The following is a 57550-nucleotide window of genomic DNA, read 5'->3' as shown; positions in this document are numbered from 1 at the left end:
CCAGGGCTTGATGATAGGAATCACCCATGGCGCGCTGAAATAAATCGCGCTTGACCTGATCTGTATCCAGATTTTGCTCTACCAGATTCAGGGGGACTTTCCCCTTGCGGAAACCTTTCAATTTCAGGCTCCGGCCATAATAATTGAGGGCTTGATGGTAGGCTTCTTCAAGAGGTTTGCCCTCTAATGCAACTTCCAGATGGATTTTATTTCCTTCTTGCTTTTCGACAGTAACTTTCACAGTTTCCTCCGATTTGTCGACATTGATTTGCTGTACAGCAGCTTACGCGGTCAGGGACCGACCGGTATTCTCAGGGTTTTTCCAGATTTTCCGCGTCAGGGTTGTGCACAATCGAAAAAAGCTGTCGCAAAATTCATATGACAGCTCTTATACAGTTTAACTCCAATTGCCCCTGAGTGCTATGGTTTGGAATCAGGATAGCGCAGGAACCTGTTTTTAGCCTCTCCAAACGGTAAAAAACAAAACTAACAGAACAGGCATGAGAAAGAGCATGACCATTGCGCTTCGGCGATCGATCCGGCGGGATTGACGGACATCGCGTTTAAAGCTGAAGTAAACCCATACGGTTTCAATCAGGGCACACATCACCGAAAAATAGGCAAGGTAATAGACCCTGTCGGTTAAGGTGAGGTAGCCCACAGGGGGAAGGGTCTCATTCAGCACCATTTGTAAGGCAATCAAGCTTAAGAGTCCTGTTACTGCAATTTCTACCCGCGATTCGAAAAAAGAAATCGGGATAAAAAAGATGACGCCAACCATCACCAGGATGATTAAAACGGGGAGAAAGAGCTTAAAGAGATGCAGATGGCGGGGGTGTCTTGAGATAAACAAACGGAAACTGACGCGGCTATAGGTATTTTTTTTCATCGCAGGTTGACCAAAACGCGTGTCATAGAGATGTGATGAGCCAATCACATCAAAACGAATCGGTTTCCAGCCTTGAATAAAAAGTTCAGGGCTGACTTTAGAGTCGATGGTGTCTGGAATGTATTGAATCACCTTTTCAGGGTGGGATTTGTCTTCCAGCTGAATGGTCAGAGTTTGTTCATCCAGGGGATAGGAGCTGAAATTTAAAGGGCAGTGCAGCTCATATTCCATGTGCAATTCTTTGTATTTATAACCATCGGGTAAAATACGCACTTCTTCATTTTCAGCAACAATCGTAGAACCCCATTTTTCATAGGCATTCATGATTTCATAGGTCTCAGTGGGGTCGATGGGCCCCTTCCAACGAAACCAGATATAAAAATCCATCCAATAGGTATTTTGTTTGAGATCCAGATTGACGACCCGATTTAAATAAAAACCGACATGAACTTTCTGGGGGGAGCTTTGTAAATCTGCAGGCAAATTGGGAACCGCGCGTGCAACAGCTGCATGACTCAGGAAAACACTAAAAACGAGTAAGAGGAAAGACAGAAAAATGGACTGTTTTTTCAAGGCTTAAATCGGGTACACCTCTTGATTTTGATTGCGTAGCTTCATTCATGAAGTCACAGTATAGCACACAAAAAAAAACTGCCTATGGGCAGTTTTTTGAATAAGCTGAAAGTGGGCTGAAATCTAGTTTACTGCGCCACCTGTTTGGGTCATTAAACGACCGGGTGCAAATTTTTGTACGCGTTGATTTTTGGTATCGGTCACATAGACAAAACCTTCGTTATCAATCGCAATTCCCCAGGGGGCGTTGAACTGACCATTGCCAGTGCCAAAGCTGCCGAACTCAGACAGGTAGTTGCCCATGCTGTCGAAGCGTTGGATACGGTTATTGCCACTGTCTACGACATAGATATCGCCGTTGCGGTTATCAATTGCAATATCGGTGGGATTGCTGAAAGAAGCAGGTTGTACGCCGCCGATTCTGCCAAAAGAGAGGGGAAGACGGTTGCCGTAGCGATCAAATTTTGAAATGACCTGACCTGCAGGAGCTGCTGCATTGACAACGAAGATATCATCGTTATTGCTGGTTGCGATACCGCGCAGGCCGGTTGCAGGCATCCGCATCAGGTTGGCAACACGGATATTCAGGCTGGAGTCAAACAACATCAGGGTGCCGTTGCCAGGATCAGAGACCACGACATCGCCGGTGCTCAGAACTGCAACGTCATAGACTTCATTCATATTGTTTTCAATATTGGTCAGCCATTGTCCTGCAGGACCATAGCGACGAATCAGGCTGTGACCGGTATCTGCAACGAAAACATTGCCACCGGCATCAACGGCTACGCCATTGGGGCGACGCAGTAAGCGCAGGAAATCCAGGCTGGTGATACGTGCGCCGAAAGAATTGATAATGCCGCCTTCACCATTCAACTGTTTGACTTCACCATGATCATAGGTGATCACTCCACCTGCGCCGACAACATCGACAACATAGAGGTTGCCACTGCCAGGTGCCATTGAAATGCCACGGGGTTGGGTGAAATTATTGAAAGCACGGATAAAACCGTTCACAGAAGAAGCGCGGAAAGGGACCATTTCGATGGTTTGTTGCAGGGTAATGGTGGTGCCAGCTTTCACTTCGGCAATAATTTGATTGTTGCCATTGACGTTGGTATAGTCATTGCGACGTACGCTCAATACCTGACGGCCTTGGGGAATGCTGGAGAGTGTAAAGTTGCCAGTGGCATCTGTTACCGCAGTACGTGCGGGACGAACACCCACGATTTCAACCTGAACGCCGCCGATACCGGCTTTGGTCAGAGAATCAACGACTTTGCCCATGACAGTGCCGGTGGGCAGATTGCTGTTGACGGCTGAGTCAATATAAGGGTTGGGGTTAATGGAACCAAGCGTGTTGTTATAGCCAGAGACACCTGGCTGACCATAGGAGTCCATGTATTGGGTATTGCCATAGCTGACTTGTTGGGGGACATAGGGGGCATAGGCTGTCTGGGAGGTGCCGCAGGCTGTGAGCATCAGAGTCATTGCTCCTGCTGCGAGGGAAGCCAGTTTATTGAGCTTGCTTTTCATAACCTTTACCTTTTAACTCTCTATCGTTTCGCTTTGATAGTTAGGTTATAGAATTTATCCGGGAAAAACTTACCTAAGTCCAATTTAATATTATGTTAAAAACAGGGAAAGACTTTTTATTTATTCTTTAACGCTTTTTCTAAGAAAATAAACGAGATTTCAGTTTTGCCCAAAATCCTTCTGGAGTCTTGTTCTCAGCTTGTTGTTGCTGTTGTTTGAAAACCGTGACTGCCAAAAGTTTGATTTGTTTTTCAACCTGATCAATTTCATTCTTAGTCACCAAAGACGCCGATTGCTGATCGAGACGTGTGGTTTGTGTGTTGAGTAGATCTTTTAAACTGTTGAGATGGGCTTCAAGATCTTTTACTTTTTCTTGGTGATTGCTGCGTTCTTGTATGAGTTTTTCTTCGAGAGCCAGTTGTTTTTCTTCCATTTGGCCAATTAGATAGGTACTCTCGCTGTAACGTGAGGCCAGGGCTTGATAATTTTCTACCAATTGGACATAGGTATGGGTCATTTTTTGTAAATCTTTTTGCAGAATGGCTTCATGCATATTGTTTTGAATGGTTTGCAATGCGCCCATGCCTTGTTTTGAGTCTGAAACAAGAGCAGGCAGCACAATCTGTGTAGCGGCATTGTTGCTGGTTTGGGCAACGGCTTCTTTGGGCTGAAAAGTTTCTGTTGGGCTTGAAGAAGCTGGGTTTTGTGTCATTATCTCAGTGGCCGGGCCGTAAATTCCCAACCGTTCCTGGCTGCTCAGATCTGAACGGATCACAGGGGGCGTGATATTGGCAGATTTCAGATCTTCAGGGTGAAAAGTTTTTTCGTGCGCTGTTTTGGGGTGGGCGGGCGTGGCTTGGCTGCCTGGTTCAGGCAGGCTGGCCTCAGAAGGAAGCAGAGCGGCCAAAGCCAGGCGAATTTTTGAAAAACTCTGACCTTCTTTGCGAAGTTGTGCAACCTTATGAAAAACAACTTGCCAATCTTGATTGAAGACAAGCTCATCATTTCCATATTTTGGAATTTTAAGGTTGAGGTTGATTTGCCAACTGCGGATAATGGCGGGGGTGACTCCCAAATCTTCAGCCAAAGAAGCAATGCTTTGCATGTCAATTAAGACCCTTTGTTTACTTTTCCTATTGTAGCAAATCATGTTTCAATATGTACGTTCGACACAAAATTCGCGTGAAATCCATTTGCCCTAAACATATTTTTATTTTATGTTAATCAAAAGATAAATAATTTTGCTTCAGTTTCCACTTGGAAGGGCGCATATAATAATTATCCAGATCGCGTAGAGATTGAAGAGGAAGGTTTTTTTATGAAACGCAGTTCCCCCCTGCTTCTGACAGGAATTTTAAGCCTTGTCACGGCATGCTCCAGCCAATTGCCCTTGCCTGTCGGCCAGGTTTCTAAACTTCAGACTTTTTCCCAGCAGAAATCGGTTTTGGTAAAAACTGAAACAGGTCAATTGCGTAAATACCGCCTCAATCAACAGAAAGATCAAGCTCAGAAACAGACGCGTGCCGCCAATCTTTCAAAAAATTCAAGCCTGCGCTCATTCAGTACCTCTCCAGCAGTCCCTGATCCCGAGCAACGAACCGCTCCGGTTAATCCTCCTGCGATTCTGCCGGTTCCTGTACTTGCCGATATTCAAAGCCCTTTTCCTTCTTTGCCTGACGCCCCTCCTCTGTTTGATTCTCCCGCTCAGACGGCTCCTTCTGCACCCGGTCAGGAACCCAGTGCAGGGTCTCCCCAAACCCCAGGCTCAGGCGTGGGAAATGGCAATTTTCGCTATGATGATTTGATGTGGCATTTGCGTAAAACCCAAGCCCCCAAGGCCTGGCAGATTACGCGTGGAAATCCTGAGCAAATTGTTGCGGTCATTGACACTGGGCTTGATTATTTTCACCCGGCATTTCGTGGCCGTGCCTTGATGGGGTTTGATTTTGCCAGCAATGACCCCGATCCCATGGACGAAGCTGCGCATGGCACGCATGTTGCGGGAATTGTGGCCGGAAACGATGCCAATATTCAGGGCATTGCCCCGGGTGTCAAACTCTTGGCGATTAAAGTTTTTTCTGCACAAGGCTTTGCGCAGGGAGATTTTACCTTGGCCCGTGCGATTCGCTATGCCGTTGAAAACGGCGCTTCTGTGATCAATTTAAGCTTGGGTTCGCCAACACTTTATGATTGTGGTGCCTATTCTGATTATATCCGTTCGATTAACAGTGCCATTGATGAAGCCTATTCTCAGGGGGTCAGCATTGTCACCGCAGCAGGCAACGAGGGTCTGGATTTTATCAATGGCCGCTGCAGCGTTCAGCAGAATGTCAATCAAATTCCTGTGATTGCAACCAATGAGTTGGATCAACTGGCTCCTTTTTCAAACTCAGCCAATAACAGCCATCCCAAAGCCGTGTCTGCACCTGGGGTAAATATTTTCTCGTCGATTCCCATGCGCTTGGTTTGCAATGAGCAACGTTGTGAGATGCCCTATGACTATATGGACGGTACCTCCATGGCCAGTCCAGTCGTGGCGGGTGCTTTGGCCCTGATTCGTTCGGCCATGTATGAAGATTATGTTCGTACGATTCTGCGTCGCAACAGCCGTGTGGCTCAAGGCGCACCGGCTCAAAAAGTTTTGAGTTTCAGAGAATTTTTTCATGAGCAGTCTGCAATTGCCCAGGCCCAGCTTTCATTGGCGATCAAACCAGCTCAATTGGCTGAACGTCTTCTTTTCAGTCATACCAATCAGCCTTCGCGTAAAATTCCACAGGGTTTGATTTATGAAGGGTCGCGTGACCCGGTTTTTGGCTTCGGACGGGTAGACATTGGATCTTCTGTTGAAGCGGCTTCACGTGTCTTTACCCTTGCAGGGCTCTGATCCCGTTTTAGACCGTCTCGAAAAACATTCAAGACGCTTGCGCAGGCAAGTCAGTGACTTAAAACGTCTGGGTGTTTTCTGGAGCTGGCTCAGGTTGGGCGTTTTTTTGCTCGTCATGGGCCTCAGTCTTTTGCTCTTTCTCAGCAAATTGAATTTTTTTGCCGGGTCGTTTCTCTCTTTGGGGTTGGTTGGTTTTGGTGGGATTGTGCGTATTCATCAGAAATATCAAAAAGGTCTGTATCGCCGTTCTGCGCTCTTGCGCTTCTTGTCTGAACAACGAATGCGTAGAAAGCGTGCTTGGGAGACGCTTCCCCTCCGACCGCTGCCCACGTGTCGGCCTGAGCATCCCTATGTCACTGACCTGGATATTTTAGGCAAAGCTTCGCTGCATCATTTGGCGGATACGAGCATCTCGCAGGAAGGCTGTCAAAAACTTGCCGATTGGTTTTTGGTTGAACCTCCAGGTTCTGAGGTCATCCACCAACGCCAAAATCTTGTGAAAGCCTTAAAAGAGCGAACACTGTTCAGGCATGGCCTTTTTGTCAAAGCCCAGGAAACAGCCTGGGAATTTAGACACCAACCCAGAGAACAGGCCCATTGGAAAGCCTCTGAACTCTTGGAACTTCTGAAAAAATTTCCTCCCAAAAAATCTCCCCAAACCGTCTTTTTTCTGCTGATTGTTTTGGCGGCTGTGCATGGGTTGGTTCACGGCTTGGCTTGGGCCTTCGGGCTTGCGGATATTTATTGGCAAATTCCTTTGGGCATCTATGCGCTGGTATTTTGGCTGCAAAGGGGCTTGACCACACATTTATTTCAAGATGCTTTTCTTTTGGATTTTGAGGTGCGTAAACTCTCTGGTATTTTGAGCTGGCTTGAGAACTGGGCTGAAAGTGAGTCTTCTGAAATGCGCAGATTATTGGCTGTTTTCAGGCAATATTCTCCCCAGCATATTTTTAAGGCTTTACGACGGGTCGTGCCTTTTGCCAGTTTACAGACCAATCCCATAGCCTGGATTCTGATGAATCTTTTCTTCCCCTTTGATTATTTTGCGGCCTGGCAGTTAGAAAAAATCAAGCCTGAACTTCAAGCGGCCTTGCCGCTTTGGCTTGAAGCTTTGTCAGAGCTTGAAGCCTTGAGTTCCTTGGCAAATTTGGCTTGGCTGCATCCTGAGTATCATTTTCCTGTTCTCCAGCAGGAGGGGGCTTGCTTAAACGCGCAAGCTGCGGGGCATCCTTTGCTCTCCCCTGCCGAGCGGATCAAAAATTCCTTTGTACTCGATCATTTGGGCACAGTCTGCATGGTCACGGGATCCAATATGGCTGGAAAAAGTACCTTTATCAAGAGCATGGGCTTGAATCTGGTCTTGGCCCAGGCAGGGGGACCTGTGGATGCTGATGCTTTTGCCTGGCGACTGATGCGTGTTTTTGCGTGTATTCGTGTCAGTGATTCTGTAACAGATGGGTTTTCTTATTTCTATGCTGAGGTACGCCGTTTGCGTCAATTATTGGATCAACTGAGCCAGACGGAGGGGGCTCCCCTCTTTTGGCTGATTGATGAAATCTTTCGTGGAACCAATAATCGAGAGCGTTATTTGGGGAGCAAGGCTTATCTTGAAAACCTTTTGGGAAAACGGGGAGCAGGCTTGATTACGACCCATGATCTAGAGTTGACGCATATTGCCGCTGAAGAGCTGATCAACTATCATTTTCGTGAGCATATTGAAGCAGGAAAGATGGTCTTTGACTACCGCCTGCAAAGCGGCCCCTGTCCAACCACCAATGCCTTAAAAATTATGGCGCTTGAAGGTTTACCGGTTCCTGAATCGATTCTTGACACCCATTAACTCAATTTGAGGCCATTCAACTGGTAAAATAGTGTTTAGACTGAAAAAGTCATTATCCTTGAAATGAGAAATTATCCATGACCACAGCAATTGAAACCCTGCAGGTGCAGGACTATAAAGTAAAAGACATGTCTCTTGCGGAATGGGGACGTAAAGAAATTCGCCTGGCTGAAGCCGAAATGCCTGGTTTGATGGCCTTGCGTAAAGAGTATGGGCAAATCAAACCTTTGAAAGGTGCACGCATCGCTGGTTGTTTGCATATGACCATTCAAACAGCTGTTTTAATTGAAACCCTGGTGGAACTGGGAGCGGATGTTCGCTGGTCTTCCTGTAATATTTTTTCAACCCAGGATCATGCTGCCGCAGCGATTGCAGCGGCTGGAGTTCCGGTTTTTGCCTGGAAGGGCATGAACGAAGAAGAATTTGATTGGTGTATTGAACAAACGCTGTTCTTTGACAATCAGAAGAAAGAAAATCCCCTGAATATGATTTTGGATGATGGAGGCGATTTAACCAATATGGTTTTGGATCGCTATCCAGAGCTGGTCGCAGGTATTCATGGTATCTCCGAAGAAACCACCACGGGTGTTCACCGTCTGTATGAGCGCGTTCAGAAAGGTACCTTGCCTGTTCCTGCCATCAATGTCAATGATTCAGTCACCAAGTCAAAATTTGATAATAAATATGGCTGTAAAGAATCTGCCGTCGACGCTATTCGCCGTGCGACAGATATTATGATTGCCGGTAAAGTGGCTGTGGTTGCGGGCTATGGCGATGTAGGCAAAGGCACAGCAGCTTCGCTTCGCGGCGCAGGTGCCCGCGTCATCGTCACTGAGATTGATCCCATCTGTGCTTTGCAGGCTTCAATGGATGGATATGCCGTTAAAAAAATGGATGATGCCGTCAAAGAAGCGGATATTATTGTTACGGCGACAGGAAACCGCGATATCATCACCGATCGTCATTTCCATGCCATGAAAGACAAGGCGATTGTCTGCAATATAGGCCATTTTGATATTGAGATTGATATGGCTTGGTTAAACAAAAACTATGGCCATAGCAAAGATCAGATCAAACCCCAAGTGGATATGTATACCCTGGATGGAAAAGACATTCTGATTCTCGCGGAAGGGCGTCTTGTCAATCTGGGCTGTGCGACAGGCCATCCTTCTTTTGTGATGTCGAATTCCTTTACCAATCAGGTTTTGGCTCAGATGGAGCTTTGGCAGCATCCTGAAAATTATGAAAAGCAAGTCTATATGTTGCCCAAGCATCTTGATGAAAAGGTTGCCCGTTTGCATTTGGCCAAACTGGGGGTTGAACTCGATGTTTTGTCTCAGGATCAGGCCAGTTATCTGGGTCTGGATGTAGCGGGTCCCTATAAACCCGAGTTTTACCGTTACTAAACTGAAACTTCAGTATCCCGGCTGAAAAGCCGGGATATTTTTTTGATTTCAATCAAATGGTGGCTGTAAAAATGCCCTGTCTTGAACTCTGAAGGATCGATTGTATTCTGACTCTCAGCAGCGATAATATATTTTGTCTCGGAGCGAGGAGTGGTTTGAAGATATTCTCTAAAGGCCTGAGTTTCTGATTCACTGGTGGCCGACCATAAAATAATCTGAGCGGAGAGTTCATGAGCTGTTTTGAGTTCATGCATTGAGTTGGCCTGAACGATGGGGTATAAGCCCCAAAGCATGATTTTCTGGTAATAAAGTAGCGTTCGGCGTTGACCCAAAAGGCTTGGGGAAAGTGTCAGTGCATGAAAACCCGCGGCTTTGGCTAAAAGAATCTGATACTCATCAATTAAAGGGCATTGAAGCCAGATAAAAGTCTGGGGATACTTTTTTTCGAGGGTCTGGAGCGTTGCCAAATCGAAAAGTTCGAAATGTGTATGTAAACACAGGCCGCCCCGAGTTTCTTGTGGCTGATCCTTGAAAAGATCTTGGCCTTGTAATGACTCTGCCAAATTGATTTCAATCAGCTCACTTGGAAGGGGAATCAGGGCTGGTAAACGCAGATTGCAGACTGCCAATTTTTCATGGGCAAGTTGCTCCAAGGCGTAGAAAGACAGTTTTTCACGAAAATGTTGCAACTGTTTTTTTAAGCATTCAATCTGCGTTTTTTCAGCAAGATACTCAAACTTTTCATGATTCATGAAAAGTGCTTTTGGCTCCCTACTTTTTGGCAACAGAAATATTGTATCAACTGTTTGAGCTGAATAACTCAAACAAAAATCTTAAATCCGTAACCCTGATAGATTTAATTAAATCAGATAAAAGCGAAAAAATATACTCTTTGCTGCTTTATTACAATTTAGACATTGAAGAGGAAATGCAGGACATCTCCATCCTGAACAATATATTCTTTTCCTTCTGTTCTGATCCAGCCACGGTTACGGGCTTCTGCGTAGCTGCCTGCTTCCACGAGTTGAGGGCAGGGAATGACTTCAGCACGAATAAAGCCGTGTTCAAAATCGGTATGAATTTTTCCGGCTGCCTGTGGGGCTTTGCTGCCAGCTTCGACTGTCCAAGCCCTTACTTCTTTTTCACCAGAGGTAATAAAAGTAATCAGTCCCAAGATTTGATAGCCCATGCGAATCAAACGGTTGAGGCCGGGCTCACTGACACCCAATTCATCCAGATAGGCTTTCGCTTCTTCAGCATCCAAATCGGCCAATTCACATTCAATTTGTGCGCTGATTTTGACGACTTCAGCCCCTTCAGAGGCAGCCAGTTCTTTGACCTGTTTGACATATTCGTTGTCTTCATTCAAGTATTCTTCAGATACATTGGCGACATAAATAATTGGCTTACTGGTTAGCAGACCAAAATCACTGGGGATTTCCATTTCGTATTCCCCAGAGCGGGCAGGTTTTCCCTGTTCCAATCGGTGATAGATTTCTTCGGCAAGGGCCAATTGTGCCAGTTGATCTTTGTCTTTGCTGCCTTTTGTATTTTTTTTAATTCTTTCAATTCTGCGTTCCAGGGTACTCATATCCGAAAGAATCAATTCGAGATTGATGGTTTCAATATCTTCCAGGGGATTAACCCTGCCCGAAACGTGAATGATATTGTCATCTTCAAAACAACGCACCACATGTGCGATCGCATCTACTTCACGGATATGGGAAAGAAATTGGTTGCCCAGACCTTCTCCTTTGCTTGCCCCTTTGACCAAGCCGGCAATATCGACAAATTCTACGGTGGTAGGAATAATCGGGGGGATTCGGTCGCCTTTGGTAAAGACGTCAGAAAGTTTTTTCAAGCGATCATCGGGAACCGCTACAACACCTATGTTTTTATCAATGGTTGCAAACGGGAAATTTGCGGCAACCGCGCCTGCACGGGTAATTGCATTAAAGAGGGTGGATTTACCGACATTGGGTAAACCCACAATTCCAATTCCTAAACTCATGAACTCGTCCTATCTGAGATTAAAATCTAAATCTTTTTATATTCAACTGTAGAGGATTTCTTCTGAGGGGTCTTTTGAGTGAGCCTGAAGAAAAAGCGGCAGTTTGGGTATGGCTTCAATTATACAGAAACTCTGATTCAGTCGACGAGGAGATCTTCTCTGTGAACGCAGGAAAACTGTTTTGTAATTATTAAAAAAAGATTAAATATTTTGAGCTTCAGACAAGAACTCTTCAGGCTTGAGCGACAAGCTTTACAACTGGAAATCTATTTTAAGGTGGTCACCAATGCTGATACCCTCGAATAACTTTGTCAAACTGGCGATTGGTGCTGGACATGCTGTTCGTGTTGACCTCGCGAACCAATTATTTTATCCGATTGCAGTCGACATTAATAACCCCTCTCAACCTTTGGCTGGAGGCTCAGTCGGCAATCGCAGTGGCCGTGCCGTGACGCTGGGGTCAGCAGGTGTGGGGGGCAATACTGCCGCCTATGGTGCAGACTTTTCTTCTTTGACCGGCGATCCCTTGAGCGTCGTCAAAATCAATACCGCCAATGGCCCCTTGTTTACCTTGGCAAAATACGATGGTACCGGCATTATCACGATTGAAGATCCTACCTTGGGAGCCAATCCCTATGCTTCGATTCCCCGCTATGTGGTCAAGGCGGATGGCACGATCTTTGATTGCCTAGAGGCCCGTGGGCAAGATACTGAAACAGCCCCCAATACCTATAGCAATCTTCGCCACTGGGAGTTTGCTGCGGATGGTGCGGGGACCTATACCGTTGCCGGAGGTTATGTTCCTGGCGGTATTTTTGGCACGCCTTCGAGTATTACTGAGAATCACTATACCCGTGCTGTGGGCAAGGTTTCTTTCCGTGCGAAAAGCGGTGCTGCTTCTGCCGTGATTCAAGAGCAGATTCAACGTACCCAGTCAGGGATCGATACCATGAGCCGTATGCTCAGAGCCTTTCACGATGAGGCCAAAGGGCCTTTCTCAAATATCGTGATTAAATAAGTTTTTCGTCACCCCATTTTTCTAAAACAAAAGAGCCTGGTTTACAGGCTCTTTTGTCATTTTAGAATCAGCTTAGCGGTAGTTATTAAATACCAGGGGAATTTCAATATCTTCCTGTTCACGCAAAAACTGCATAACGGCTTGCAAATCATCTTTGCTTTTTGAAAATACCCGAACAGATTCACCTTGGATCGTGGGCTTTGCGTTTTTGAACCGATCGCGAATCAGTTTTGAAACCTTTTTGGCGGTTTCAGTATCCATGGCTTTAATCAGTGTCACCACTTGTTTTACTTTGCCACCCAAGGAGGATTCTGTTTCTTCAAATTTTAAAATTTTCGGATTTAATTTGCGGGCAATGACTCGCTTGACGAGCATTTCTCGCAATGAGTTCAGCTTCATTTCGTCTTCTGAGCGCAGGGTGATAATGTCTTCACTGAGTTCAATTTCAGCCAGCGCGTCTTTTAAATCATAACGGGTCTGAACTTCTTTTTTGGCTTGATCCACTGCATTTCTCAGTTCTTGAAATTCAAACTCACTGACGATATCAAAAGAAGATTCTTTTGCCATTTTTTGAGGTCCTTCAGTCTATAAAGTTTCTGTTGAAAGTAAAAATAAGACACAAGTAGCAGAAATCAAGGGTGAAACTAAGCCTTTCCTGATCCCATGCGTCTTGGCTTGTATAACCCATCCATAGTACCATTAGAAAAGCATCTCAGTCGAAAATCCAGTTAGAATCAAGCAGCTCATGTAGGAAAGGTGGTGGTGATCGTTGTCTGAAGATAAGGACTCGAAAACAGAGGACGCGACACCGAAACGCCGAAGTGAAGCCCGTCAGAAAGGGCAAATCCTCAAAAGTAAAGAAGTCAATACTGCTGCCTTGATCCTGGTGGCTGCTTATGCTTTGAATTGGTCCGGGCCACATATTTATAAAACCATTTTTAAATATTTGCAGGCCACCTTTTATGAAGTGCCCTATATCATGCACCGTTTCTTTCAGGAAGATATCCTGGCCTATGGCATGAAATCTGTACAGGTCATTTTTGTCATGGTAGGCCCCATCTTTGGTGCGGTTTTTGCGACGGCTTTGATTGTTGAGGTCGTTCAGGTCGGCATTTTGATAACGGGAAAACCTCTAAAGCCTCAGTTTGAACGTATTAATCCGATTAAGGGTTTTAAGCGTGTTTTTTCTTTGAAATCAGTCGTGGAATTGATTAAAAGTGCTGTAAAAACCTCAATTATTGGTTGGGTAGTCTATACCACCTTGCGCGATCATCTGCCCATGATTATTTATACGATTAAAAACCCGATTGCCAATGCTATGGAAATAGCTGGTACTTTGATCATTACGATTGCGAAAAAAGCTGCAGTCTGTATGATTATCGTGGCCTTTATTGATTATTTTTATCAGCGCTGGGAATTTGAAAAGTCGATGCGTATGTCCAAGCAGGAGGTCAAAGACGAATACAAACAATCTGAAGGTGACCCCCTGATCAAAGGCAAACAGAAACAGAAAATGCGCCAAATGAGTATGGGACAGGTTCGTCAGGCAGTCCCTGATGCTTCCGCTGTGGTTTCAAACCCTACTCACTATGCGATCGGGATTCGCTATGAAGATGGAATGGGCGCGCCCAAGGTGGTTGCCAAAGGCCGTGATGAATTGGCGATTTATATCAAAGAAGTAGCCAAAGAACATGATATTCCTATTTTCGAAGATCCGCCCCTGGCCCGTGGCTTGTATAACAGTTGCGAATTGGGGGATTTTATTCACCCTGATTTCTATATGGCGATCGCGAAAATTATTGCCTTTATCATGAAGCAAAAAGGGGGTGCGATTGCGCCGCCAGATGAGACCAAGCCTCAACCTCGTGCGATTCGTATGGGGCAGACCATGTCAGACGAAGACCGTTCCAAATTCAGCGAGGATCGGGAAAGCCCTGATAAGCCGCTGGAGTGAGTGCTTGGCTCAATACAAAAATTCCAAGCCCAGATTTTTTTGCGCTGAGTCTTGAAGATCCAGTTCAAACTCTTGCGGATAATTGACATTCCAAAGAAACAGGCCCTGTGGCGGGGCCGTCTGTCCTGTTTTGGCCCGTTCAGGAGCCTGCAGAAGTTGCGTGAGATGATCTTCTGGAAACCGACCTCTGACGATATCCAAAACTGTTCCCACCAACGTGCGCACCATATTGTAGAGAAAACTTTGGGCTTCAATTTCAAGGTAGATCAGTCCAGAGTCTAAGGCTGTGACCTTCGCTTCCAAGATCTCAATTTCAAATTGGGTGCGATAGGAGCCCGATTTGCAAAAGGCACTGAAATCATAATTTCCTTTCAAACTCTTCCAGAGAGGGATGAGCCGTTGAAGATCAACGGGATAGGGATAATGCCAGCAATAGCGAAAGCTGAAGGGATCAGGTTTGCTTTGTGGTTTGATAAAATAGCGATAGCGGCGTGTCAAGGCGGAAAAACGGGCGTGGAAGTTTTCAGGAAGCGCAAAGGCCTGTAAAACAAGCAAATCATCAGGTAAATGGGGGCGAAGTGCAGGTGCAAGGCGTGAAACAGGGAAATTCGTATCAGTTTCCAAATGGATAAACTGGGCGCGCGCATGTACCCCTGCATCTGTCCTGCCTGCGCAAAGGGTTGGGCAAGGATGCCCCAATACGATTTGCAGTGCTTTTTCAAGTTCAGATTGCACTGTTCTCTGTGCCGGTTGAATCTGGTACCCCTGAAATTTGCGGCCATCATAGGCGAGATGCAGTCCTATTTTTTGATTCATGGGGAACTGCTGCCAAGGGGTTCTAAATTTACGACATCGCCTTCGACGATCACGGCTGTGGGCACCAAGAGCCCCAAGGTAACCGCACTGGCGATCAGGGTCCAAACGGTGTGCTCGTGTTTGATTTTGAGCTGTACGATGCCCTGTTGAGGGCCTGCTGCCTGTTTCAGTAATTGATCCAGAAGTTGGTCAGCGGGGATACCTTCACGCGTGCCCAGGGACAGATCTGGGAAACCAAAAATATGATAGACCCAAACTTCTTTTTGAAAATGAAAAAGGGGCTGGCTGGTTTTGTAGCCTCTGAGGGTGCGGGTCAGAGAAACAGGGGGGGTATCCTCGTGTATTTGAATATGCAGGGCCATACAGGCTGATAAGAAAAAACCTGTGATTATCAGTACTATCATTAGATACTTGTGTTTGTTCATGGCGACGACCACCTGATAATATCACCTTCGACAATCAACCAACTGCGGGTATAGACACCAAGCGTTAATACGCCGACCACGGCATCTAAGGCACGATAGCTCCGTTGGATCCGTAAATTGATCACGCCGCCACTGCCTTCGGTTTCTTCTTTGAGCAGGGTGTCTAAAAATTTTTGTTCAGACTCGTTAAAGCCAAATACGTATTCGATTTGCAGTTCACGGTAAAAATGACGCAAGACGGTGTAATTTTGGTTTTTGAGAATCTGTTCATGGTTTAAAAGCACACTGTCATTTATAAAACTTTGGACACTCATACGATAGCAGCCAGAAATAAGTCCTGTGATCATTATCAACAGAACCTGTTTCCACTGGCTGCTTCTAAATTTCAGAAAGTCCTCAAGACAGAAGAATATCGCCGCTGTTTGTGCGTGCCATGAGCGAACCTGCTCCCGCACCCAATTGACCTTTCAGGCTTTGGGCACTTGATTCACTGTCCTTGAGTTCTATCCGCCACTCGACATCTCCACTGCGGCTGGCAAGGTCAATTTTGCAGTCGCTTTCTGGTCGAAGGATCAAATCAATGTCTCCACTGTTTGAATTGAGACTGCAAGCTGCGGTTGGGGCAATGGTAATATCGCCCTGCAAATCACCGCTGGCTGAATTCAATGTGGTCTCGGCTTGGAGATGACCAACCAGTTCAATATCGCCACTGGTGGTTTGAAGATCAATTTTTCCATGCCCTTCAAGCAATTGCAGGCTGATATCACTGCTTTGACTTTCTGCTTTCAAGGAATGTGAAACGGCAGTCTCGAGACGTAAATACCCACTTTGACTTGTGAGCGCCGCCTGATAAACAGAGCCTTTGAGCAGAATATCTCCAGAGCGGCTACTGGCCTTGAAGGATTCACTGACCTGATCGGCGCGAATGGTACCACTGAGCGTGTCTAATTCGATTTGTTTTAAAGCCACTTGATCGAGCTTCAAATCGCCGCTTTGTGTTTTGAGCTGACATTCTCCTTGGGCATGACTTAATTTTTCAACCACAATATCCTGATTTAAGGTTGAGAGTTCAAGATGCAAGGACGCTGGAATCTGTAAAGCAACATGCACTTTCAACTGTTCAGGTCGGATCGGATCTGTTTCTGAAAGACTCAGGATCATTTCCTGATTCTCAAAGTTGGCTTTTAGCTTGATGGCCTGAATTTGGTCCTGGCTTAGGTTTTGATTGCGCTCTGGTTTCTTGATCAGTTTTGCGACAATCTGATCAGAGCTGGAACCCCCGCTGATGGAGATATTTCCCAATAAATTGTGAAATTTCAGTTTCTGGCAGTTGGGATCCAGTGTCAGGGTTTGTTCTTCTTTTTGTTCCTCAAGACTGTCTTCGTGACTGTGCGTTTGCGAGGGCTGGCGCCAGGATTCGAATTTTTTTTCAATTGTGGGTCCCAATTGACTTGTTACCGAACCAATCAGATTGGAAACAGAGCCCATAATTTGATCGATGCCTGGCCCCATTTGTTTGAGAATATTTTCTCCTGGCCTTTCTTCATTTTCAGAAGCAGGAGGCGTTTGCTTTTGGGGACTCGATTTTACCTGCATGGCATCGAGCAGCGTTTCAGCCTCATCAATTGAGATTCTGTTTTCCTGAAGCATTTTCAGGATAAGTTTGCGTTCCTCAGACATGGTAAACACCTTTCAGCAGAGGGTACAGGTCTCTTGCTTTGTTCAGTTCTTAAATAAAGGAGCCCGTTCATCCCTGTATTTTAACCCGCCTTGGAGTGTGGGGGAAAGTTTGGGGGAAAATTCGTGCTTAAAAAAAGAGGAGCCAGAACAGGCTCCTCGCTGGAAAAGTAAATACAGCTCTTATTCTTGGGTTTGAATTGCGATGGGATCAAAGAAATCTTGGGTGGGAATCACGGTATTGACAAATTTTAAGGCTTTGGGGCTTAAATCTTCTTTGGTTCGTTGAGCAAGGGCCTTGATTGCTTGGTTAATGTCTTCAATGCCCATGCCCTGAATATCCTCAGGATTGGGGGTAATGCCCAAGCGTTCGGTGGCTGCTTCCAGCCGTTTTTGAGCGACTTTAAGTTCTCTTTCTTCGGGGTCGAGATTAAAACTGACCTGAACGGCTGCTCTCAGGCCATTGGCTTTATCGCTGGCCAAGGCGATATTTGAAATCATATTGGCATCACGCTGACCTTGGCCGCTGAAATTTCCAGATCCTTGGCCGCCCGTATTGGAGCTGTCAGAGGCTTGGGCCTGTTTGATAGCGGCTTGGCCTCCACCCACACCAGCGGTGGCATTGCCTTCGAAATTACCTTCTAAACTGTCTTGAATCCGATCGTTGGAATTGCTGCGGTCATTGAGGGAGGTATTGGTGGAATTGTTTTGGGTTCTGCGTTCGGCATTTTTCATAGACATTTGGCGCCAGGCATCAAGGGCATTTTGCCGGGACGGTTCCTTACGGGCATCAATTTCGTCCACACGCTGAGTCATAAGCGGATCTCCTTAAGTAAATAGCTTGCTCTGGATATCTTATACCCATCCTGTTGAAACTTATAACAGAAATCAACAGACTTAATTCTATTGTAGGTTCAAGAGCTGTAAATCTGAATCAGATCTCGCTGCTTTTCTGGCTGAGTAGAAAAAGTGTCAAGCCCAGGCGGTACAAGACAAAGGGTTTCAGGCTGTTTTGTTCAAGAAAACGCAGCAAAAGCTTCAAACAAAAATATCCACTCAAGCTGGCACTTGCCAAAGCTGTGGCCAAGAGCCCCAGTTCTTTGGCGTTGGGGGGATTTTTGACAAAATCCTTGAGTTTGAAAAGTCCGGCGGCAGTAATAATCGGAAACCCAATTAAAAAGGACTCTCGCGCAGCCAGGGCGCGTTCCAGGCCACAGGCCAACCCTGTTGCCAGCGTTACACCTGAGCGTGAAATGCCAGGAAAGAGTGCCAAAGCCTGACTGCTTCCTGTTAAGAATCGGCTCAGGCGGGTCGGCTGCTTTAAAGGCTGGGCTTGCTTTTGGGCATCTGCCCAGGCCATAAACAGGGCCCCGATCAGAATGCCCCAGGACAGGGTTTGGGTTGAACGTAAATATTTTTCAATCCGTTTTTCAAGCAAAAGTCCTGCCAAACCTGCGGGCAGACTGCTCAAGAATAAATCAAAGACCTCATTTTGGGGCAAGGGTTTTTGCAAGCTTTCCAGAATACGTTTGAAATCTTGACGCAGGTAGAGGCCTGTGGCCAAGAGGGTGCCCAGATGTAAGGAAGTATCAAAACTGAGGCCTGGTCGTTGCCAGCCCCAGAGGCGGGGCAGGCTGATCAGATGGGCGGTGCTGCTAACAGGTAAAAACTCAGTGATGCCTTGAATCAACCCAAGCGTCGCCGCTTGATAAAAACGCATTCGCGGCCTAAAGCCAATCCATGGGATCGGTATACTGGCCCTGCCAACGCACGGCGAAGTGGAGATGGTTGCTGGCACTCGCGCCGGTATTTCCGGTGATCATCAGGGCTTGTCCCATACTGACGGCTTTGCCTTTGGGAACCAGCAGTTTTTCGCCATGACAATACACCGTCTGCAATTGGGGAGCATGTTGCATGCGAATCATATTGCCGCATTCTTTATCATAGGCGCTTTGAATCACTTGACCTGAGCTGGCTGCAGAAGCCGCGATGCCTGGCAGTGTTTCAATATCGACGCCCTCGTGGAGTCGCCAGGTGGCGCGAATGGGGTGTAAACGGTAGCCAAAATGAGAGGAAACATAGCCAACGGTGGGCCAGGAAAAACCATGCCGGGGCATGGGAACCACCACCATGCGATAGGTTTCGAGCCAATCCTGATCCAGGCCCTCATTGACCTGACGGATTAAATCGGGAGAGCTGCGAAATTTTAATGCCACGAGATCGAGGGAGTTGAGGTCTTCCAATTGCACTTTATAGACCACGGGCATTAAATCAGGAAAGGCTTTTCCCCATTTCATACGGTAATATCCCTGGTATTGAACGGCAGCCTCGTGATAACGGGCTTGTTTTTCAAGCAGTTTGGCCTTGAGCCAATGTTTTAGATCCGAATCGGGCAGATTTTTCCAAGCGCTTTCAGCCGCCTGAATTTGTCCAAGCTCCAATTGTGCAGCTGTCTTTTCGCTCTCAGAAGGAGCCCCTTTCAAACTGTTTTCGGCCCTCTGCATGCGTTTCAGCATGCCTTGGCGCATGTTTAAATAATCGGGAGCGGCACTTTGTTTCTCGAGAATGCTGCGGGCCTCTGCAATTTGTCCCCGATCTCTTAAATGCATCGCCAAAAGAACGGCAAACTCTGAGGATTCAGACAATTGAGCCTGACGAAACAAGCGCAGAGCAGCGTCGTATTTCTGTTCATCCCAGAGATTGAAGGCATCATTAATCAGAGTATGGCTGTGCTTGATTTGGGCAGGGCTGGCTTTGCCATGCTTGCTGTAAAGCAGTTTAGACAAGGCCAGACGCAGCGCTTCGTTGCGGGGTTCAAGATTGAGTAATTCAGTTTGAATCAGCTCTGTTTCCTGGGGGCTGAGGCCTGTGTTCAACTGGCTTTCAAGCATTTCTGCAAGTTTTTGGCGCAGAATGGGGTTGCGGGGTAAAAAATTAAAGGCCAGGCGCGTGTCTTCCAGTTGAGCCGCTGAGACGGGGCTGTTTTGGGCTGACCAGTTTTTGACGCTTTCAACCACACGGTTGGTAAAGGTTCTCTGGGCGCTGGGATCGCGCGAAAGTTTGAGAAATGTAGAGACATCTGCTTGCGCAGACAAACTGAGATTCCATTGCAAAGAGACCATAAGTGCCGGTAAAAACCATTTATATTTTAACTTCATCAGCTTCAACCATATCTTTCAGAAGGGTGCACAGACTGGGATCATAATAGCCAGTTTTGAGCAGGGATTCAACCGCCTGCTGTGAAGATTCAGACGTTTGCAGGGTTCTTTCATAGGCGTTGGCCAGCCCAATAATACGCGCATAGAGCGGAATTTGCGTGCCTGCCAGCCCATCTGGAAAACCACTGCCATCCCAATGCTCAGCAAAATGGCGAATGGCGGGTGCCAGAGCTTGTAAATGCTGAATAGACTCAATAATGCGACTGCCCAGCAGCACATGCTGCATATCATTCCAGTTTTCAGCAGATCGGTTTTGTTCTCTGGGCGCACTGACCAATTGACCCAGATTGTGTAAATAGGCAAGTTCTCTCAATTGCTGTTGTTCATGCAGGGGCAGATCCAATTTATGGGCCAGGCGTCCCGCCAATGAACTGACACGTTCAGAATGAAAGCGCCAGGGCGAAGCTCCGGATTCAAAGATATCCACCATTTGCTTCAAGACACGTACAATCCTGAATTCAAGCTCCTGAACCTGGTGGCGGTTCACGAGGGCAAACGAAAATTCTTCAGCAAAGGTTTTGAGCCAACGCAATTGACGGTTGGAAAGCTGTACGGGTTGATTCATCAATAAGATTAAGATCGCTTTGACTTCCCGTTCATGGGTAATCGGTCTGAAAACAATCGATTGAATCCCCGGCAGGTGTTGTTCGAGCAAGGTTTTGGCCGAACCCCAGGTTTCAGGATCTTGACTTTCAAAAACCTGTCGGGGTGAAGCACCCGGCAGGGGCCAGCGAAATGCCAATTGGTTCTGAAGCGCAGCAATGGCTCGGGGATTGGCCCCCAACATCACCCGTGTCAGATATTGGCCTGAAACACTGTCGGGGAAGGCGAGCAATACCCCTTCCGCTTGGGGCAGGGTTTGATGCACCTGGGGCAGAATTTGGGTGAGCGTTTCTTCGAGACTGCTTTGGCCGGTTTGAAAATGATTCAGGCCACGGATCGCTTCGAGCAGATGCTGGGTTTGCGAACGCTGTTCTTCCAGATATTCACAGGAGGTTTGTAGCAAAACCAAGCTGACCTCTCTGAAAAAGGCGTAGCAAATTTCAAAAATATGTTTCTTTTCAGACTCACCCATTGAGAGCTCAAGGGCCTGTTCAATAAAATGACGATAGGCCAGCAGGCAGAGCTCATTGAGTAACAAGACATGTTCTCTGTGTTGAAGTTTATTTCCCAGTCGGGTTTTCCAAACCTGAAGTGCTTGGGTGAGGGTTTCATCCCAGTTATGTTGATTGCCTTGAACATGCGGGGTTTGAACAAATAAGCGGAAAAGCTCAGGCAGTTGGGGAATCAGTTTGTGTTGAAAATATCCCAGGTAGACGGGTTTTAAATCGGCTTGAGCTTGGATAAAGAGGTTCAGTTCTTCAATCAGGTCTTTTTCGCCTTTGTTAAGGGCTTCTAACCAAAGCTGTCGGGTTTCAGGACGCAAATCAACCTGCACAGCTACCACTGCATCGGCGGGGCTGGGTGAAGCTCCCCGTGAATAGGTTTCAATGATCAGTTTGCCCTGCTCGACCATGGCTTGAGAAATCTGGTTGCGGCCTTGATTTTTGGCCTTATACAGGGCCGTGTCGGCGCGGACAATCAATTCAGAAACCTGAAGATCCATATCCTCATCGGTGCAGGTTACCCCCATACTCAAAGAGAGCGAAACGGTTTGGTTGTCTTTGCCTGTAAAGGCAAATTGGGCCACATTGCGACGAATTCTTTCAGCTACTTCACAGGCTGCTTTGAGCGGCGTTTCGGGCAAAAGAATCGCCAATTCTTCCCCGCCATAGCGAGCGACAATATCTGTTTCACGCACTGAATCCTGCAGAATCACGGCGATCTCTTTGAGAACCCGGTCTCCCAGCAGATGGCCATGGGTATCGTTGAATTTTTTAAAATAGTCAACATCTGAGATGATCAGTGAAAGCGGTTTTTTATAGCGTTTGGCGCGTGAAAGTTCTTCTTCCATTTTGTTTTTGAGATAGCGATGATTAAAGACCCCCATCAGGCCGTCTTTAATCGCCTGATCCTGAATTTTCATGCGCAGCTGAATATTCTTGAGGGTAATTTCAAGCGGTTTAATCAGCAGTTTCAACATGCGCTCATCGCCTGTATCGAAGGGCTCTAAATGTTCTCTGAATAAAACGAGCAGATAGGCCACTTCATCATCGACCAGAATGGGTTGGGCTATAAACGCTTTATAGGCTTTTTTCCAAAGCACATAGGGCAAATGTAAATGTCCCAGATGATTCAGAATGACCCCTTGTTTGCTGTGAACCATGTCCTGAAGCGGGCCTTCGTCCTCGAGGTGGAAGTTCTTTTCAGGTTCAGGAATCCGATCTGAAATTTCGTGCACAATACGTCGGTCTTCTCCCAGTTGTTCGACCTTGTAAATTGAACAGCGCTGATTGGGAATAAAACGCGAGATCTGTTGGTAATTGCTTTGTTTGAGTAAATTCTGGAAAAGGTCCTTGTGGGTAAGCTCTACATCTGCTTCATGCAGAATAAATTCACCCAATTCTTTGGTCATTTCATAGAGGGTACGCAGCTTATCGTTTTGCTCTTCCATGCGACGTCGTTGCTCAATAAATTTTAGCCCGCCTAAAATCAGGGCCATGAGGATGCCCAAAATGACAAGATTGTGGTCACGCTGATAAAAAGAGGCCACCATGACGGCAATCGGGAAAAAGAACAGGGTTTGGGTGATTTCGACTTTGTCTTCCTGGAAAATCAAAAGTGATTTAAAAAAGCCTCGCCAGGTCAGGCCGGGCCTGCTTTTAATCGCCACAAAACCATTGACGATCGGAATATTGACCAGCAAATAGGTCAGGGTGGCAGCTCCTGCCGAAACCAACATATGCAAGAGGGGCAAATCCAGCAGGATATTTTCGATCCGGGTATGCACGGTGATCAGAACCATGCCCGCCAGACCGTAAGTCAGAGCGTATTGCCCCATATTGAAAACGGCGATATCCCAACTGCGGCGCTGAACAAACAGAACAGTAAAAAGATTGCCCATGGAGGCCAGCAAAATCACGATCGGGGCATTAAATAAAAGCAGGGCGGTTAAAAGTACTGAAAAACTTGCGGAAATTTTGCTGCCATGTGGCAAGGTGACATAGGTTTGTTCTGCCATAATGCTGAGCACTGCGAAAACAACAAAATCCCAGCCATTGATCGACCAGAAATGGGGGGTTTGGTGATAGGTAAAGCCAAGAATAAACAGTCCCCAAAGCACAACCGACCAGAAATAAAAACGCTCTGCCCTGACGGGGGAAAAGCGCTGACTGGTTTGCCCTAGCTCGGTATCTTGGCCCATTTAACTTCGAGTTTCAATGCGTGATGTGGTATTATTCTAGCCTAATATTGCGAGTAGATACAAATGCCAAACTGGATTTATACCCACAACCTCAACCCTGTCATCTTTAAAATAGGCCCTTTGGAGCCCCGTTGGTACGCTATGATGTACCTCTTGGGCTTTGCTTTGACTTATTTGCTGATTTCCCGCAATCCCCGCTATTTGGAAATGGGTTTTAACCGTGACGATGCCATGGATTTTTTAACCTATGCCTTCTTTGGGGTCATTTTGGGCGGCCGTTTGGGCTATGTTCTGTTTTATAACCTTCCCATGTATCTCAAAAAACCGTGGGAAATTCTAATGGTCTGGCAGGGCGGCATGTCTTTTCATGGCGGCTTGATTGGCAGTATTCTTGCGATCGTGATATATGCCCGCATGAAAAAGATACCTTTGGCCAGAATGCTGGATATTGTGGCTGTGCCTGCTCCTTTGGGGCTGGGTTTGGGTCGGATAGGCAATTTTATCAATGGCGAATTATGGGGCAAACCCACGGGCGGCAATTGGGGCGTGATCTTCAATGCCACGGGCGGTGGAAATATTCCTCGCCACCCCACGCAATTGTATGAAGCCGGACTTGAAGGCTTTTTACTTTTTGCTGTGCTTTGGCTGGTTTTTCGTACTGCCAAAAATTTAAAAGATGGCAGTTTGGGCGGCATTTTTCTGCTGGGTTATGGTCTGGCCCGTTCTGTGATTGAATTTACTCGCATTCCAGATCCTCAACTGGGCTATCTTTACGGGGGCTGGTTGACGATGGGCATGCTGCTTTGTCTGCCCATGATTCTCGGCGGGCTTTTGATGCTGATTTTCTTCAATCTTCAAAAATCCAAACCTGAAACCGTGGCGCTTTCAAGCGATGGCGTGCCGACTGAGCCCCCTGCAGCTTCAGAATCTGCCTCTTAAATTTTGGCAATCAATGAGCCTGTGTTCTTGGCGTAAGGCCTAAGTTTTGCTAGAATGATGTATCGAACTTTTTCTGATTATTCTCCCCTCTCAAACAAGTGGCATGGAAGACTGTCTGAAAGTATCGTCAAATAAGTTGAATTTAGAGAGGAGGTGAGTGCGGGTATGATGGAAGTTGAAGTAGAAGACGGAAAAGTTGATGCGGCGATTAAGACCCTCAAAAAGAAACTGAATCGTGCCGGTGTTTTTCGTAAAATTAAAGAAAAACGCTACTACGAGCCTCCTAGCGCTAAAAAGCAAAGAAAACGCAAAGAAATTTTGCGTCGTGCCAAGAAAAAGCTGAAAAAACAGCTGAAACGTTATTAATTTGGCACTGCGGGAGAAGGGCTCCACACCCTTGCTGAATCTATGTCAGAGCAAAAGGAATCCCCTGAAATGAATGGAATGGCCAGCATTGAAAATGGCCATATCCACATCCAGGATCCACAACCTGGTGGGCAAGCTGCCACGATTATGGCTGATGATTCTGTTCTGGTTTTTGTCAATGAGGTTCCCATTCAGGAACCTGTGGAGGTCTTCTCCCGCACTTCTATTCGGGTGACGCTTCCTTTGCGCACCTTTCCCCGTTATCACCTCTCCCTGACCAAAGCTCCCGACCTGATGCGGGCCTGGCTCAAAATTGAGCAAGAGGCTCCTGGTCTGTTTTATCAACTGGAAGATACGCCCCCCAGCCCCTTTCTTCAGATTAAAATTCAAGAAAAATCTGCTCCTTTAAGTGCCTTTGAAGAAATTCGCAGTGAAATTTTAGATGAACTTCAGCATGAGGCCATTGTCTATGGGATCCAAGAAGATCAGCTTGACCAGTTGATCGCCCAGCCGGATCAGGAGCCTGTCTGTATCGCCAAGGGGCAAACGCCTGTTTTTATCGCGGATCGGATAGAGGAACGCTATGCTTTGCCTGAACCCGTTATGGGCCAAGCGGCTCTGATGAACGCTCCTTTTCAGATGCATTTTCCTGTCTTGCAAGCCTGTAAGGCTGGTGAGATTTTGGTGAGGCGAATACCAGGGCACCTTGAACGGGAGGGCATCAATATTTTCGGCCAAAAGTTGCCAAGGCCTGAGTTCTCTAGGCCTTTACAGGTGGTGGATGGCACCGTGCTTCTGCAGAAAGAAGGGTTGGAGGCACTTTCACGCTTGGAGGGGATTCCCTCATTTAATGGCCGTGATATCAAAGTGCGGCCCTGTCAGACCTATTCAGATCCGATCATGGGCACACGCGGTGCGATTGTCGATGTCAAAGGCAGTGTGCAGATTGCCGCTGATGTGCTGGATCTGGCGCAGGTCTGGGCTACCCAGCATATTGAAATTCAAGGCCAGGTCAGCCATGCCCAATTGGAAGCTGAAGAGTCGATTTTTGTGCATGGCAATACGGTCAAAGGCCACATTGCCTCAGGAGGCGATACGACGGCCAGCATGCGTTTGATTCCTTCGGTTGAAGCCTTGCTCAGTGAAATGCAGCAGGCGGATCGGCTTTTTCATGATTTAAAAAAGAGCGTTCCGCAGTTGGCCCAGCGACCGGATAAGCTGATTCTGATCAATCTGCTCAAAACCCAGTTTCCTCAATTGCGACAGGATGCCGAAAAACTGTGGGAACTGCTGAAAAGCATGAAAAAATTGCAACCCCGCAAAGTAATGGTCTTGAAGGTGGTTCTGGCCAATCTGCTCAATCTTGAGCAGAAGGAGGTCAATGCCGAAATTTTTTCTGATTGGGTGCTCAAGCTGGGCGAATACCTTCAGGATTTGACTGCGCTTGAAAATCTTTATAGCCATGTCTATTTGGGCTATGTGCAAGGTTCTCAGGTGATTTCGCAAGGCAATATTTATATTTTGGGCGAAGGCTGCTATAACTCAAAGCTACAAGCCCGTCAAAATATCGTGATCACGGGCTTGCCGGGCTATTGCCGTGAAGGCACCCTTGAAGCCGGAGAGAACCTGACCGTGCGTGAGTTGGGCAGCCCCAACGGCAGCCGGCTGCTGGTGCGTTTAAGCCCCCACAGCCGTGTTTACGCCCAACTGATCTATCCGGGGGTGGAGTTTGTTTTTGGCAACCAGGCCCAGCGTCATATTTTAGAGAAGCTGGAATGGGTTGAGCTTTTTCAAGAGAATGACCAGGTTCAGATCGTGCCTTTACAGCGGTCTTAGTCTTTCTTCAATCAAAAAATATATTTACAAAAAAGTAAAATCATGTTATTCTCATTTCTATTCGCTGGAGATTGAGGAAAAAAGATGGGCATTTTTCGCTGTTGCAATCAACCCTCGCGTGCCTTGAAAGGTCAACGCAGAGCCCTGCTTTTGGGGCTGATTCTAGGGCTGTGCTGGGCTCACCCTGTTCAGGCAGAATTAGAACCGATTTCTCCTGAGCTGGAAACTCTGCGTACCGAGCCTTGGAAACCTTGGACACTGGGAGTTGAATTTCAAAGTGGTTACCCATTAAATTTTAGTTTTGGTCTGGTAGGGATTCTGTTGGAAAATTGGCAGTGGGGCTTTGGACTTACTGTGGCTGAATTATTCGGCGCTCAGTTTTATTTCTCTCACCGTTATTATCTGCCTCCTTTTCTTCTTTCTGAGCGTTTTGCTTACTCACGTCTCTACTTTGAACTTCAGCATACACTTTTTGATTTTGGGAATCGCGGTATCTTGTTTTCGCAAGTGGGTCTTGACACTCGTTTGGGGGGGAATAGTATTCTCCTTTCTGCGGGGGTCGTTCAGGATAATTTTACCCATCCAGGTGAATGGACCTGGACCCCCAGAATACAAATGGGAATTGGTTTCCATCAACTTCAGCCGCTCTCGGAGCGTTATGAACAACTTGCCAGCGAAAAAACAAAGCTCTCACGAAATCTGCAATTGAGTGTAGTCCTTGATCCTTTTCAGGAATACGATCAACCTAATATTCCACAGAACTGGATGCTCGGATGGATGGAACCTCAATGGGGAGTCGGCGCTTTTTTGAGAACCAATTCCAACGTAACCTATGGGGCTGGTTTGGCTGGGCGATATTATTTATATCCCCGTCAGTTAGGCTTCAATCTGTATACGGAAACTTCTGGATACACTGGGGTGGCCCGTATTGGGGAGACTTCTTCTGCGCCCCCATTTTCACCCTATGTTTCTCTTCGTTCTGGATTGGGGTTAGAATGGCAGATTATGTCAGAATTCAGTCTGGATTTTGGATTGGGATTGGGTGTGAGTATCAGTCAGGAAAAACAGGGAAATGTTTCGTATCTTTCATGTTTTTCTGATCAACATCTTTGTTTATTTACCTGGCCCTCTCTTTCAATACATTTCAACTTACCGACCTCAAACCTTGCCGCGCCAGTGAAACCAGCCCCAAACCCCGATACTCAGCAACAAGCCCCCACCCAGTTTGAAAGCCAAAGCCCCCCAGTTTCCCTGTTCAAAATCGGCTTCGAGCAGGGCCACCAATACGATTAAGATCACGATCAAGGTGACCCAGGGAATTCGGTTCCGTCCCCCGAAACTCATACGATACTCCATTCTTTGCCCATCAGCACCATGCCGGGCATGAGCAGATGTTGAATTTGTGTTCCGGCCAGCCGCAGAATGTCTGCGGGGGCTTCAGCCAAGCGGGCATAGCCCTGTTTGAGATAAAAATCAAGCGCCCAGTCGGCCTGGGCATGGGCCAAAAGATAGAGGGCAGGCAGCCCCTGGCGTTTGAGTTGGTCTTCCAAAAGTGCAAGGGCCAGCCCTCCCCACCCCTGGCGCCTTGCCACCGGCAGAAAATGCAGGGAAGCCAGATAAGCCGGCCCTTTTTCAAGCCGGGCCCAGGCCAGAAAGCCCTGGGCTTGCCCCTTCACCTGAATCAACTCGGCGTTTAAGCCTGTGGCCGAGAAATCAAGCTCATTTTCAATTAAAATCGCGACGATTTTCAGATTTTCTTCAAAGGCCCCCGGCATCAGCTCTCGGTAGAGGGGCAAAACCGATTCAAAAACAGCTTGAGCAAAGGGCAAATCGGCTGTTGCCAAAGCTTTTAGCTCAAGCTCCATAGGCCAGTTCCAGCACCTGCTTGAATTCCTTGACGAAATGAATAGTCAGGCCTTTGCGGATATAGGCAGGCAGTTCCTCATAATCCCGGCGGTTGGCCTCGGGAAAGATCAATTCATAGACCTCGGCCCGTTTGGCGGCAATGGTTTTTTCACGCAGACCGCCGATCGGCAGAACCTTACCCGTCAGTGTCAATTCACCCGTCATGCCCAAGCGGCAGGGAATGGCTTGCCCGGTAGCCAGAGAATAAAGTGCCAGGGCCATGGTAATACCGGCTGAGGGGCCATCCTTGGGGGTGGCTCCTTCGGGCACATGCAAATGGATTTGATGCTGCTCAAAAAAGTTTTTATGGGCCTTGTCATGATCCAGCAGGGCACGTACACAGGTATAGGCAATCTGGGTGGATTCTTTCATCACATCGCCCAATTGGCCGGTCTGTTTAAATCCGCCCCCCTTGGCTTTTAAGGCGGCAGCTTCGATATGCAGGATGGCACCGCCCATTGCAGTCCAGGCCAAACCTATTGTCACGCCGGGAACACTTTCCGGATACACTTCTTCGGCCGTAAAGCGCGGCTTGCCAAGGTATTTCTCGACCTCGCGTGAGGAAATTTTAAACTGCGTTTCTTTTTTTTCGGCCATGCGCAGGGTGATCGCACTCATGATTTTCTTGAGCTGGTTTTCGAGATTGCGCACGCCCGCCTCACGGGCATAGCGGTCAATGATCCGGCGCAGGGCCCCTTCTGAGATCTGCACTTCTGCTTCGTCAATCCCATGTTCTTCGCGCTGGCGGGGAATCAGGTATTTTTTAGCGATTTGCAGTTTTTCTTCGAGTATATACCCCGAAAGCCGGATCACCTCCATGCGATCGAGCAGAGGGCCCGGAATGGTATCGAGTTGATTGGCCGTGGTGATAAACAAGACCTTGGAGAGGTCGAAACGCACGTCGAGGTAATGATCGAGATAATCGACATTCTGTTCAGGATCGAGTACTTCGAGCAAAGCGGAGGCCGGGTCGCCCCGAAAGCTGGCTCCCAGTTTGTCAATTTCATCGAGCATGATCACGGGATTGGCTGTGCCCGCCCGTTTCACGGCCTGGATGATTTTTCCGGGCAGAGCCCCGATATAGGTGCGGCGGTGACCTTTGATTTCGGCCTCGTCACGCATGCCGCCCAAAGAAAAACGGAAGAATTCACGGTTTAAAGCTTCGGCAATCGAACGCCCAATCGAGGTTTTGCCCACACCCGGAGGCCCCACCAGACAGAGAATCTGACCGGTCAGACTGCCCCGTTTGCGAATCGTGCTGATCAGTTCCAGAATGGTTTTTTTGACTTCATCAAGGCCATAGTGGCTGCTGTTGAGAATTCGTCGGGCTTTGCCAATATTGAGGTTGTCTTTGGAGTATTTTCCCCAGGGCAGACCGGTCAAGGTATCCAGGTAATTGCGCGTGACCTGGTACTCAGGGGAATGGGTTTCCATCATGCCGAGTTTGTCCAACTCTTCGTGAATGACCTTATCCGCTTCTTCAGAGAGCACCAGGTCTTTGAGACGGTTCTCAAATTTTTCAATTTCAGTGGTTTTGTCATCTTTTTCCATGCCCAGCTCTTTTTTGATCGCTTTGAGCTGTTCACGCAGGAAAAAGTCTTTTTGCTGTTTATTGACCTTTTCAGTGATTTGCTGTTGAATTTTTTCCTGAATTTTCATGACCTCCAGCTCTTCTTTGAGCAAAAGCAGGAGCTTTTCACTGCGTCGGGTCAGGTCAAAGGTGGCAAGCAAGTCCTGGAGTTTTTCGGGGTCGGAGCCCAGAATCGAAGAGACCACATCCATCAGGGTCACGACATTGTCATAGGTCATTTGCGAGAGCATCATTTTGACAGATTCCTGCATCACAGGGCTCAAACGCAGCAATTCTTTGACCGCTGAGGTAATGGCCAGGGCATAGGCTTTTTGTTCGTCATTGGGTTTGATTTCAGCATCGTAGTGATATTTCACTTCCCAGCGCTGGAAGGGCTCTTTCTGTTTGACCCGCACACAGGAAAAACGCTGGAGTCCCTGTGCCAGCACCTGCACAATGCCTTCGGCAGGCACATTGACCTTGTAGATTTTGAGGATCGTGCCCACTTCATAGAGTTCGGACTGAAAAAAACTTTCAGGGTTTTCATGTTTGACCAAAGCGACCCCAAACATGCGGTTTTGATTTTCCCAGGCATCTTTGAGCAGTTCGATATAGTGATCCCCGGAAAAAGTGAAAGGGGTTAAAACATTGGGAAAGATGGGACGGGGCTCAAAGGGCAGAATATTCAGGGTATCAGGTAGAATTTCTGAAACCAGGATCAAGTCTTTGGCGGGAGATTCCGGTGGACTTTCTTCATGGGTTAGGGTGGGTTCGTTGGCAAGGTTTGTGCTCATTTTCAGGGCATCCTACACATTTTTTCTGACTTTATTTTTTTCATTATAACGGATGATCCGGTCTCGACGCAGAGTACGTCAGTCTTTTGCCTGTGAAGTTCAAGGCCCTGTCTGAATCCGAGCTTAAAACCTGCTTCAGTGAAGGTTGGGGTTTAGCCCCCGATTTGTGACATGCTGCGCAAAGGGCGCTCAAAGCCGATTTGGTTGATTTGATGGCCCGCTTCTTTTTGCCAGACCCAATCGCAGATCAGGTTTGTGAGTTCGGTGCTTGTTGCCTGCTGGCGCAAGGGTGTTTTTAAATTGAGTTCTTGACTTGAAAACAGGCAATTGCGCAAATACCCATCGGCTGTCAGACGAATTCGGTTGCAACTGTGGCAAAAGGGCTCGCTCACTGCATTGATAAAACCGATTTCGCCGGGGCTGCCATCGGCAAAGTGCCAACGTGAAGCAGGGTTCTTGCCTGCAGCTTCGACCGCTACCAAGCGAAATTCGGCTTCAATCTGAGCTTTGAGTTCTGCGCCTTTGACGACCTCCTGTGGAAGCCAGCCATCTCCTTGGCCCAAGGGCATGAATTCAATAAAGCGAATGGCCCAGTTTCGCTCACGGGCCAAGCGGGCAAAGGACAGGGCTTCGTCGTCATTGAAGCCCCTGATCATGACCGTATTCAGTTTGATCTCAAGATCGGGATAGCGATCAAGACAGTTTAAACCGGCCAATACCCGCTGATAATCATCCCGGCGGGTAATTTTGGCAAAGCGTTCCGGCAGCAGGGAATCCAATGAAATATTGAAAGAACGCAACCCGGCCTGGTAAAGCGCAGGCATTTTTTCGGGCAGCAGTATGCCATTGCTGGTGAGCGAGACTTTTTTAAAGTGCAGAGACTGAATTTGGCTGAGCAAAATTTCAAGATCTTTGCGCAAAAGGGGTTCGCCCCCTGTCAGACGAATTTCTTCAATGCCCAGCTCAGCAAAGATTGTGAGCAGTCTGAAAATCTCCTCAAAACTGAGAATTTCTTCACGGGCCTGCCAGTTGAGTCCGGCTTCAGGCATGCAATACTGACAGCGCAAATTACAGCGATCGGTCAGTGAGACTCTCAGTTTGCGGGCCACTCGCCCCCATTGATCTTTTAATTGCCCGTGGGCCACGTTCAAAGGCCTTGCAGATGGTGCTTGAGCAATTGCATCACACGCTCAAAAACGGGAGCGAAGCCGGGAGCGGGGAGATTTAAGGGCTGCCAGAAAAACTTAAATTCGAGGCCTTCCTCATCGATACTGCCAGTGGCAATATGGCTCCAGCTCTCAGGTTCATCGCCTGTGGCGGGTTGGGCAAACAGATGCCAGATCTGATGCTCAAACAAGCCGCCGGATTCGATTCCCCCAAAGGCGCCATGGTGAATCAGCCCGAGGTAAGTGCCCGGGGTTTCCCGCTGCAAGCCCGCTTCTTCCTGCAATTCACGCAAGGCGGCCAAGCCCAGATCTTCGCCGGGTTCGAGTGTGCCTTTGACAATTTGATGCCCCGCACTGGGGTGTTCAAACGCCAAAAGCTCTGGGCCATTCTGGCCTTCGCGCCAGATACAGGTGCAGACTTTTTGTACGGTTTTCAGGCCATGTTTATGTACCCAGCGTTGCAGGAGCTGATCCTGCTGAACCGTGGCTACTGTATCCTGACTCAGCCAGGCCTTGTCACGGGCCTGACCGAGTTCGGCCAGCTTTTCAGCCAGAGGCAGATGCATGCTTAATTGACCGAATGGGTGGCCAGTGCGGCTGCCCGTGCTTCGCCCAACTGACGCAGACGTTCAAAGGCGTAGAGACCGGTGGCGTGACCATCGCTCCAGGTAAACTTGAGCGCGTAGGAGCCTACAGATTCAATCGCAATTGCTTTGACATCCAAGGGCACCATACTGGGAATCAGTTTGCGTTCGCCTGTATCTTCATCGACACAGACTGCGCAAGGGCAAACCAGACGCAGGCCTCTGAAATCGAGTTCATAATCTGTGCCGTCCTGCCATTGAATCACGAGCCCCGATTCGCCGGCCTTTTTCAGCCCGACTGGGGTAATTTCTTCAAGGGCGTAGCGGCGAGCTTGGCTGATTTGAGAAGGCACGGGTGTTTCTCCTGCTTCACGGTGGGCGGGTTCGCCCTGACCGCTGCTCAGATTCCAGTGAAACTGACCCAAGGGAGTGGGGCCGCTGTTGATCAGGCTGACCTGATCAATCACAGCTGATGCCAGGTTGCGGAAAGATTGAACCGCATCAGCGGCAGGATAGGCCGTGAGCAGAGGTTTGTTTTCATCGCCACTGATGGCGACGGTCTGATCCATGGGAATATTGCCCAAATAGGGAACACCTGCGAGTTCAGACAGGGCTTGTCCGCCTCTGAAGGGAGAGGGTTCTCCGCTGGGGGTGGCCCAGCCACTCATGTTTTCAACCACTCCCAAGATCGGAATCTTGACTTTTTCAAACATGCGCAGGCCACGCAGAGCGACTTTTACGCTCAGGGCTTGGGGGGTGGTGACAACCAAAGCTCCTGTCAGGGGAACGGTTTGGGCCAGTGAAAGCTGAGCATCGCCTGTGCCGGGTGGCAGATCGAGCAGCAGGTAATCCAGTTCGCCCCAAAGAACCCCTGTGACAAATTGATGAATAAACTTGGTGATCATGGGCCCACGCAAAATCGCAGGAGTATCCTGACCGACTAAAAATCCCATCGACATGACTTTGATATCGTGGCTGCTGATCGGAACCAATTGCTGGTTGAGCATTTTGGGTTGTTCTTTTTCAAGCCCCAGCAGGGTGGGAATGCTGGGACCATAGATATCCACATCGGCCAGACCGACACGAAATCCTTTTTGGGCCAGGGCCAGGGCCAGATTGACACTGACGGTAGATTTGCCTACGCCGCCCTTGCCGCTTGAAATGGCAATCACATTTTGAATGCCAGGTAATGCTTGACTCATAAGTTTCTCCTAAAAAATACCCAGTTCGAATTTAACATCTTCTGATGCCATGGTAGCCGGATCCCAGGGCGGTGAAAAGGTTAAATGAACTTCAACTTCACCAATACTGTCTCCAAAGGTCTGTTTCAGAATGGTGGGTACCTGGCCCATAATCACGGGACCATAGGGACAACCCGGAGAAGTCAGGGTCATTTCAACATCTACAGAGGGAGGGGTTTGGGAGGTTTCCAGGGTGACCGTATAGACCAGACCCAGCTCGACAATATTCATATGTAATTCAGGATCAATGACCTGACAGAGGGCATTCATAATGCTGTCTTGATCGGGCGCGTTCAAACTTTGGGGCATATTGCTGGGAGAAGTTGCCGACTCTTCTGTTTGGCTTTGCGCAGTCTCAGAGGGCTGACTCTCGGATTTTGCCTCTGTTTTGGGATCAGGAACGTGTGTTTCTGCCATTTTCAAAAATACCTCAGATTCTTTCTCTGGGAGGGTGCTTGCAAGGGTTTGCGTTTCCATATCTTTCCCGACGGGGCTCCTAATGTGTTGTTTGTGTTTGCTTGCGGGCTTTTGCAAAGATGCGTTGAACCCGTTGTAGGCCCGCAAGCAAGGCATCTATTTCAGACAGGGTATTGTAAAAATAAAAGCTGGCTCGCGCCATGCCATTGACCTCAAAGCGGCGCATCAGGGGTTGACAGCAATGGTGGCCGGTGCGAATCGCAATCCCCTGTTGATCCAAGAGCGATCCCACGTCTGCCGGGTGAATTTGCTCCAGATTGAACGAAAGAATTCCCCCCCGTTGAGCGGCGTCTTGAGGGCCATAGAGCTTGAGACCTTCGATTTTGGCAAGCCCTTCCAGGGCATAGCTTGTCAGCAGCGTTTCATAGGCATGAATTTTTTCCATGCCGAGGGTGGTGAGATAGGTGAGGGTGGCTCCCAGACCCAGTACGCCTTCAATATGGGGGGTGCCAGCTTCAAAACGATAGGGCAGATCACCCCAGGTTGAATGGCTCTCAAAAACTTCTTTGATCATGGCGCCACCGCCATGAAAAGGTTCCATTTGGGCCAGAATTTCTTCCCGGCCCCAAAGCACGCCGATGCCTGTCGGACCGGCCATTTTATGCGCCGAGAAGGCCAGAAAATCACAATCCAGAGCCTGCACATCAACAGGCAGATGGGGCACACTTTGGGCGCCATCTACGAAGATCAAGGCGCCCTGGGCATGTGCCAGACGCGCCAAGGCTTGAACATCATTGAGCGTGCCCAGCACATTGGACATTTGGGTGACCGCGACGATTTTGGTACGATGATCGATCAGTTGGGCAGCGGCTTCAAGATCCAGAAGACCAGTTTCTGTGACCGGAATCAGACGCAGTTCGGCTCCCTTTTTTTCTGCCAGTCGTTGCCAGGGCACGAAATTGGAATGGTGTTCCATTTGCGAAGTGACAATCACATCGCCGGGCTGAAGATTGCTCTCTCCCCAACTGTAGCTGATCAGATTGACCGACTCAGTGGTTCCACGGGTGAAAATCACGCTGCGGGCTGAAGGCGCATTGATAAAGCGTGCGGTTTGCTCTCTGACCGCCTCAAAGGCGTCGGTGGCTTGTTGACTGAGAGTATGAATGCCGCGATGGACATTGGCATTTTGGGTGCTGTAATAGTGCACCAGGGCGTCAATGACCGCCTGGGGTTTTTGCGTGGTGGCTGCATTATCAAGGTAAATCAGGGGTTCGCCGTTGACTGTTTGTTTCAGGATTGGGAAATCTTCGCGAATCCGTTCAATATTTAGAGTCACGCTTCGCTCCGATCTTCGCCTTCCGCCAATAAATGCAGAGAAAGGTGGGCTGCGATACGCTGCTGCAGATCCTCATGGGGGAAGCGCAGAATCACTTCTTCCATGAAGCCTTCAACCAGCAGGGATTCGGCCGTATGTTGATCAAAACCACGGCTCATGAGATAAAAACGCTGTTCAGGATCCAAAGAACCAATCGCTGCACCGTGCCCAGATTGTACATCATCAGCCAGAATCTCCAGGTTGGGAATTGCGTCAGCACGTGATTTATCACTGAGCAAAAGACTTTTGCTGACCTGTCCAGATTCACTCTGCTGGGCTTCGGGGCTGACATAAATCATGCCATTGAAAAACGAATAGGCTTCATCTTTCAGCACGCTGTGATAGATCAATTCGCTGCGTGTATGGGGGCTGCGGTGATCTTGAAGGGTGTGTTGGCGAAAATGCTGTTGGGCCTGGCCCATATTCAGACCCAGAAATAAAGACTCAGCCCCTTTTGCCTGTAAAAGAGATTGGGTTTGGGCATAATGAAAGGCGGCACCCAGGGAGAGATTCATTTGCGTTAAATGTGCATCTCTTTCCAATTTTGCCTGGGTATAGCTATGGGCATGCACCTCTTGGCCCCAATTCTGCAAATGAATCAGTTTCAAATGGGCTGCACTGCCCAAAACCATTTCAATCAGATCCGAGCTGAAAGAGGGCTGGCCTTGGCTTTCTGCGTGATAATCGCAGATCACAGTGGCCTGTGCACCTTCATCGAGCAGAATCAGCGAACGGCTGAAAAGAGCCTGTTGGGCTTGATTCAAACTGCTGAGTAAATAGAGGGGTTCTTGAATTTCAACGCCACGCGGTACCCATAAAAAGAAACCATTGCGCCAATAGCTCAGGTTCAGGGCCGCCTCCCGGTTTTCAGTGGCGGGTAAAACCTGATCCAAAGCCGTTTGCACTTTTTCAGGGTAAGCCAGCAAGGCTTCTTGAAGTGAACACAGCACCACGCCTTGGGCTTTCAAGCGTTCAGAAAGTGAAACTTCAAGTGCTGTTGCATTGAGCATCTGGGCGGTGCTGGCGAGATTTCCCCAACTGGCCTGACGTTCATCTAAGCCAGCGCCTGCGGGGCTGGATCCCGGCGCTTTCAGATTGCTTTCATCCAAAAGTGGAATTCGGCGCAGGTTGCGCTGGGGAGGCAGGGGCTCAGGCAGGTTTTGATAGCTGTCCCAGGCCTTTTGACGCAAGCTCTGAGACCAGGTAGGTTCTTCTGTTTGAGCCAGTATTTCACTGCAGAAGCTTTTGCGAAAATCGAGAGAAAGAGCTGTATTCGTCATGGTTAACCAATTGAACCTTCCATTTCCAATTGAATCAGCTTGTTCAGCTCAACGGAATATTCCATGGGGAGTTCTTTGGTGAACTCTTCAATAAAACCATTCACAATCATCAGGCGGGCGTCATCTTCTGTCAGGCCACGGCTCATCAGGTAAAAGAGCTGTTCGTCGCTGATTTTACTGACAGTGGCTTCGTGGTTGATTTGTGCTTGATCTTCATCGATTTGCATGGTGGGATAGGTGTCCGAGCGGGAATCCTTGTCCAAAAGCAACGCGTCACAGCGCACATTTGATTTGACGCCATGGCAACCGGGCAAGACTTTGATCAGGCCCCGGTAGCTGGTGCGTCCGCCATCTTTGCTGATCGATTTGGAGGTAATCACAGAAGAGGTATTGGGAGCCAAGTGCAGAATTTTGGCCCCGGCATCCTGGTGCTGGCCTTTGCCTGCCCAGGCAATCGAGAGAATTTCACCCTTGGCTCCCTCGCCTTTGAGCCAGACAGCAGGGTATTTCATGGTCAGTTTAGAACCCAGGTTGCCGTCTACCCATTCCACAGTTGCGTTTTCATGGGCAATGGCACGCTTGGTGACCAGATTAAAGACATTGTTTGACCAGTTCTGAATCGTGGTATAGCGGATTTTTGCGCCTTTCATAGCGATCAGCTCAACCACGGCAGAGTGCAGGGAGTCGGTGGTGTAGATTGGGGCTGTGCAACCTTCAATATAATGCACGGAACTGTCTTCATCGGCAATGATCAGGGTGCGCTCAAACTGGCCCATATTTTCAGTATTGATACGGAAATAGGCTTGCAGGGGAATGGCTACTTTGACACCTTTGGGAACATAGATAAAACTGCCCCCACTCCAGACTGCAGAATTCAGGGCTGAAAATTTATTGTCGCCGGAGGGAATAATCGTGCCGAAGAATTTTTTGATGATTTCAGGGTGTTCACGCAAACCTGTGTCCATGTCCATAAAAATCACGCCTTGTTTTTCAAGGTCTTCACGCACGCTGTGGTAAACCACTTCGGATTCATATTGGGCGGTCACACCGGCCAGAAACTTTTGTTCGGCTTCTGGAATGCCCAAACGGTCAAAGGTTTCGCGGATATATTCGGGCACTTCATCCCAATTGTTTTCAGATCTTTCAGAAGAACGTACATAGTAATGGATATTGCCGAAATCAATCTGATTCAAAAACTCATTGTTTCCCCAAGTGGGCATGGGTTTTTCATTGAAGAGGCGCAGCGCCCGCAAACGAAAATCGAGCATCCATTCGGGTTCGTTTTTCATAGACGAAATCCGACGTACGATTTCTTCGGTCAGACCTTTTTCAGACTTAAAAATATATTTGTCTTCAGGGTCATGAAAGCCATATTTATAGTCTTTATTCAGATCTTCGAGTTCGGCACGGGTTTTTTCCTTGCCGCTCAGGGCGGGTTCGCTATTCTCAACTGCCTGGTTGGTGATCATTGCCATTGTATTTCTCCTTAAACGGCCACGGCCGTGCGGAATTCATTTTCAATCTGTTCGTAGCCTTGAGCTTCCAGTTCCAATGCGAGTTCTTTGCCACCGGATTTTACAATCCGGCCTTCGAAAAGGATATGGATAAATTGGGGCTCAATATAATTGAGCATGCGCTGATAGTGGGTAATAATCAGCACTCCCATTTCGCTGTGACTGGCGGCTACGGCGTTGATACCTTCACAGACGGTTTTCAGGGCATCGATATCCAAACCTGAGTCGGTTTCATCGAGGATCGCCAAATCGGGCTGTAAGAGGGCCATTTGAAGAATTTCGTGACGTTTTTTTTCGCCCCCGGAAAAGCCTTCATTTAAATAGCGTTTGACAAATTCTTCTCGCATATTGAGCAGTTTCATTTTTTCTTGCAAAACCTGTCTGAATTCACGCACGGAAACATCTCCACCCCGGCGGGCTTTGAGCATATTGCGCAGAAACTGGAAAACCTTCACGCCAGGAATCACCATCGGGTATTGAAACGCCAGAAACATGCCTGCGCGGGCGCGTTCATCGGGCGCCATTTCGAGTAGATTTTGACCTTTAAAGAGAACCTCGCCAGCGGTGATCGTATAGTTTGGGTGCCCCATCAAGACATGTGAAAGCGTACTTTTACCAGATCCATTGGGGCCCATCAGGGCATGAATTTCACCAGGATAAATAGTCAGGTTTACGCCTTTGAGAATGGGTTTATCGCCTACATTGGCGTGCAAATTGCGAATTTCAATGGTGGGGGTTTGATTTGTTTGCATAGAGTCCTCTTTGGGTTTGCTTGTCATAGGATTAACGGGCCATCTGCAGGGGCAAAGGGAAGTCAGAAAAAAGCTGTTGTTCCATATTGCTTTCTTCATTGAGCAGATCGGCCAATGTCAGGTGATCGAGAATGCGGTAGACATGGCGGGCAACCATCAGCCAGACAGGCCTTACGCTGCAGGCACTGCTGTGAACGCAGGCGTTCTGATTGCCGGAAAAATGCTGACAGATATCTGTAAAAAAGTCACCATCGACAGCTTTTACCAATTCGCCGACTGTGATTTTATCTGGGGAACGTGTAAGTTGATAGCCGCCGTACATGCCACGAACACTGCTCACGAGTCCTACCTTACGTAATTGAGCTAAAATTTTCTCAATATAGGCGACGGACAGACCTTCTTTTTCGGCGATATCTTCAGCTGAAAGCAGTTGGTTTTCTTTGCTTCGAGCCAATTGCAATAGACATCGCAGACCGTATTCTTCAACCGCTGAAATTTTCATCGGATTACCTGCTTGATCTGATTCTGATACCTTCATGCTACCATTTGCATGAAAAGCAGACAAGATACTCGGAATTAAAACCCGATAAAAAAATCCGTTTTTGTTTTCTTAAAAAAAATCTTATGCTATAAAGGTTTTGGAATTTCTTATGTTTTATTCTTGAATAGAAACAAAATCTTGATTATAGAAAACCTTAAACTAACCTTAAATTTTCTTGCGGAATATAGCGGCAAAATTTTGGCTCGAATCATTGCTGAGTCTACCGGATGGATTGTGATTTGTTTGAATGAAAGAGCTTTCTTGAAGGCTCTTGCTGAGAGCAGACTAAAAAACGAGGCCACTGAAAGTGGCCCCGCCGTTTGTGTTAAGGATCTTTATCGAAGGGCAAATAGCCCGCAGATTTACTGGGCAATAAAACGGATTTCTTCAGCAGGACGCAGTGCAATCGCGCTGGCACCCGCTAAATCACCGGTATTGGGCATGGTGCGAATTGCACTGACCTGAATCCGGTACTGGGTATTGGTGCCAATGCCTTTAAATTCCAGTTCATTGCGGCTGGAATTGGGAGCGGTGCTGGTAATATTCAGACGTTTGGTCAGAGCCAGGGGCACCAATTGTTTGGGGTCGGTGCTGGTGCTGGTAGAACCTGAAGTCAAAGCGCCAGAGCGGGTGCCATAGGTAATTTTGGTGTTTTTGGTAATTGCACCCCAAAGTACAGTGCCGCCCAGGTCAGAGACCTGAACATGGTAGAGACCAGTGCCGGCATCTTCCCATTCAAATTCAACGCCCTGGCCGAGAGGATCTTTGAGAATTGCATCGTTTTCGGCGGGTTTGAGGAGCTTGAAGGCTTTGATATCGTTGGCTGAAATAACTTCAACAGGTTTGGTTTCGGCACGAACGACCGCAATGGCGTTGGTATTGTCGCCACGCAGATTGTAGATATAGGTTTTGCCGGAGGTTAAGCTGGGATCTTCATCGGTAAAGGTGTTTTGGCCTTTGTTGTTCAGGGTGGTGATATTGGTGACTTGTTCTGCACTTTGGTCTGATTCACGGCGGAAAAATTTCAAAGTGCTGGCGTTTGAACCCACGCCATCCCAAGAGAGATAGACGCTGGCTTTGGAGTCGGAACCCCCCTTTGAGAGTTCGCTGACAGAAACTGCATTCAGTTTGGCCGTTGCGGGAGAGCCAGGTGTCACAGGGGAGGGAGCACAGGCAGCCATGGTGAGCATGGCGAAGGCTGAGGAGAGCAATGTAACTTTGGACAATGTATTTTTCAGAAGCATTTAAGAAACCTCTTTCATAGATCTTGATTCAGATTACCAGATTTTAGCTTTGCCTGAAATTATTGCTTTCTAAGTTTCAGGCATGAGCCTTAGGACGCAAACCAAGTGAAAAATGTTTCATTGATTTTTTTGAATGGCAGAAAGAAAGCCTGCTACGGCCTTGCGGAAACGGGAGTAAAATGCACCTTCCAGGTAGGGTTGAAGCCCTTCTCCCTGCCAAAGTTGCATTTGGCGCTCAAATTCGGGTGGGATTTCGTTGGCCACGACTATGACACCTTCAGACGCTAAAATTTCAAGCAGATGATGCAAAGACGCTTGGGGGTGATAATATTTGAGCGGCAAGCCCCAGAAAAGATGAGCAGCTTCAAGCACCAAGGGTAAAAATTGAAGAATCACATGGTAAGGCAAGGAGGGGTTATAATCTCCAATATCCTGAATCAGGTAACGGCAGTGAGAGGCAATCGGGTCGATATAAGAGAGGGCATAATCCACGCGGCTATAGCCTTCGTCATCGATGCGATAGGGATCGAGTTCTACCCCTGTCAGAAAAACCTTTCGGGGAATGGGTCTGTGGGCGTGCCGAAAGAACTGATAGATGGCGGGGGCGTAGATCCAATCTCCTGCGCCCACATCCAGAATTCTGAGACTTTCCTGTTGCCAGAAGGGCAAATGGGCCGGCAAACTTTCTTCAAGAATTTCGAGCATATAGAGATTGCGTCGGTAGGCTGCATCGGGCAGATATTGTTTCCAGTCACGAAGATCATATTTTTCATAAAAAATGGCTTCAAGGGCATAGGCTGAAGTTTGCAAATCTTCAGACATCATAGAAAAAAGTTCTTCATCCTCCCAGGTGCGACGCAAGCGGACTTTTCCGGCCATGGGTTTGGTGCGATGACGCAGACTGAAGGCATTCTGGTTCGCTTTATCGAGCAATTCCTGAGGGGTCATTTGCTGAGGACTGAAAAAAACCAGCGCACGGGGAAACATCTGTTTGATCAGGCGTTCTATCACCAATCCCTGGGTGCTTTGATGGTCGTTGATACCCACCACCAGGGGCTGGTAGGCCTGCAATTCCTGAACCAATTTTTGGGCATCGGTAGAAATTTCTTTCTCAAGATCCCAAATTCGCAATTCGTTCTGCTCATTGATCAAGTAGTCGCAGATTGGAAAAGGTGTTTCTGGAAAATAGACATCCTCCCAGCGAAAGGTTGTCAGGCCGTGTGTGGGAGCTTCAATCAGTGCAATTCTCAAGATTGAATATACCCTAGCGTAGAACGGGCTTAAAGACAGAGCGGGTGGGAATAAAGGCCACCGGACGAACTGCTTTCATGGAAGTATAACCTAAGGGGCCAGACACGATTTCGAGGGATTCTTCACGAGAGGTTGGGTTTTGCAGAACAGCGATATGAATCACTTGCATCAGTTGATTTAATGCGGAGCGCACGGGATCTTTGACCGTAAAAAGAAAAACTTCAAGGTCTTCTTCTGGATTGCGTCGCAGCAGCCCTTGACCAGATGAAGAGTCGCGCTTTTCATCCTGGTGCTCTACGCTGCGTTTGCGTCTTGAAATATACTCAGGACCAAAGCCGCTGCCACCAAAGCCGATTCTGCCTGTTGCGGTTGTTGTCATACGCTTCCTGTCTGTGAATTCCTCTGACTACAAGTATACTATAAGCTATTGGCAGTCTGCGCGTCTGAGCGCATTTGCAACCAATCTGCAATTTGTGGAATGGTCATCTGCAATAAAGAAATGGATTGAAGTTGTTCGAGATCTTCTTCCTGGGTTTTTAAGCACACCCCATTGAGACGCAACATAACATCAGCAGCCAAGAGAGCGGTCAGTATATTGCCACTCAGAAAGGGACGGCTTTTCATTAAACTGTCTAGCAGGACGGCTGCTTTTTCAAAAACGGAGGCAAAGGGTTCATAGTCGTCTATTCGGGTTTGAGGGCGGGCCAGAGCTTCTTCTACGGCGCTGCGGGTGAGGATGCCATAGGGCATTTGGCGCATGGCCGCAATTTGCCAATTGATTGCGAGCAGTTCAGCAAAATTTAAATAACGCATTTTAGTCTCCCAGGGCATAATGACGTAGAAAATGGGTTTGCGCGTCAATGGCCTGATTTAAAGCCAAACTGAAATGGGGATCGACATAGGCATTCACAAAGGTATTGGGGCCAGCTTGCAGCGATTCCAAGGTGGTTTCAAGCATTTGCACATATTCGGGAAGTTCTAATCCCAGTCGTTCCGCTTTGCTTTGCATGGCCTGCAGTTGTGCCTCTGGCAGATGGGCCCCACTCATTTTTCAAATCTCCTGGCCTGGATTGGAATTGTTCCATTTAATCCTAGCACAACTGATTCTCTTTTTTGAGTGCGCCAGTTAAGATAGTGCAGGAGAATGTCTGAAAAATGTTCACGTTCAAGTCCTTAATCATGATCATGAAGCAATATTTGCCCGCTTGTTGTCTGGGTTTTTTCTTGCTGTGTATCTGTTTGCCTTTAAGCAGCTGTGCTGATGGACTGATTCTTGAACCCGTACCGGCCTATGATCAACCACGGATGGTTTTACCCACTGAACAACCCAGCCCGGAGCCTTCTCCCGTCACCCCACTTGAAATTGCGCAATATCAAATCAAACAGAACCAGGAAAAATTTTCGCCCTATCTGATACCTTTGTCACTGGCCTTGGTGTTGTTTACGTTTTTTTTCAGATTTCTTCGCCTGATCTACAATCTCAGTACGACCACTCCTGACCCCTGAGTTCGTTTCTCATTCGGGAGGAGCCGCCGGAGGGGGCTCCATTTTTTCAAGCTCTTTGATCAGTTGATCCAATTCGTTGATCACGCGTGTGTTTTTTCTCTGGCTGGGTTTTGGGCTGCTGGGGGGGGTAAGCATCGGCTCTTGTCTGTTTTGAGCTTGACCTGGAACCGAGAGCCGCAAATCCATATTGCCAGTGCTGCCCGCTGGAAGGTTTTGGTTGGAGCGTAAAGCTGATGATGGCATCGCAATCGGCAATAACTCATCAACTGAGGGCAATTCATCTGGATCAATTTTGGTAGTGTCCACGGGATCATATTTCTTGGCATTCAGGCGTTCATAGCGTGGTGTATTTTCTTCAGCGTTTTCAGGGGCTTTTGCGGCTGCAACGATGGCTGGGTAACCTGCTGCACTGCCTGGAAAATCTTTCTTGGGTAAATTTTTATGTGCCTCTCGCATAAAACGGGCCCAGAGAGTGGCTGCCAGGGTGCCTCCTGTGGCCCCCCCATACATGCGGGTGGGCGTATCGTTGCCGATCCATACGGCGGTACAGAGCTGGGGACTGAAACCCACAAACCAGGCGTCACGGTGGTCACTGGTGGTGCCTGTTTTGCCTGCTACGGGCCTGCCAATATTGGCAGCAGGTGCCGTTCCTCGCAGGACAACGCCTTTCATTATTTTGATCAGCTGATAACTGGCCTCAGCACTGTAAACCGGCTCTGCCTGGCGGTTGCGGTTGTCTTCGAGCACATTGCCATAGCGATCTTCAATTCTTAAGATCGGAGTGGGTTCAAGATAGCGCCCCCCACGCGCAATCGTGCTGTAGGCATTGGCCATTTCGAGCGGATTCACTTCGCTGGGGCCCAGGGGCAAAGAGAGTACGTTTTTGAGCCTGGAACGAATGCCCAATTTATGGGCTGTGTCGATAATATTGCCATTGCCGAGTTTGTCTCCCAATTTGACGGCAATGATGTTGACAGAGCTTTCCAGCGCCCTTTGCAGGGTCATGGTGCCACTGTAACCCCCACTGTAATTTTTGGGCTTCCAAACCCGGGTGCCAATCCTGAATTGAATCGGTTCATCGATTTCAGTATGCCCGGGAGTATAGCCTCTGGCGAAAGCCGTTAAGTAAACAAAAGGCTTAAATGAAGAACCTGGCTGGCGTTGGGCTTGCCAAGCCCGATTAAACTGGCTTTCAGAATAGTTTCGCCCCCCCACCATGGCGCGTATAAACCCAGTTTGTGGCTCGATGGCCACCAGAGCTGCCTGTTCGGCATTCATGCGTTTCAGCTGACTCATATGTTCTTTGAGCGCTTTTTCGGCCTGCTCCTGCCATTGGGTATTGATGGTGGTATAAATTCGCAAGCCCTGTTTCAGTGCTTTTTGATCGCCATAATTTTCTTTCAGCATGGCCAGAACATAGCTTGTGAAATAGGGGTAACGCATACTGCCCGCTTTAAGCCCCGCCACCTTGAGAGGGCTTTTCAAGGCTTGGGTATATTCTTCTGCCGTAATAAATTTCAGCTCTCGCATTCTTTCTAAGGTGAGCTGCATACGGTGTTCTGCACCTTTAAAGTTTCGGTAGGGCGAATAGATTTCTGGGCCGGTTAAAATACCCGCCAACATGGCACCTTCATTCAGTTTTAACAAACGGGCAGATTTTCCGAAATAGGTTTGTGAGGCGGCTTCGATGCCATAGGCATTGTGGCCCCAATAAACTTGGTTGAGATAGAGTTCCAGAATTTGATGCTTCGAGAATTTTTTTTCGACTTCGGTGGCCATCCAGGCTTCGGCCAGTTTGCGCTGGGGGGTGCGTTCTGCTGTCAAAAAGGTATTTTTGACAATCTGTTGTGTAATCGAGCTGCCCCCTTGAACTGCTGCTTTGCGATCGAAATTGGCTTTGAGCGCACGGGCCATGCCAATCCAGTCAATGCCTTTGTGTTCATAGAAACGGCCATCTTCTGCCGAGATGACGGCTTGCTGAATTTTGTCGGGTACCTGATTCAGAGGTAAAACACGTCGGTTTTCTTCACCGAAGAGCTTCATCAGCAAATGGTTTTTATCATCGTATATTTCTGTAGTCTCAATTGGGGCATAATATTGCAGAGCAGAAACATCAGGCAATTGCGAGAAACGAAGGGCCATGCCTGTATAGGCGCCGCCCAAGCTGCTGGCTCCTAAGAGAACTGGCAGCATGAGCAGGCGAAAGCTCCAGCGCAGAATTCCCCAGAACACTTCCCAAGCATCAATGCTTCGGTGTGCTTTGCGACGGTTTCCAATCAAAGGGCTGGCTTTGTGTCTGGCCTTTGCATGTTTTTGGAGACCTGGAGGCAGAGGAGCAGGCAATTTATGATCAGGTTTCATTTCTGTGGCTCAACAGTTGTTTTTCCATTCAGCCACTTGTAAAAAAAAAGATCAGCGGCTTGGAAAAAGGGCTCAGTTGCGTGAATTAAAATGACGCAGTTGTTCTCCCATATTGTCCTTGATGCGCTCAGCTTTTTTCTGAAATTTACGGCGGGTACGCTCGCCACTGTCGGGAGCCTGTAAGAGTCCGAAACTGAATCCAAGGCCCAATCCGAGCCCGAGACCAGTAAAAAAGATAGACCAAAGTTTGCGATTGAGATCCATAGTCAGAGCACTTCCTTCAAGTTCGATATGCTTTCAGGGGGCTGGGCCCCAAAGACGTCTTTTTTTTAGTATACCCTCAGTGATTCAGGAAAGGGTATATGACTCCTTCAATGATGATCCTGGGCAATTTGCTCGGCGGTAATTCCACCCGTATGCAAGAGGGCGTGATAGGTTTGATTGACAACCCCCAAGATGCCTGCACAAATCAGCAGAAAGAGAGCTGCCTGTGGGGTGGGTTGGCCTGAAGGAGCCAAAAGAGGTAGCCAACAGAGAGCCAGAATCAAGAGGGTCAGCGTTTGGTAGCGCATCAGGCCCAGATGTTGCAAAGGGGCTTTGCCTGCGCTGTAAGCCAGACATAGCGTCAGGATCAGAAATCCTCCGGCGAGAGTGTAGAGACCCATGGGCAGACAGAGGTAAAGAAACAGCCCGCCAAACAGCGCGGGATAAACACCTGAACCAATATAGCGATTGAGGGTATGCCGCAATTGCAGTTTGTGGTTGCGATAAGCTGTCCAAGCTTGAAAACTGAAAAAGAAAGCGATGGCAGAAATCCCTTGAAAAGCAAAAAGCAGATTTTCTTCTGCCAGCCAAGGTCTGTCTGCTAATCGGGACGCTGCCAGCATTAAGATTGAAACGAGCAGGCCCAAAGGCAGGTGAATATAATGCCTGAAGGTATTGCGCAAGAGGTTTTTGTCGCCCAAGAGAAGCCCCAGTTCTTCTTCCTGGACTTGTTTTCTTTCGTGGGTGGTCCGAAATTTTTTCATGATTCAGTCAGCGGAGGCATGCCTTGTTTGGGGCGGGCATCTTCAGGGTACTGAGGACTCATTTGCAATAATTGTTCTTTGTGGATCACGAAATCTTCCCGTTTGCTTGCGAAAATCGTATAAACACCTGAATCCATGCGGATGGCATCGCAGGGACAGGCTTCTACGCAATAACCACAATAGACGCAGCGCAAGAGATCAATCTCAAAAACTTTTGGATATTTTTCGATCGCAGGGTTTTCATGCTGCTCGGCTTCAATATGGATACACAGTGCCGGACAAACTGTTGCACACATCATACAGGCCACGCATTTGACGCTGCCGTCATCTCTTTGGGTTAAGCGGTGTTTGCCGCGATAGCCCTTGGGCATGGTTTTCTGTTCCAGTGGATAATCGACCACAGGCATTTGATCCGCATGCAAAACATTATTCACCAAATGGCTCATGGTCAGAAACATGCCTTTGAAGATCGGCAGAAGATAGGTTTCTTCCCAAAAACTCAGTTTTTCACGGGGTATTTTTTTGATCGGTACGTCTTTCATGCTAGCCTCCTGAGAGTCCTCCAGTCAGTGCGACTCCCAGGCCTGTCAGAAAAATATTTGCCAAGGCGAGAGGGAGTAAGGATTTCCAGCCCAGAAACATCAGCTGGTCGTAGCGGAAGCGCGGCAGTGTCCAGCGCACCCAGATAAACATAATCAGAACAAACATCAGTTTGCCAATAAACATTCCCATTTGCGCCAGTGCAGCAAAGAGGGGGCCAGCCCACTCCTGGGGAAAACCGAGGGCCAGAATCAGGGCCAAAAGCCCCAGTGAACCCAAGGCCGCCAAACCCAAAAGACCTGAAAAAATCAAAGCCTCTTTATCGCGCAGATCGCCGAAGCGATGGCTGTGTTTTTGGTAATAGCGGAATAAATAGACGGCGAGTCCCAGCAAGACGACAGCCCCACCCGCCAAAGAAACCTGGGTGAGCAGTGCTGCTTTCTCAATTAAAAAGGCGGTGTTCATAAAGGGAATTTGCCAGCCGCCTAAAAACAAGGTCACGATCATGGATGAGGCGACGACCATGGCGACATATTCGGCCATAAAAAAGGTGCCGAAGAGCATGCCACTGTATTCGGTGTGAAACCCGCCTACCAGTTCAGATTCTCCTTCTGCCAGATCAAAGGGAGCGCGGTTGGTCTCTGCAAAAGCACAGACCACAAACACGATTGCAGCCAAGGGTTGGAGCAGAATTCCCCATTTGGGAATAAAGCCAAACAGAAGGTCTCCCTGTTGGCGAACGATTTCATTGAGATGAACCGTGCCGGTTAACATCACAATCCCGATCACAGACAGACCCAAGGGCAGCTCATAACTGATGAGCTGCGCGCTGGAACGCATTCCCCCCAGCAGAGAAAATTTGTTATTTGAAGACCAACCTGCCAATACCACCCCATAGACCATCAAGGAGGTCATGGCGAAATACCAGAGCAGGCCCGCGTCAATATTCAAAACCTGCATGGGAATTTCTCTGCCCCCGATTTTCAGCACGTCGGCGAAAGGAACGATGGGCAGAATAACCAATGCCACAGTCGCAATCACGACAGGGGCGAGCATATAGTGAAAAAAATGAACGCCTTTGGGAATGATTTGCTCTTTTGAGAGCATTTTGAGTGAGTCGGCGATCAGGTGAATTAAGCCCCCCAAACGGATAAAGCCGATCGCGGCTCGGTTGGGGCCAATTCGATCCTGCATCAGAGCAGAAACTTTACGCTCCAGCCAGACCAAGAGAGGAACCATCGATAAACCAAACAACAAGACAAAAAGTGCTTTGATAAAAATGACCAGTGCCATGATGGGATCAATCATGGAGTGCGACCTCCTCTACTTGAGCTTCGACAGGTGTGGGCTTGAGAGACAGGCCTTCATCCGGGAGTTCATAAAAACTCAGACCCTTCAGGGCTTCATATTGAGAGGCCAGATCTTTCCAAATCTCTTCCAGATCCTGATACGCTGGGCTTTTGTTGACTTTCATGAAAAGTTGGCTCAGGCTCTGCCAACCTGTTTGTACCTCGGCAACCGGTAGCAGGGCCCGATAAACTTTCTGCAGGCGCTGCTCACAGTTGATATAGCTGCCATAGTGTTCAGCATGGCTGGTGATGGGCAGACTGAAATCTGCTTTTTCTGCCAGTTGGGTACGGTGTGAACCCAGATAAATCAAGGTTGGGCGTTGCTCTTGAAGCAAATGTTCAAAATCATTGTTTTGACAGTGATTGTCGAGAATGATCAGCAGCTTGATCTCCGTGCGCATCAGTGCAGTTTTCAGGGCCTCATAATCCGTATCGATCCCTAAGAATTTAATCCCTTCCTGATTCGGCGTTTTGTCGGGATGACGTAGGAAATCATCTCCCTCGCCTAATTTTTCAAAACTGGGCCCCCAAATTTGGGGGGTATCGCTGAGTTTGCTGAGCAAAGCCTTTAAGCAGAAATTGTCTTCAAGGCTGGCTTGTGGACTGGCCAGGCCAGCTACTGCTTTTTCACCGTATTTTTGCAAGGCGTGCCCGATGGCTTCTTGAGCGCGCTCAAGGACTGTTTCAAGGGGGTGGGCTTCGCCATGAATCAGTGCATTTTGCAGTCGGTTTTCGTTTAAGGATTTATAGCTCAGGCGTCCTTCGTCGCAGAGCCAATAGGCATTGACTTCTGGATTGGTGCGCGGGCGGTAACGGTAAATGCTGCCTTTTTCATGATCCAATTGAATATTGCATCCGCGCGCGCAGCCCGTGCAGATAGACTTTGTGCTGTTGAGAAACCAGACGCGTTTTTTAAATCGAAAATCTTTGCTGGTCAGTGCTCCCACAGGACAAATATCCACGACATTGGCTGAATAGGGATTGTCGAGTTTTTTGCCTGGGAAGGTATCTATTCTGCATTTTTCACCACGCCCAGTAATCACCAGTTCATCGCTATGGGTAATTTCTTTACAGAATCGAACACAGCGTGAGCAGAGGATACAACGCTCTTGATCGAGCATGACCAGGGGGCCGACATCGACCACTTTATTCTTTTTGACTTTGGGAACTGTGGAGCGGTTGGTATACAGGCCATAGTCCATATAGTAGTCCTGCAGACCGCATTCTCCTGCCTGATCGCAAATCGGGCAATCAATGGGGTGGTTCAGGAGTAAAAACTCCATGACCCCTTGGCGCATTTTTTTGACGGTATCAGTGGTGGTCATGACTTCAAGCCCTTCACTGACAGGGGTGCTACAGGCAATTTGGGGCATCACGCCACGTGGACCTTTGACTTCTACCAGACACATTCTGCAATTGCCTGAAACACTCAGACCGGGGTGGTAACAATAATGTGGAATGGTAATGCCCACTGAGGCGGCGGCCTGAATCAGATTTTGTCCGGCTTCGACTTCGTATTCGACCGAGTCGATAATGATTTTCGGCATGGTTGCGCAGGGCCTCTTGTCTCTAAGTATGCATCAAAGAAAACTGTGTCTCTTTTGGATATCCCACACATTTTAGCACAGGCCCAGGTTTGACCACAGTTGATTCATTTCGCTCGGTGGGCATGTAACCTGAGATCCTGGATCCGGATCAAATCCAAGCGCGGGCCCTTCATTTCTAAAATGAGGAACTCCAAGCCTTTCCATGTGAAGATCTCTCCTTTTTCTGGGATTTTTCCAGAAAGATAAAGAACCAGTCCCGCTAAACTGTGAATTGAGCTTGGTAAAGCCTGTAATTCTTTCTCTAAACCAAAATACTCACCAAAAGCATCCAGTGAAATCGTGGCTTGAACCTGAAAAAAGCCCTCTTGTAAGCGTTCAATCAAGGGGAAATGCCTTTCTCCGGCATGATGTACCCAGGCTTGCAGGATATCTGAGAGCGAAACAATGCCCTGTACTTCGCCATAATCATCAAAAACCAAAGCTGTATGGGCCTGATGGTGTCTGAATTTTTCGAGTGTTTGATAGGTGTCTAAATGGGCGTGTAAAAATAGGGGTTTCTGAAGATAGTGCTGAAGTTCCCATGCTTTGTCTGAAAGCAAAAGAGGTAAGATTTGCTTGAACAGGACAATACCCAAAACATTTTCCCCTTGGCTTTCAAACACAGGGTAAGCACTGTGGAGACTTTCGAAGACCTTTTTTTTTAGTTCGGATGGAGGTAGATCAAGGCGCAGAGAGATCATTTCGCGACGGGGTGTCATGAGTTCTGCCAAAGAGGCGTGCCCCAGATCCAGGGCTCTTTCGACCAAATGATGTGCTTCTGATGAAAAAATGCCAAAGTGTTTTCCCTCTTCTAACATCAAGACAATTTCTTCTTCGCTGATTTTGCTCGGTATGGGGCCTGTTTGTCTGAAGAGTTTTAAGACGCGATCGGTCGAAAAGTTGAGAAATTGAACCAAGGGGCTGAATCCCCAGGCCAAGATTTTGACGGGCAGTGCAACAAATTTAGAAATTTTTTCGGCATGTCTGAGCCCCAACTGTTTGGGAACCAGTTCCCCCAAGACCAAGCTGAAATAGGTGATTGCCAGAACGATCAGAAACATGGCCAGCGGCTGACTGTAGTGAGAGAGCAAGCTGATTTGATTCAGTTGTTTTTCAAGTTCTTGGGTCAGGGTGGCCCCGCTGAACACACCCGCCAGAATACCAATTGCAGTGATTCCAATTTGAATTGATGCGAGAAATGGCCGTGAATCCTGAATAAAATGAAGCGCAGTTTTTGCTGCGAGGCTGCCTTTATCGGCGGATTTTTGTAAAATGCTGCGCCTTGCGGAAAGGACAGCCAATTCTGACATTGAGAAAAAGCCGTTGATCAGGATCAAAAGCAAAACCAACAGAATTTCAGTCCAAAGTTTCATTATCTGCAGCGACCTTCTGGATTCATTTTAACAAAGAATTCAACCTCGATTTTATCGGATTGAGCGACCTTTTCTGATCGGGATGTGTTCTGGAATTGGCCTGATGGGTTTCTTTTTCGCAATGGTAAGGGAGATGACTGTGTGACTTATCGTAAACTTCAATCGGTTTTAAATTAAAGATATTCTTTATTTAATATCTTTAGGGCATAATAAATTTATACAGTTTGAATAAGCGTAGCTTGAGGAGTGCCCATGCCGTTTCATAACCCCCAAAATTTGAAATCAGCCCTTTCGATTTTGGCTGTCTTGAGCCTATTGGGCTTGAGTGCCTGTTCTCAAGTGCCTATGCCCCTTGTTCAAACGACTGAAAATGCACGTGTACAGGTCTTGTCGCGCAAGCAGGCGACCCGTCCTACGATTGGCACGGCCAAAGAAGTTTATGCCCAGGCTGAAATCATGGCTCAGCGTTGGTCAGCCCATGCCGAGCCCGTTTATTTGGAAGGGCGTTTTATATCCTCAAATGGGCTGAATGATGCGCCAATCGATGCGGTTTGGAGTTTTGCCTTTGTTTCGGCCCAAAAGCCAGGCAAGGTCTTTCAAGTGGTTTCACGCAGTGAAACTACAAAATTAGCAGCCCAAGAACTGAAACAGAGTACCTTGAGTGCTTTGGAACCACTTGAAGTCAGAGCCTGGAGTCTGGATAGCTCATTGATGCTTCAGAAAGCACGGCGTGTGACAGAAATGATCCCCTACCCTGTTCCCAAAATGGTCTTGAGCATGAATCAGGATCACCGTTTGGTTTGGAAAATTCCCCAACTGAGCCCAATGCCAGAATTGAATTTTGATGCCATGAATGGTCAGGTTTTGGAAACCCGCAGATAAATTCTGGAAATTCTTTTGTTTGCTAACGCATCAGCGTTTGTTTTACATAGATCAAGTTTCACCCTAAAGAAAAGCCAGCTGAATTTCAGCTGGCTTTATGCTTTGTTTAATGCAGTTGTTGCTCTGGCGAGGGTTACCTGGGTTAATTAAACCCAACCTGAATCAGGTTTTGCTCTCCTGCCATCATGCTGCACTCTTTGTGCTTCACTTAAAGGGATTGGCAAAGAGGAGAATCAAGGCGACAACAAGACCGTAAATAGCGATAGCTTCCATGAAGGCCATGGCGAGAATCATGTTACGGGCAATCTGGGGTTCTGCATCAGGCTGGCGGGCCATACCTTCAAAGGCTTTACTGGTGGAAATGCCCATACCGATACCGGCTCCGATACCGGCAAGACCCACTGCAGCACCTGCGGCAAGAACAGAAGAGGACAGAATGGAGGGATCTGCTGCCATTTTCTTTCTATATTCCTTTCAGAGTATGTTTTTTGGTTGTTTTAGGATTTGTGTGTTTCTACAATCTCTACACAATATACCATACCTCTCTCGGGATCAAAACCAAGTCCCAAGAGAAAATAAAGTATAGACTTTATTTTTATGTGGTTAATTTTGCCTTAAGACACTTTAGGCGAAAGGGTTTCCGCTTTCTATCAACGGTAAAATCTCTTTCCAGGCATTTTCGAGGCTACTGGGATTTAAATCGAAGGCTTCACACTTTTCAAGCTCCTGGAGAACAAGACGATCCAATGAATTGAGCAAGGTTTCAAAATCTTCTAGCTCAGGTTTGTCCAGCTTGGCCAATTTATCTGCTAAGGAAAGCAAGGCGGTAAGAAATTTTTTCTCTAGATCTGGATAATCTGAGGGAAAGGGATAGGCTGCAATCGCCGTGGCCAGGTTTTCGTCTAGATTCCATTTCACGACCAGCAAGGCCCCTACGTCAGCATGTGTGAAACCCAAGATTTCCTTTTCTTTGAGTTCAACCGGTATCTTTGCCTGGCGGGCAGCTTCTACCACCTGTAGATATTTTTCATAGATGCACTGAATTAAAGCTATTTGGCCGATTTCTCGAATCAGGCCTGCCAAGTAAGCTTCGTTGGGTTCGCTATAGTTAAATATTTCAGCCAGGTATTTTGCAATCACCGCGCCTCGAAAAGCTGAGTTCCAAAAGTTTTCGGGTGTCAGAATATCATTGGCAGGCATTTTCTGTGCCACTTGCAAAACAGCTACGCCCGTAATTAAAAAGCGGACGGTGTTGAAACCGAGCAGGACAATGGCTCTCTCAATTGAGTGAACAGGGCTGGCAGGAGCGAACATGGCTGAGTTGGCAAGTTGTAGCACCTTGATACTCAATGCGGGATCCCGTTCAATCAGCGTACTGATTTCGGGTGTGCTCGCTTCAGGATCCTGAAGAATTTCAAGTAAGCGGTTTGCCACTTCAGGAATGGAAGGAAGCGTATGGGTTTCCTGAATAATATGTGAAAGGGAAGCGGCTTCGATGGGAGGCCTCCATTCGTCAAAACATAGCGAAATGATGGTTTGATCATAGCATTCCAGAAGATACTTGTCATCCTCTCTTTATCACGGATCTTTAAAGACATGATTTTAAAGCTTCTTCTAAGATGAAGTTGCGTGTTTCTTGGAGCAATAAACAGGCTTCAAATCCAGGCCAACTTGCCGCGCGGGGTATCAAGCCAATCAGCTCACCGTGTAAAGGGCTGAGCTTAAGTCTTTGAGTAGATGTCTTTATTTCTGAACTCAGGGTTTTTAAAGAGGTTTGGCGAAAGTCGGTAAGATTGATCGACAATTGACATTGCTGGCGGCTGGGCAACCAGAGGCCGAGCGCTTTTACGGCCTTGAGTCCGCCACTGCTTTCGCGCAGGCTGGCGGCCAAGGCTTTGACTGATTCAAGTTGATGACCCGCAAAAAAAAGATTATAGGCAATCAAAAACTCGCGAACGCCGAGTGCGGTTGCACCTAAACGGGGATGAGGGGCAGAAGGACCGAAATCGGGTTGCCATTCGGGCTGCTTCATTTTTTCGGCAAGGCCTTCAAATTGGCCCTTGCGAATAACAGCGAGATTGGTGCGCTGCTTGAGCAGCGCAGAGGACTCATACAGGAAAATGGGTATTTGAAAGCGTTGGGCCAGGTTTTGAGCCAGGCCAAGTGAAAATTGAACGGCTTCCTCAGTGCTGATGCCTTGCAGGGGAATCAGGGGGGCCACATCCACGGCTCCAATTCTGGGGTGAGCACCTTGATGCCTGCGCAAATCGATATGCTTCAGGCTCCAGGTATAGATTTGATTCAGACCGGCCTCAATGGCTTCAGGGGAGCCTGCCAAGGTGAAGACTGAGCGGTGATGATCTGCATCTGCAGAGAAATCGAGTAAATAAAGCCCTTTGATCTGGTTTAATTCTTGAGTTAGGCCATTTAAGGCGGGTAGATTCCGGCCTTCGCTCAGATTGGGAACACATTCTAAAAGTGTATAACGCACAAAAAACCTTCCTCGGGGCCTTGTCTCTGATCTTGGCCTGTATTAAAATTTAGCATTGAATTGAATCTGCCTGAATTCGCTGAGTCTCTTATCACCCTGTCAGAATGTTTAGGTGAATGGACCAATTTTCACTTGGCGCAAAGCAAGGATTGAACAGCGTTTCGCCAGGCAAGAAGCAATTCTTAATATTTATTTACAATTAAATCTCGTATTTTTTAGCAAGATATGGGGTGAATTTGATTAAAACAATATTAAGATTGAATCAAGTAAGTTTAAATTCAATTTAAACACCACTAAGAAAGTTCAGGGTAGTAAACGAATGAATCAGGTTCTCAAAAAAGTTTCCGCTCTTACTGCATTGGCCTCTGCCGTCGGCACGATGGCTGCTTGCGGCCCCGTTAATGTTGCGGGTCTTCAAGGCGCAGGCATTGCAAACCGTGCGCAAGTTGGCTCTTTCAGCACCGCACGTCCCCGCAACGGCAAAAAATGGACTGTGGCTGTTCACCTTGCTGGTGACAACAACCTCTATTCCGCAGCACTTGATGATGTGAACGAAATGGAAGCCGGCTTGGCAATGAATCCTGCCGCTGCTGAAATGCTCGACATCATCGTTCTGTTTGATGGCAGCCCCCGCGGCGATTCTAAAATCCTGCGTATTAAACCCGACCCCGGCCCTGTTAACCGCAATATCATCTCTGAAGTGATCGATGATAAAGGTGCCGTTATCCCTGCTTCTAAAGAAGTAGATACTGGGGATCCCGCAGTTCTGAATGCTTTCGTTGATTTTCTGACCAAGAATTTCCCCGCTGAGCATACCTCTATCTCTATCTGGAACCATGGTTCAGGCATCTTCCGCGCTGGCCAAAATCCTGCCGGTGGCAGCTTCATGGAAACCATTGGTGGAACCCAACCCGCTCGTGGCGTTTCTTCTAAGAGCTTCGCTGTAGATGATAGCGGTGGCGAAATGCACCTGAAAGATTTGAACCCTGCTTTGGCAATTGCCAACCGCAACCTGGGTAAAAAAGTCGATATCTTTGGTTTTGATACCTGCCTGATGCAGCACGTTGAAACTGCTTACCAGATGAAAGGCCAAGCCAATATTCTGGTCGCCTCTGAAGAGCTCGAGCCCGGCGATGGTTGGGATTACGAACACTATATCGGCGCTTTGGCCAAGAATCCTGGCATGAGCCCCACTGAACTGGCTACTGTCATGGTAGACACCTACAAAGCTTCTTACAGCCCCGGTGGTTCTCAGTATGGCCGTGACGTAACACTGGCTGCTCTGGATATCAACGCTGTAGCTGATGTGTTTGTACCTGCTCTGAATGCCTTCGCCGCTGAACTGAAAGCTGGCCTGCCTGCGAATAAAGCCGCTATCGATGCTGCACGTAGCAAAACTCAAGTTTTCTACAACCGCGATGCTGCTGATTTCGGTGACTTCATGCGCAAATTTGCGGGTGCCCGTAGCGGTGCTGCAGTGGTTGACGCCATGAACAAAATCGTGATCCGTGAAGGACACTATGGCACAAAAGTAGCAGGTGCTACTGGCGTACAGGTTTACTTCCCCACTTCTACCATGAGCTACAATCGTCGTTATGACGACGTCAGCCAGGTTCGTTTCGCCGAAACCAAAGGTTGGGGCGACTTCCTGAAGGCTTACACTGCTCGTTAGTCTGAACTGATTCAATCATCGATCGCCGGGACTGGTTCCCGGCGATTGTATTTTTTGTCAGAAAGCCAAGATATCTTTCCCTTCCTCTTGGGAACCGAAGTGATCTGGGATACAATAGGTCAACAGAAAATATTCAGCGAAGGAGCTAGCCGTGAGATTGGCACGAGTGATTGGAAGCGTAGTGGCGACTGTCAAGCATCAGGCCCTGAATGGCCGTAAATTGCTCATGGTTCAGCCGATTGATCCCTATGGAGAAGACCAGGGCGAACAGGTCATTGCCGTTGACCAGGTTCAAGCCGGGATTGGCGATAAAGTGCTCCTGCTTGAAGAGGGAACCTCTTCAAGGCAAATCCTGCACTATGAAAATGCCCCGATTCGTTGCGTGATTGTAGGAATTGTCGATCATGTCGAACTTGCCGCCCAACCGGCATCCGTT

General features: G+C 47.9%; 56 protein-coding genes (3 of these 56 cut by a window edge). 15 read left to right on the top strand and 41 right to left on the bottom strand.

What is annotated here, in order from left to right:
- The 4 genes from tig to COW20_02650 form a co-directional block, all read right to left on the bottom strand.
- On the bottom strand, positions 1-268 hold the start of the coding sequence (gene tig, locus COW20_02665) for a trigger factor (protein PIW50421.1). The gene continues 1142 nt to the left of window position 1, outside the view; 268 of the gene's 1410 nt are visible here — the first part of the coding sequence; its start codon is at positions 266-268; its stop codon lies beyond the left edge, outside the window.
- Positions 269-457: 189 nt separating this feature from the next.
- Positions 458-1462, bottom strand: coding sequence for a hypothetical protein (locus COW20_02660; GenBank protein ID PIW50420.1), 1005 nt, complete (start codon positions 1460-1462; stop codon positions 458-460).
- A 123-nt stretch (positions 1463-1585) separates the two neighbouring features.
- Positions 1586-2995: a hypothetical protein gene (locus COW20_02655; protein ID PIW50419.1), complete on the bottom strand. Its 1410-nt coding sequence runs from the start codon at positions 2993-2995 to the stop codon at positions 1586-1588.
- A 139-nt stretch (positions 2996-3134) separates the two neighbouring features.
- Positions 3135-4145 carry a hypothetical protein gene (locus COW20_02650; GenBank protein ID PIW50418.1) on the bottom strand — a complete coding sequence of 337 codons (1011 nt, stop codon included), beginning with the start codon at positions 4143-4145 and terminating at the stop codon, positions 3135-3137.
- A 168-nt stretch (positions 4146-4313) separates the two neighbouring features.
- Here COW20_02650 and COW20_02645 point away from each other — a divergent pair, with 168 nt between their 5' ends.
- From COW20_02645 to COW20_02635, 3 genes are all read left to right on the top strand, one after another.
- On the top strand, positions 4314-5879 hold the full coding sequence (locus COW20_02645; GenBank protein PIW50417.1) for a hypothetical protein: 1566 nt from the start codon (positions 4314-4316) through the stop codon (positions 5877-5879).
- Positions 5854-7722, top strand: coding sequence for a hypothetical protein (locus tag COW20_02640; protein PIW50416.1), 1869 nt, complete (start codon positions 5854-5856; stop codon positions 7720-7722). The genes COW20_02645 and COW20_02640 overlap by 26 nt, the downstream gene beginning before the upstream one ends.
- 77 nt (positions 7723-7799) lie before the next feature.
- Positions 7800-9128: an adenosylhomocysteinase gene (locus COW20_02635; GenBank protein PIW50415.1), complete on the top strand. Its 1329-nt coding sequence runs from the start codon at positions 7800-7802 to the stop codon at positions 9126-9128.
- Here the strand turns inward: COW20_02635 and COW20_02630 are convergent.
- Together COW20_02630 and COW20_02625 are read right to left on the bottom strand one after the other, a co-directional pair.
- The gene (locus COW20_02630; GenBank protein ID PIW50414.1) at positions 9125-9880 is read right to left on the bottom strand and encodes a hypothetical protein; all 756 of its coding nucleotides are present in this window, start codon (positions 9878-9880) and stop codon (positions 9125-9127) included. The two genes, COW20_02635 and COW20_02630, sit on opposite strands and share 4 nt — an antisense overlap.
- A gap of 158 nt (positions 9881-10038) precedes the next feature.
- The gene (locus tag COW20_02625; GenBank protein ID PIW50413.1) at positions 10039-11139 is read right to left on the bottom strand and encodes a redox-regulated ATPase YchF; all 1101 of its coding nucleotides are present in this window, start codon (positions 11137-11139) and stop codon (positions 10039-10041) included.
- A 286-nt stretch (positions 11140-11425) separates the two neighbouring features.
- Here COW20_02625 and COW20_02620 point away from each other — a divergent pair, with 286 nt between their 5' ends.
- Positions 11426-12157: a hypothetical protein gene (locus tag COW20_02620; GenBank protein ID PIW50412.1), complete on the top strand. Its 732-nt coding sequence runs from the start codon at positions 11426-11428 to the stop codon at positions 12155-12157.
- A 72-nt stretch (positions 12158-12229) separates the two neighbouring features.
- On the opposite strand, the gene COW20_02615 is transcribed toward COW20_02620, so the two are convergent.
- Complete coding sequence (locus COW20_02615) at positions 12230-12724, bottom strand: YajQ family cyclic di-GMP-binding protein (protein PIW50411.1); 495 nt, start codon at positions 12722-12724, stop codon at positions 12230-12232.
- Positions 12725-12926: 202 nt separating this feature from the next.
- Between COW20_02615 and flhB the strand changes: the two genes are divergently transcribed.
- Entirely contained in the window at positions 12927-14111 is a 1185-nt protein-coding gene (gene flhB / locus COW20_02610) for a flagellar biosynthesis protein FlhB (GenBank protein ID PIW50410.1), read from the top strand.
- Positions 14112-14120: 9 nt separating this feature from the next.
- On the opposite strand, the gene COW20_02605 is transcribed toward flhB, so the two are convergent.
- From COW20_02605 to COW20_02590, 4 genes are read right to left on the bottom strand one after another with little or no spacing between them, the layout of a single operon-like run.
- Positions 14121-14927: a tRNA pseudouridine(38-40) synthase TruA gene (locus COW20_02605; GenBank protein PIW50409.1), complete on the bottom strand. Its 807-nt coding sequence runs from the start codon at positions 14925-14927 to the stop codon at positions 14121-14123.
- The gene (locus COW20_02600; GenBank protein ID PIW50408.1) at positions 14924-15352 is read right to left on the bottom strand and encodes a hypothetical protein; all 429 of its coding nucleotides are present in this window, start codon (positions 15350-15352) and stop codon (positions 14924-14926) included. The genes COW20_02605 and COW20_02600 overlap by 4 nt, the downstream gene beginning before the upstream one ends.
- A complete protein-coding gene (locus COW20_02595) occupies positions 15349-15699 on the bottom strand; it encodes a hypothetical protein (GenBank protein ID PIW50407.1) in 351 nt (116 codons plus the stop codon). The genes COW20_02600 and COW20_02595 overlap by 4 nt, the downstream gene beginning before the upstream one ends.
- Before the next feature lie 49 nt (positions 15700-15748).
- Entirely contained in the window at positions 15749-17032 is a 1284-nt protein-coding gene (locus COW20_02590; protein ID PIW50406.1) for a hypothetical protein, read from the bottom strand.
- On the opposite strand from COW20_02590, the gene COW20_02585 reads away from it, so the two are divergent.
- Positions 17031-17228 carry a hypothetical protein gene (locus COW20_02585; protein ID PIW50405.1) on the top strand — a complete coding sequence of 66 codons (198 nt, stop codon included), beginning with the start codon at positions 17031-17033 and terminating at the stop codon, positions 17226-17228. The genes COW20_02590 and COW20_02585 overlap by 2 nt on opposite strands.
- On the opposite strand, the gene COW20_02580 is transcribed toward COW20_02585, so the two are convergent.
- The 4 genes from COW20_02580 to COW20_02565 all read right to left on the bottom strand — a co-directional run bounded on the left by COW20_02580 (position 17213) and on the right by COW20_02565 (position 23551).
- Positions 17213-17845, bottom strand: coding sequence for a hypothetical protein (locus COW20_02580; protein PIW50404.1), 633 nt, complete (start codon positions 17843-17845; stop codon positions 17213-17215). The two genes, COW20_02585 and COW20_02580, sit on opposite strands and share 16 nt — an antisense overlap.
- 118 nt (positions 17846-17963) lie before the next feature.
- The gene (locus tag COW20_02575; GenBank protein PIW50403.1) at positions 17964-18749 is read right to left on the bottom strand and encodes an undecaprenyl-diphosphatase; all 786 of its coding nucleotides are present in this window, start codon (positions 18747-18749) and stop codon (positions 17964-17966) included.
- A 7-nt stretch (positions 18750-18756) separates the two neighbouring features.
- Positions 18757-20187, bottom strand: a complete 1431-nt coding sequence (locus COW20_02570) for a hypothetical protein (GenBank protein PIW50402.1) — start codon at positions 20185-20187, stop codon at positions 18757-18759.
- Entirely contained in the window at positions 20171-23551 is a 3381-nt protein-coding gene (locus tag COW20_02565; protein PIW50401.1) for a hypothetical protein, read from the bottom strand. Before COW20_02565 ends, COW20_02570 begins: the two co-directional genes overlap by 17 nt.
- A 75-nt stretch (positions 23552-23626) precedes the next feature.
- Here COW20_02565 and COW20_02560 point away from each other — a divergent pair, with 75 nt between their 5' ends.
- From COW20_02560 to COW20_02545, 4 genes are all read left to right on the top strand, one after another.
- On the top strand, positions 23627-24490 hold the full coding sequence (locus COW20_02560) for a prolipoprotein diacylglyceryl transferase (protein ID PIW50507.1): 864 nt from the start codon (positions 23627-23629) through the stop codon (positions 24488-24490).
- A gap of 168 nt (positions 24491-24658) precedes the next feature.
- Entirely contained in the window at positions 24659-24856 is a 198-nt protein-coding gene (rpsU, locus tag COW20_02555) for a 30S ribosomal protein S21 (protein ID PIW50506.1), read from the top strand.
- 42 nt (positions 24857-24898) lie between these two features.
- Positions 24899-26692 (top strand): hypothetical protein, encoded by a 1794-nt coding sequence (locus COW20_02550; GenBank protein ID PIW50400.1) that lies wholly within the window; start codon positions 24899-24901, stop codon positions 26690-26692.
- Positions 26693-26776: 84 nt separating this feature from the next.
- Complete coding sequence (locus COW20_02545; GenBank protein PIW50399.1) at positions 26777-27985, top strand: hypothetical protein; 1209 nt, start codon at positions 26777-26779, stop codon at positions 27983-27985.
- A gap of 47 nt (positions 27986-28032) precedes the next feature.
- Here the strand turns inward: COW20_02545 and COW20_02540 are convergent, their stop codons facing one another.
- From COW20_02540 to COW20_02465, 16 genes are all read right to left on the bottom strand, one after another.
- Positions 28033-28557 carry a hypothetical protein gene (locus COW20_02540; protein ID PIW50398.1) on the bottom strand — a complete coding sequence of 175 codons (525 nt, stop codon included), beginning with the start codon at positions 28555-28557 and terminating at the stop codon, positions 28033-28035.
- The gene (gene lon, locus COW20_02535; GenBank protein ID PIW50397.1) at positions 28547-30961 is read right to left on the bottom strand and encodes an endopeptidase La; all 2415 of its coding nucleotides are present in this window, start codon (positions 30959-30961) and stop codon (positions 28547-28549) included. Before lon ends, COW20_02540 begins: the two co-directional genes overlap by 11 nt.
- Positions 30962-31113: 152 nt before the next feature.
- The gene (gene moaA / locus COW20_02530) at positions 31114-32106 is read right to left on the bottom strand and encodes a GTP 3',8-cyclase MoaA (GenBank protein PIW50396.1); all 993 of its coding nucleotides are present in this window, start codon (positions 32104-32106) and stop codon (positions 31114-31116) included.
- Positions 32107-32108: 2 nt separating this feature from the next.
- Positions 32109-32693 carry a hypothetical protein gene (locus COW20_02525; protein ID PIW50395.1) on the bottom strand — a complete coding sequence of 195 codons (585 nt, stop codon included), beginning with the start codon at positions 32691-32693 and terminating at the stop codon, positions 32109-32111.
- Between the two features lie 2 nt (positions 32694-32695).
- Positions 32696-33913: a sodium:proton antiporter gene (locus COW20_02520; protein PIW50394.1), complete on the bottom strand. Its 1218-nt coding sequence runs from the start codon at positions 33911-33913 to the stop codon at positions 32696-32698.
- Positions 33914-33922: 9 nt separating this feature from the next.
- The gene (locus tag COW20_02515) at positions 33923-34222 is read right to left on the bottom strand and encodes an aromatic ring hydroxylase (protein PIW50505.1); all 300 of its coding nucleotides are present in this window, start codon (positions 34220-34222) and stop codon (positions 33923-33925) included.
- A gap of 226 nt (positions 34223-34448) precedes the next feature.
- Positions 34449-35705: a cysteine desulfurase gene (locus tag COW20_02510; protein ID PIW50393.1), complete on the bottom strand. Its 1257-nt coding sequence runs from the start codon at positions 35703-35705 to the stop codon at positions 34449-34451.
- Complete coding sequence (sufD, locus tag COW20_02505) at positions 35702-37024, bottom strand: Fe-S cluster assembly protein SufD (GenBank protein ID PIW50392.1); 1323 nt, start codon at positions 37022-37024, stop codon at positions 35702-35704. Before sufD ends, COW20_02510 begins: the two co-directional genes overlap by 4 nt.
- A 2-nt stretch (positions 37025-37026) precedes the next feature.
- Entirely contained in the window at positions 37027-38493 is a 1467-nt protein-coding gene (gene sufB, locus COW20_02500) for a Fe-S cluster assembly protein SufB (protein ID PIW50504.1), read from the bottom strand.
- Between the two features lie 17 nt (positions 38494-38510).
- On the bottom strand, positions 38511-39290 hold the full coding sequence (gene sufC / locus COW20_02495) for a Fe-S cluster assembly ATPase SufC (GenBank protein PIW50391.1): 780 nt from the start codon (positions 39288-39290) through the stop codon (positions 38511-38513).
- Positions 39291-39321: 31 nt separating this feature from the next.
- Positions 39322-39828, bottom strand: coding sequence for a transcriptional regulator (locus COW20_02490; protein ID PIW50390.1), 507 nt, complete (start codon positions 39826-39828; stop codon positions 39322-39324).
- A 365-nt stretch (positions 39829-40193) separates the two neighbouring features.
- A complete protein-coding gene (locus tag COW20_02485; protein PIW50389.1) occupies positions 40194-41075 on the bottom strand; it encodes a hypothetical protein in 882 nt (293 codons plus the stop codon).
- 117 nt (positions 41076-41192) lie between these two features.
- Positions 41193-42326 carry a hypothetical protein gene (locus tag COW20_02480; protein ID PIW50388.1) on the bottom strand — a complete coding sequence of 378 codons (1134 nt, stop codon included), beginning with the start codon at positions 42324-42326 and terminating at the stop codon, positions 41193-41195.
- A 13-nt stretch (positions 42327-42339) separates the two neighbouring features.
- A complete protein-coding gene (locus COW20_02475) occupies positions 42340-42705 on the bottom strand; it encodes a hypothetical protein (protein ID PIW50387.1) in 366 nt (121 codons plus the stop codon).
- Between the two features lie 38 nt (positions 42706-42743).
- Complete coding sequence (locus COW20_02470) at positions 42744-43139, bottom strand: hypothetical protein (protein ID PIW50386.1); 396 nt, start codon at positions 43137-43139, stop codon at positions 42744-42746.
- Between the two features lies 1 nt (position 43140).
- Positions 43141-43374, bottom strand: coding sequence for a hypothetical protein (locus COW20_02465; GenBank protein PIW50385.1), 234 nt, complete (start codon positions 43372-43374; stop codon positions 43141-43143).
- A gap of 107 nt (positions 43375-43481) precedes the next feature.
- Between COW20_02465 and COW20_02460 the strand changes: the two genes are divergently transcribed.
- On the top strand, positions 43482-43832 hold the full coding sequence (locus tag COW20_02460) for a hypothetical protein (GenBank protein PIW50384.1): 351 nt from the start codon (positions 43482-43484) through the stop codon (positions 43830-43832).
- A gap of 9 nt (positions 43833-43841) precedes the next feature.
- On the opposite strand, the gene COW20_02455 is transcribed toward COW20_02460, so the two are convergent.
- The 7 genes from COW20_02455 to COW20_02425 form a co-directional block, all read right to left on the bottom strand.
- Entirely contained in the window at positions 43842-46193 is a 2352-nt protein-coding gene (locus COW20_02455) for a penicillin-binding protein (GenBank protein ID PIW50383.1), read from the bottom strand.
- 72 nt (positions 46194-46265) lie between these two features.
- Positions 46266-46457 (bottom strand): hypothetical protein, encoded by a 192-nt coding sequence (locus COW20_02450; protein PIW50382.1) that lies wholly within the window; start codon positions 46455-46457, stop codon positions 46266-46268.
- A 107-nt stretch (positions 46458-46564) separates the two neighbouring features.
- Complete coding sequence (locus COW20_02445; GenBank protein ID PIW50381.1) at positions 46565-47221, bottom strand: hypothetical protein; 657 nt, start codon at positions 47219-47221, stop codon at positions 46565-46567.
- Positions 47218-47679: an NADH-quinone oxidoreductase subunit I gene (locus tag COW20_02440; GenBank protein PIW50503.1), complete on the bottom strand. Its 462-nt coding sequence runs from the start codon at positions 47677-47679 to the stop codon at positions 47218-47220. The genes COW20_02445 and COW20_02440 overlap by 4 nt, the downstream gene beginning before the upstream one ends.
- An 85-nt stretch (positions 47680-47764) precedes the next feature.
- Positions 47765-49069, bottom strand: a complete 1305-nt coding sequence (locus tag COW20_02435; protein ID PIW50380.1) for an NADH-quinone oxidoreductase subunit H — start codon at positions 49067-49069, stop codon at positions 47765-47767.
- Positions 49062-50657, bottom strand: coding sequence for an NADH-quinone oxidoreductase subunit L (locus COW20_02430; GenBank protein ID PIW50379.1), 1596 nt, complete (start codon positions 50655-50657; stop codon positions 49062-49064). The genes COW20_02435 and COW20_02430 overlap by 8 nt, the downstream gene beginning before the upstream one ends.
- 104 nt (positions 50658-50761) lie before the next feature.
- A complete protein-coding gene (locus COW20_02425; protein ID PIW50378.1) occupies positions 50762-52069 on the bottom strand; it encodes a hypothetical protein in 1308 nt (435 codons plus the stop codon).
- A 252-nt stretch (positions 52070-52321) separates the two neighbouring features.
- On the opposite strand from COW20_02425, the gene COW20_02420 reads away from it, so the two are divergent.
- The gene (locus COW20_02420) at positions 52322-52951 is read left to right on the top strand and encodes a hypothetical protein (protein ID PIW50377.1); all 630 of its coding nucleotides are present in this window, start codon (positions 52322-52324) and stop codon (positions 52949-52951) included.
- Between the two features lie 204 nt (positions 52952-53155).
- Here COW20_02420 and COW20_02415 read toward each other — a convergent pair whose 3' ends face one another.
- From COW20_02415 to ftcD, 3 genes are all read right to left on the bottom strand, one after another.
- Positions 53156-53407: an ATP F0F1 synthase subunit C gene (locus COW20_02415; protein ID PIW50376.1), complete on the bottom strand. Its 252-nt coding sequence runs from the start codon at positions 53405-53407 to the stop codon at positions 53156-53158.
- Positions 53408-53575: 168 nt separating this feature from the next.
- Positions 53576-54505 (bottom strand): hypothetical protein, encoded by a 930-nt coding sequence (locus COW20_02410; protein PIW50375.1) that lies wholly within the window; start codon positions 54503-54505, stop codon positions 53576-53578.
- Between the two features lie 34 nt (positions 54506-54539).
- Complete coding sequence (gene ftcD / locus COW20_02405; protein PIW50374.1) at positions 54540-55442, bottom strand: glutamate formimidoyltransferase; 903 nt, start codon at positions 55440-55442, stop codon at positions 54540-54542.
- Positions 55443-55761: 319 nt separating this feature from the next.
- Here ftcD and COW20_02400 point away from each other — a divergent pair, with 319 nt between their 5' ends.
- Complete coding sequence (locus tag COW20_02400; protein PIW50373.1) at positions 55762-57114, top strand: hypothetical protein; 1353 nt, start codon at positions 55762-55764, stop codon at positions 57112-57114.
- 151 nt (positions 57115-57265) lie between these two features.
- Positions 57266-57550 carry the 5' portion of a hypothetical protein gene (locus tag COW20_02395; protein ID PIW50372.1) on the top strand. It continues 3 nt past the right edge of the window, so only the first 285 of its 288 coding nucleotides appear in the window; its start codon is at positions 57266-57268; its stop codon lies beyond the right edge, outside the window.
- On the top strand, positions 57519-57550 hold the 5' end (the start) of the coding sequence (gene recO, locus COW20_02390; GenBank protein PIW50371.1) for a DNA repair protein RecO. It continues 769 nt past the right edge of the window; the window shows 32 of its 801 coding nt (coding positions 1-32); it begins with the start codon at positions 57519-57521; its stop codon lies off the right edge, out of view. Before COW20_02395 ends, recO begins: the two co-directional genes overlap by 35 nt.

Source organism: bacterium (Candidatus Blackallbacteria) CG13_big_fil_rev_8_21_14_2_50_49_14, assembly GCA_002783405.1.
Taxonomy (GTDB): Bacteria; Cyanobacteriota; Sericytochromatia; order UBA7694; family UBA7694.
This window is presented reverse-complemented; position numbering and strand designations above follow the sequence as displayed.

Bases quoted from the DNA above. Each gene is read 5' to 3' on its own strand.
- COW20_02435 (PIW50380.1), bottom strand. From the start codon at position 49,069: ATGATTGATCCCATCATGGCACTGGTCATTTTTATCAAAGCACTTTTT.
- COW20_02430 (PIW50379.1), bottom strand. From the start codon at position 50,657: ATGCCGAAAATCATTATCGACTCGGTCGAATACGAAGTCGAAGCCGGA.
- COW20_02580 (PIW50404.1), bottom strand. From the start codon at position 17,845: ATGACTCAGCGTGTGGACGAAATTGATGCCCGTAAGGAACCGTCCCGG.
- COW20_02470 (PIW50386.1), bottom strand. From the start codon at position 43,139: ATGCGTTATTTAAATTTTGCTGAACTGCTCGCAATCAATTGGCAAATT.
- sufD (PIW50392.1), bottom strand. From the start codon at position 37,024: ATGACGAATACAGCTCTTTCTCTCGATTTTCGCAAAAGCTTCTGCAGT.
- COW20_02460 (PIW50384.1), top strand. From the start codon at position 43,482: ATGTTCACGTTCAAGTCCTTAATCATGATCATGAAGCAATATTTGCCC.
- COW20_02445 (PIW50381.1), bottom strand. From the start codon at position 47,221: ATGAAAAAATTTCGGACCACCCACGAAAGAAAACAAGTCCAGGAAGAA.
- COW20_02485 (PIW50389.1), bottom strand. From the start codon at position 41,075: ATGCTTCTGAAAAATACATTGTCCAAAGTTACATTGCTCTCCTCAGCC.
- COW20_02650 (PIW50418.1), bottom strand. From the start codon at position 4,145: ATGATTTGCTACAATAGGAAAAGTAAACAAAGGGTCTTAATTGACATG.
- COW20_02550 (PIW50400.1), top strand. From the start codon at position 24,899: ATGTCAGAGCAAAAGGAATCCCCTGAAATGAATGGAATGGCCAGCATT.
- COW20_02625 (PIW50413.1), bottom strand. From the start codon at position 11,139: ATGAGTTTAGGAATTGGAATTGTGGGTTTACCCAATGTCGGTAAATCC.
- COW20_02475 (PIW50387.1), bottom strand. From the start codon at position 42,705: ATGACAACAACCGCAACAGGCAGAATCGGCTTTGGTGGCAGCGGCTTT.
- COW20_02575 (PIW50403.1), bottom strand. From the start codon at position 18,749: ATGCGTTTTTATCAAGCGGCGACGCTTGGGTTGATTCAAGGCATCACT.
- sufB (PIW50504.1), bottom strand. From the start codon at position 38,493: ATGATCACCAACCAGGCAGTTGAGAATAGCGAACCCGCCCTGAGCGGC.
- COW20_02600 (PIW50408.1), bottom strand. From the start codon at position 15,352: ATGAACAAACACAAGTATCTAATGATAGTACTGATAATCACAGGTTTT.
- COW20_02490 (PIW50390.1), bottom strand. From the start codon at position 39,828: ATGAAGGTATCAGAATCAGATCAAGCAGGTAATCCGATGAAAATTTCA.
- COW20_02605 (PIW50409.1), bottom strand. From the start codon at position 14,927: ATGAATCAAAAAATAGGACTGCATCTCGCCTATGATGGCCGCAAATTT.
- COW20_02455 (PIW50383.1), bottom strand. From the start codon at position 46,193: ATGAAACCTGATCATAAATTGCCTGCTCCTCTGCCTCCAGGTCTCCAA.
- COW20_02540 (PIW50398.1), bottom strand. From the start codon at position 28,557: ATGGAGCTTGAGCTAAAAGCTTTGGCAACAGCCGATTTGCCCTTTGCT.
- COW20_02420 (PIW50377.1), top strand. From the start codon at position 52,322: ATGCCGTTTCATAACCCCCAAAATTTGAAATCAGCCCTTTCGATTTTG.
- COW20_02630 (PIW50414.1), bottom strand. From the start codon at position 9,880: ATGAATCATGAAAAGTTTGAGTATCTTGCTGAAAAAACGCAGATTGAA.
- COW20_02595 (PIW50407.1), bottom strand. From the start codon at position 15,699: ATGATCACAGGACTTATTTCTGGCTGCTATCGTATGAGTGTCCAAAGT.
- COW20_02400 (PIW50373.1), top strand. From the start codon at position 55,762: ATGAATCAGGTTCTCAAAAAAGTTTCCGCTCTTACTGCATTGGCCTCT.
- COW20_02425 (PIW50378.1), bottom strand. From the start codon at position 52,069: ATGAAACTTTGGACTGAAATTCTGTTGGTTTTGCTTTTGATCCTGATC.
- COW20_02545 (PIW50399.1), top strand. From the start codon at position 26,777: ATGGGCATTTTTCGCTGTTGCAATCAACCCTCGCGTGCCTTGAAAGGT.
- COW20_02585 (PIW50405.1), top strand. From the start codon at position 17,031: ATGGTAAACACCTTTCAGCAGAGGGTACAGGTCTCTTGCTTTGTTCAG.
- COW20_02565 (PIW50401.1), bottom strand. From the start codon at position 23,551: ATGGGCCAAGATACCGAGCTAGGGCAAACCAGTCAGCGCTTTTCCCCC.
- COW20_02415 (PIW50376.1), bottom strand. From the start codon at position 53,407: ATGGCAGCAGATCCCTCCATTCTGTCCTCTTCTGTTCTTGCCGCAGGT.
- COW20_02515 (PIW50505.1), bottom strand. From the start codon at position 34,222: ATGAATGCCCTCTGTCAGGTCATTGATCCTGAATTACATATGAATATT.
- COW20_02520 (PIW50394.1), bottom strand. From the start codon at position 33,913: ATGAGTCAAGCATTACCTGGCATTCAAAATGTGATTGCCATTTCAAGC.
- COW20_02635 (PIW50415.1), top strand. From the start codon at position 7,800: ATGACCACAGCAATTGAAACCCTGCAGGTGCAGGACTATAAAGTAAAA.
- COW20_02450 (PIW50382.1), bottom strand. From the start codon at position 46,457: ATGGATCTCAATCGCAAACTTTGGTCTATCTTTTTTACTGGTCTCGGG.
- COW20_02590 (PIW50406.1), bottom strand. From the start codon at position 17,032: ATGTCTGAGGAACGCAAACTTATCCTGAAAATGCTTCAGGAAAACAGA.
- COW20_02615 (PIW50411.1), bottom strand. From the start codon at position 12,724: ATGGCAAAAGAATCTTCTTTTGATATCGTCAGTGAGTTTGAATTTCAA.
- COW20_02525 (PIW50395.1), bottom strand. From the start codon at position 32,693: ATGCATCTGCCTCTGGCTGAAAAGCTGGCCGAACTCGGTCAGGCCCGT.
- sufC (PIW50391.1), bottom strand. From the start codon at position 39,290: ATGCAAACAAATCAAACCCCCACCATTGAAATTCGCAATTTGCACGCC.
- rpsU (PIW50506.1), top strand. From the start codon at position 24,659: ATGGAAGTTGAAGTAGAAGACGGAAAAGTTGATGCGGCGATTAAGACC.
- COW20_02570 (PIW50402.1), bottom strand. From the start codon at position 20,187: ATGAAGTTAAAATATAAATGGTTTTTACCGGCACTTATGGTCTCTTTG.
- COW20_02440 (PIW50503.1), bottom strand. From the start codon at position 47,679: ATGTTTCTGACCATGAGCCATTTGGTGAATAATGTTTTGCATGCGGAT.
- lon (PIW50397.1), bottom strand. From the start codon at position 30,961: ATGAGCACAAACCTTGCCAACGAACCCACCCTAACCCATGAAGAAAGT.
- COW20_02645 (PIW50417.1), top strand. From the start codon at position 4,314: ATGAAACGCAGTTCCCCCCTGCTTCTGACAGGAATTTTAAGCCTTGTC.
- COW20_02620 (PIW50412.1), top strand. From the start codon at position 11,426: ATGCTGATACCCTCGAATAACTTTGTCAAACTGGCGATTGGTGCTGGA.
- COW20_02655 (PIW50419.1), bottom strand. From the start codon at position 2,995: ATGAAAAGCAAGCTCAATAAACTGGCTTCCCTCGCAGCAGGAGCAATG.
- COW20_02465 (PIW50385.1), bottom strand. From the start codon at position 43,374: ATGAGTGGGGCCCATCTGCCAGAGGCACAACTGCAGGCCATGCAAAGC.